Origin of the sequence: Caballeronia sp. GACF4 (assembly GCF_023631025.1) — a bacterium.
Taxonomy (GTDB): Bacteria; Pseudomonadota; Gammaproteobacteria; order Burkholderiales; family Burkholderiaceae; genus Caballeronia.
Genome location: NZ_JALQDW010000015.1, coordinates 1 through 56,772, shown reverse-complemented (window position 1 = coordinate 56,772; position 56,772 = coordinate 1). Strand labels below are relative to the sequence as shown.

52 protein-coding genes and 3 pseudogenes (1 of these 55 only partly in view) are annotated in these 56,772 nt (G+C 61.2%); 25 read left to right on the top strand and 30 right to left on the bottom strand.

The features are described from left to right. The 4 genes from NCR40_RS14230 to NCR40_RS14215 form a co-directional block, all read right to left on the bottom strand. Window positions 1-606: the 5' portion of a quaternary amine ABC transporter ATP-binding protein gene (locus tag NCR40_RS14230; RefSeq protein ID WP_250466396.1), read on the bottom strand. It extends 573 nt beyond the left edge of the window; 606 of the gene's 1,179 nt are visible here — the first part of the coding sequence; the start codon lies at window positions 604-606; its stop codon lies off the left edge, out of view. A gap of 424 nt (window positions 607-1,030) precedes the next feature. Then, complete coding sequence (locus NCR40_RS14225; protein WP_250466395.1) at window positions 1,031-1,183, bottom strand: hypothetical protein; 153 nt, start codon at window positions 1,181-1,183, stop codon at window positions 1,031-1,033. A 262-nt stretch (window positions 1,184-1,445) separates the two neighbouring features. After that, window positions 1,446-2,372 carry a hypothetical protein gene (locus tag NCR40_RS14220; RefSeq protein WP_250509762.1) on the bottom strand — a complete coding sequence of 309 codons (927 nt, stop codon included), beginning with the start codon at window positions 2,370-2,372 and terminating at the stop codon, window positions 1,446-1,448. A 146-nt stretch (window positions 2,373-2,518) separates the two neighbouring features. Beyond that, complete coding sequence (locus NCR40_RS14215) at window positions 2,519-3,202, bottom strand: MgtC/SapB family protein (protein WP_244829012.1); 684 nt, start codon at window positions 3,200-3,202, stop codon at window positions 2,519-2,521. Between the two features lie 122 nt (window positions 3,203-3,324). On the opposite strand from NCR40_RS14215, the gene NCR40_RS14210 reads away from it, so the two are divergent. Next, window positions 3,325-4,404, top strand: a complete 1,080-nt coding sequence (locus NCR40_RS14210) for an AGE family epimerase/isomerase (protein WP_250509761.1) — start codon at window positions 3,325-3,327, stop codon at window positions 4,402-4,404. A gap of 131 nt (window positions 4,405-4,535) precedes the next feature. Here NCR40_RS14210 and NCR40_RS14205 read toward each other — a convergent pair whose 3' ends face one another. Then, the gene (locus NCR40_RS14205; RefSeq protein WP_250509760.1) at window positions 4,536-6,077 is read right to left on the bottom strand and encodes a methyl-accepting chemotaxis protein; all 1,542 of its coding nucleotides are present in this window, start codon (window positions 6,075-6,077) and stop codon (window positions 4,536-4,538) included. 252 nt (window positions 6,078-6,329) lie between these two features. Here NCR40_RS14205 and NCR40_RS14200 point away from each other — a divergent pair, with 252 nt between their 5' ends. Beyond that, window positions 6,330-6,767 carry a PaaI family thioesterase gene (locus NCR40_RS14200; RefSeq protein ID WP_250466388.1) on the top strand — a complete coding sequence of 146 codons (438 nt, stop codon included), beginning with the start codon at window positions 6,330-6,332 and terminating at the stop codon, window positions 6,765-6,767. A 72-nt stretch (window positions 6,768-6,839) separates the two neighbouring features. On the opposite strand, the gene NCR40_RS14195 is transcribed toward NCR40_RS14200, so the two are convergent. The 9 genes from NCR40_RS14195 to NCR40_RS14155 form a co-directional block, all read right to left on the bottom strand. Continuing rightward, window positions 6,840-7,685 (bottom strand): ureidoglycolate lyase, encoded by an 846-nt coding sequence (locus tag NCR40_RS14195; RefSeq protein ID WP_244829008.1) that lies wholly within the window; start codon window positions 7,683-7,685, stop codon window positions 6,840-6,842. Between the two features lie 53 nt (window positions 7,686-7,738). After that, complete coding sequence (locus tag NCR40_RS14190; protein WP_244829007.1) at window positions 7,739-8,482, bottom strand: SDR family oxidoreductase; 744 nt, start codon at window positions 8,480-8,482, stop codon at window positions 7,739-7,741. 52 nt (window positions 8,483-8,534) lie between these two features. Next, window positions 8,535-9,368 (bottom strand): amidohydrolase family protein, encoded by an 834-nt coding sequence (locus NCR40_RS14185; RefSeq protein ID WP_250466387.1) that lies wholly within the window; start codon window positions 9,366-9,368, stop codon window positions 8,535-8,537. After that, the gene (locus NCR40_RS14180; RefSeq protein ID WP_250509759.1) at window positions 9,365-10,414 is read right to left on the bottom strand and encodes an aldo/keto reductase; all 1,050 of its coding nucleotides are present in this window, start codon (window positions 10,412-10,414) and stop codon (window positions 9,365-9,367) included. Before NCR40_RS14180 ends, NCR40_RS14185 begins: the two co-directional genes overlap by 4 nt. 22 nt (window positions 10,415-10,436) lie before the next feature. Next, a complete protein-coding gene (locus NCR40_RS14175; RefSeq protein WP_250466384.1) occupies window positions 10,437-11,729 on the bottom strand; it encodes a UxaA family hydrolase in 1,293 nt (430 codons plus the stop codon). Between the two features lie 5 nt (window positions 11,730-11,734). Continuing rightward, complete coding sequence (locus NCR40_RS14170; protein ID WP_250509758.1) at window positions 11,735-12,064, bottom strand: UxaA family hydrolase; 330 nt, start codon at window positions 12,062-12,064, stop codon at window positions 11,735-11,737. 142 nt (window positions 12,065-12,206) lie between these two features. After that, a complete protein-coding gene (locus NCR40_RS14165) occupies window positions 12,207-13,229 on the bottom strand; it encodes an ABC transporter permease (RefSeq protein WP_250509757.1) in 1,023 nt (340 codons plus the stop codon). After that, complete coding sequence (locus NCR40_RS14160; protein ID WP_250509756.1) at window positions 13,219-14,724, bottom strand: sugar ABC transporter ATP-binding protein; 1,506 nt, start codon at window positions 14,722-14,724, stop codon at window positions 13,219-13,221. The genes NCR40_RS14165 and NCR40_RS14160 overlap by 11 nt, the downstream gene beginning before the upstream one ends. Continuing rightward, complete coding sequence (locus NCR40_RS14155; RefSeq protein WP_250509755.1) at window positions 14,721-15,752, bottom strand: sugar ABC transporter substrate-binding protein; 1,032 nt, start codon at window positions 15,750-15,752, stop codon at window positions 14,721-14,723. The genes NCR40_RS14160 and NCR40_RS14155 overlap by 4 nt, the downstream gene beginning before the upstream one ends. Before the next feature lie 203 nt (window positions 15,753-15,955). On the opposite strand from NCR40_RS14155, the gene NCR40_RS14150 reads away from it, so the two are divergent. Further along, entirely contained in the window at window positions 15,956-16,744 is a 789-nt protein-coding gene (locus NCR40_RS14150; RefSeq protein WP_250509754.1) for an IclR family transcriptional regulator, read from the top strand. 88 nt (window positions 16,745-16,832) lie between these two features. After that, window positions 16,833-17,378: a hypothetical protein gene (locus NCR40_RS14145; protein WP_250466373.1), complete on the top strand. Its 546-nt coding sequence runs from the start codon at window positions 16,833-16,835 to the stop codon at window positions 17,376-17,378. Between the two features lie 14 nt (window positions 17,379-17,392). On the opposite strand, the gene NCR40_RS14140 is transcribed toward NCR40_RS14145, so the two are convergent. After that, window positions 17,393-19,789 (bottom strand): bifunctional acetate--CoA ligase family protein/GNAT family N-acetyltransferase, encoded by a 2,397-nt coding sequence (locus NCR40_RS14140; protein ID WP_250509753.1) that lies wholly within the window; start codon window positions 19,787-19,789, stop codon window positions 17,393-17,395. A 457-nt stretch (window positions 19,790-20,246) separates the two neighbouring features. Here NCR40_RS14140 and parA point away from each other — a divergent pair, with 457 nt between their 5' ends. The 3 genes and pseudogenes from parA to NCR40_RS14130 all read left to right on the top strand — a co-directional run. Further along, window positions 20,247-20,909, top strand: coding sequence for a ParA family partition ATPase (gene parA / locus NCR40_RS14135; protein ID WP_250466370.1), 663 nt, complete (start codon window positions 20,247-20,249; stop codon window positions 20,907-20,909). Window positions 20,910-20,933: 24 nt separating this feature from the next. Continuing rightward, window positions 20,934-21,039, top strand: a pseudogene (locus NCR40_RS31620) (ParB/RepB/Spo0J family partition protein); the annotation flags it as partial. 83 nt (window positions 21,040-21,122) lie between these two features. Then, window positions 21,123-21,995 (top strand): annotated as a pseudogene (locus NCR40_RS14130) (ParB/RepB/Spo0J family partition protein); the annotation flags it as partial. Between the two features lie 26 nt (window positions 21,996-22,021). Here NCR40_RS14130 and NCR40_RS14125 read toward each other — a convergent pair. Further along, window positions 22,022-23,386, bottom strand: a complete 1,365-nt coding sequence (locus NCR40_RS14125) for a replication initiation protein (RefSeq protein ID WP_244828994.1) — start codon at window positions 23,384-23,386, stop codon at window positions 22,022-22,024. Between the two features lie 1,713 nt (window positions 23,387-25,099). Between NCR40_RS14125 and NCR40_RS14120 the strand changes: the two genes are divergently transcribed. Beyond that, entirely contained in the window at window positions 25,100-26,299 is a 1,200-nt protein-coding gene (locus tag NCR40_RS14120) for a DNA-binding protein (protein ID WP_250509751.1), read from the top strand. 21 nt (window positions 26,300-26,320) lie between these two features. On the opposite strand, the gene NCR40_RS14115 is transcribed toward NCR40_RS14120, so the two are convergent. Further along, window positions 26,321-27,349, bottom strand: coding sequence for a tyrosine-type recombinase/integrase (locus NCR40_RS14115; protein ID WP_250466365.1), 1,029 nt, complete (start codon window positions 27,347-27,349; stop codon window positions 26,321-26,323). A 178-nt stretch (window positions 27,350-27,527) separates the two neighbouring features. Here NCR40_RS14115 and NCR40_RS14110 point away from each other — a divergent pair, with 178 nt between their 5' ends. Further along, window positions 27,528-28,970, top strand: coding sequence for a DUF2252 domain-containing protein (locus tag NCR40_RS14110; RefSeq protein WP_250509750.1), 1,443 nt, complete (start codon window positions 27,528-27,530; stop codon window positions 28,968-28,970). Between the two features lie 34 nt (window positions 28,971-29,004). Here NCR40_RS14110 and NCR40_RS14105 read toward each other — a convergent pair whose 3' ends face one another. Beyond that, the gene (locus NCR40_RS14105) at window positions 29,005-29,361 is read right to left on the bottom strand and encodes a DUF2471 family protein (protein ID WP_250493021.1); all 357 of its coding nucleotides are present in this window, start codon (window positions 29,359-29,361) and stop codon (window positions 29,005-29,007) included. Between the two features lie 300 nt (window positions 29,362-29,661). Continuing rightward, on the bottom strand, window positions 29,662-30,264 hold the full coding sequence (locus NCR40_RS14100) for a helix-turn-helix domain-containing protein (protein WP_250466360.1): 603 nt from the start codon (window positions 30,262-30,264) through the stop codon (window positions 29,662-29,664). 158 nt (window positions 30,265-30,422) lie between these two features. Here NCR40_RS14100 and NCR40_RS14095 point away from each other — a divergent pair, with 158 nt between their 5' ends. Both NCR40_RS14095 and tdh read left to right on the top strand, forming a co-directional pair. After that, window positions 30,423-31,625, top strand: coding sequence for a glycine C-acetyltransferase (locus NCR40_RS14095; protein WP_250466358.1), 1,203 nt, complete (start codon window positions 30,423-30,425; stop codon window positions 31,623-31,625). A 115-nt stretch (window positions 31,626-31,740) separates the two neighbouring features. Next, window positions 31,741-32,772 (top strand): L-threonine 3-dehydrogenase, encoded by a 1,032-nt coding sequence (gene tdh, locus NCR40_RS14090; protein WP_250509749.1) that lies wholly within the window; start codon window positions 31,741-31,743, stop codon window positions 32,770-32,772. A gap of 11 nt (window positions 32,773-32,783) precedes the next feature. On the opposite strand, the gene NCR40_RS14085 is transcribed toward tdh, so the two are convergent. Continuing rightward, complete coding sequence (locus tag NCR40_RS14085; protein WP_250509748.1) at window positions 32,784-33,416, bottom strand: YceI family protein; 633 nt, start codon at window positions 33,414-33,416, stop codon at window positions 32,784-32,786. Window positions 33,417-33,565: 149 nt separating this feature from the next. On the opposite strand from NCR40_RS14085, the gene NCR40_RS14080 reads away from it, so the two are divergent. Next, window positions 33,566-34,084, top strand: coding sequence for a hypothetical protein (locus NCR40_RS14080; protein WP_250509747.1), 519 nt, complete (start codon window positions 33,566-33,568; stop codon window positions 34,082-34,084). 35 nt (window positions 34,085-34,119) lie between these two features. Here NCR40_RS14080 and NCR40_RS14075 read toward each other — a convergent pair whose 3' ends face one another. Then, the gene (locus tag NCR40_RS14075) at window positions 34,120-34,356 is read right to left on the bottom strand and encodes a DUF1272 domain-containing protein (protein ID WP_244829738.1); all 237 of its coding nucleotides are present in this window, start codon (window positions 34,354-34,356) and stop codon (window positions 34,120-34,122) included. Between the two features lie 158 nt (window positions 34,357-34,514). Between NCR40_RS14075 and NCR40_RS14070 the strand changes: the two genes are divergently transcribed. Both NCR40_RS14070 and NCR40_RS14065 read left to right on the top strand, forming a co-directional pair. Continuing rightward, the gene (locus tag NCR40_RS14070; protein ID WP_250509746.1) at window positions 34,515-35,744 is read left to right on the top strand and encodes a multidrug effflux MFS transporter; all 1,230 of its coding nucleotides are present in this window, start codon (window positions 34,515-34,517) and stop codon (window positions 35,742-35,744) included. A 101-nt stretch (window positions 35,745-35,845) separates the two neighbouring features. After that, complete coding sequence (locus tag NCR40_RS14065; protein WP_250509745.1) at window positions 35,846-36,439, top strand: nitroreductase family protein; 594 nt, start codon at window positions 35,846-35,848, stop codon at window positions 36,437-36,439. Window positions 36,440-36,532: 93 nt separating this feature from the next. Here NCR40_RS14065 and NCR40_RS14060 read toward each other — a convergent pair whose 3' ends face one another. Continuing rightward, a complete protein-coding gene (locus NCR40_RS14060; protein ID WP_250493016.1) occupies window positions 36,533-37,171 on the bottom strand; it encodes an NADPH-dependent FMN reductase in 639 nt (212 codons plus the stop codon). 260 nt (window positions 37,172-37,431) lie between these two features. Between NCR40_RS14060 and NCR40_RS14055 the strand changes: the two genes are divergently transcribed. The 6 genes from NCR40_RS14055 to NCR40_RS14030 all read left to right on the top strand — a co-directional run bounded on the left by NCR40_RS14055 (window position 37,432) and on the right by NCR40_RS14030 (window position 43,653). Continuing rightward, the gene (locus NCR40_RS14055) at window positions 37,432-38,448 is read left to right on the top strand and encodes an ABC transporter substrate-binding protein (RefSeq protein WP_250509744.1); all 1,017 of its coding nucleotides are present in this window, start codon (window positions 37,432-37,434) and stop codon (window positions 38,446-38,448) included. A gap of 45 nt (window positions 38,449-38,493) precedes the next feature. Further along, window positions 38,494-39,441: a TauD/TfdA dioxygenase family protein gene (locus tag NCR40_RS14050; protein ID WP_250466345.1), complete on the top strand. Its 948-nt coding sequence runs from the start codon at window positions 38,494-38,496 to the stop codon at window positions 39,439-39,441. A gap of 11 nt (window positions 39,442-39,452) precedes the next feature. Further along, the gene (locus NCR40_RS14045; protein ID WP_250509743.1) at window positions 39,453-40,823 is read left to right on the top strand and encodes an LLM class flavin-dependent oxidoreductase; all 1,371 of its coding nucleotides are present in this window, start codon (window positions 39,453-39,455) and stop codon (window positions 40,821-40,823) included. Between the two features lie 126 nt (window positions 40,824-40,949). Beyond that, window positions 40,950-41,858, top strand: coding sequence for an ABC transporter permease (locus NCR40_RS14040; protein ID WP_250466342.1), 909 nt, complete (start codon window positions 40,950-40,952; stop codon window positions 41,856-41,858). Then, window positions 41,845-42,624, top strand: a complete 780-nt coding sequence (locus NCR40_RS14035) for an ABC transporter ATP-binding protein (RefSeq protein WP_250509742.1) — start codon at window positions 41,845-41,847, stop codon at window positions 42,622-42,624. The genes NCR40_RS14040 and NCR40_RS14035 overlap by 14 nt, the downstream gene beginning before the upstream one ends. Before the next feature lie 30 nt (window positions 42,625-42,654). Beyond that, a complete protein-coding gene (locus NCR40_RS14030; RefSeq protein WP_250509741.1) occupies window positions 42,655-43,653 on the top strand; it encodes an ABC transporter substrate-binding protein in 999 nt (332 codons plus the stop codon). Window positions 43,654-43,690: 37 nt separating this feature from the next. Here the strand turns inward: NCR40_RS14030 and NCR40_RS14025 are convergent, their stop codons facing one another. From NCR40_RS14025 to NCR40_RS14000, 6 genes are all read right to left on the bottom strand, one after another. Continuing rightward, window positions 43,691-44,929, bottom strand: a complete 1,239-nt coding sequence (locus tag NCR40_RS14025) for an SfnB family sulfur acquisition oxidoreductase (RefSeq protein WP_250509740.1) — start codon at window positions 44,927-44,929, stop codon at window positions 43,691-43,693. Between the two features lie 32 nt (window positions 44,930-44,961). Next, window positions 44,962-46,293, bottom strand: coding sequence for an LLM class flavin-dependent oxidoreductase (locus NCR40_RS14020; RefSeq protein WP_250509739.1), 1,332 nt, complete (start codon window positions 46,291-46,293; stop codon window positions 44,962-44,964). Beyond that, window positions 46,290-47,501 (bottom strand): LLM class flavin-dependent oxidoreductase, encoded by a 1,212-nt coding sequence (locus NCR40_RS14015; protein ID WP_250466332.1) that lies wholly within the window; start codon window positions 47,499-47,501, stop codon window positions 46,290-46,292. Before NCR40_RS14015 ends, NCR40_RS14020 begins: the two co-directional genes overlap by 4 nt. Next, the gene (locus NCR40_RS14010) at window positions 47,498-49,159 is read right to left on the bottom strand and encodes a rhodanese-like domain-containing protein (protein ID WP_250509738.1); all 1,662 of its coding nucleotides are present in this window, start codon (window positions 49,157-49,159) and stop codon (window positions 47,498-47,500) included. The genes NCR40_RS14015 and NCR40_RS14010 overlap by 4 nt, the downstream gene beginning before the upstream one ends. Before the next feature lie 67 nt (window positions 49,160-49,226). Continuing rightward, the gene (locus NCR40_RS14005) at window positions 49,227-49,964 is read right to left on the bottom strand and encodes an SDR family NAD(P)-dependent oxidoreductase (protein ID WP_250509737.1); all 738 of its coding nucleotides are present in this window, start codon (window positions 49,962-49,964) and stop codon (window positions 49,227-49,229) included. Window positions 49,965-50,255: 291 nt separating this feature from the next. Then, a complete protein-coding gene (locus NCR40_RS14000) occupies window positions 50,256-50,843 on the bottom strand; it encodes a glutathione binding-like protein (protein WP_244828970.1) in 588 nt (195 codons plus the stop codon). Between the two features lie 155 nt (window positions 50,844-50,998). Between NCR40_RS14000 and NCR40_RS13995 the strand changes: the two genes are divergently transcribed. Then, window positions 50,999-52,135: a GGDEF domain-containing protein gene (locus tag NCR40_RS13995; protein ID WP_250509736.1), complete on the top strand. Its 1,137-nt coding sequence runs from the start codon at window positions 50,999-51,001 to the stop codon at window positions 52,133-52,135. 5 nt (window positions 52,136-52,140) lie between these two features. Here NCR40_RS13995 and NCR40_RS13990 read toward each other — a convergent pair whose 3' ends face one another. Continuing rightward, window positions 52,141-52,851, bottom strand: coding sequence for a GntR family transcriptional regulator (locus NCR40_RS13990; protein ID WP_250466325.1), 711 nt, complete (start codon window positions 52,849-52,851; stop codon window positions 52,141-52,143). 157 nt (window positions 52,852-53,008) lie between these two features. On the opposite strand from NCR40_RS13990, the gene NCR40_RS13985 reads away from it, so the two are divergent. The 4 genes and pseudogenes from NCR40_RS13985 to NCR40_RS31300 form a co-directional block, all read left to right on the top strand. Then, the gene (locus tag NCR40_RS13985; RefSeq protein WP_244828967.1) at window positions 53,009-54,283 is read left to right on the top strand and encodes a glucarate dehydratase family protein; all 1,275 of its coding nucleotides are present in this window, start codon (window positions 53,009-53,011) and stop codon (window positions 54,281-54,283) included. 32 nt (window positions 54,284-54,315) lie between these two features. Beyond that, window positions 54,316-55,659 (top strand): MFS transporter, encoded by a 1,344-nt coding sequence (locus NCR40_RS13980; protein ID WP_250509735.1) that lies wholly within the window; start codon window positions 54,316-54,318, stop codon window positions 55,657-55,659. Continuing rightward, a complete protein-coding gene (locus NCR40_RS13975) occupies window positions 55,660-56,019 on the top strand; it encodes a hypothetical protein (protein WP_250509734.1) in 360 nt (119 codons plus the stop codon). It abuts the gene before it with no gap. 80 nt (window positions 56,020-56,099) lie between these two features. After that, window positions 56,100-56,225, top strand: a pseudogene (locus NCR40_RS31300) (citrate/2-methylcitrate synthase); the annotation flags it as partial. Window positions 56,226-56,346: 121 nt separating this feature from the next. Here the strand turns inward: NCR40_RS31300 and NCR40_RS31295 are convergent. Continuing rightward, the coding region (locus NCR40_RS31295; RefSeq protein ID WP_284507777.1) for a hypothetical protein at window positions 56,347-56,772 on the bottom strand (426 nt) is incomplete at its 5' end.

The window sequence follows — 56,772 nt, the reverse complement described above, 5'->3', positions numbered from 1 at the left end:
CTTGCGTTTGAGCGGATCGAGCGCGGAGAACGCTTCGTCCATGATCATCAGCGAGGGATTCACCGCCAGCGCCCGCGCAAGCCCCACGCGCTGCTGCATCCCGCCCGATAGTTGCGCTGGCAACTTCTGCGCGAACGATGCAAGGCCGACTTGTTCGAGCACGGTCATCGCGCGCTTCTCGCGTTCCTTCTTGCCGACGCCCGCGACTTCCAGACCGAACGCGGCGTTCGAAAGCACGGTGCGCTGCGGCATCAGCGCGAAGGACTGAAACACCATGCTCATGTCCTTGCGGCGCAGCGCCGTGAGTTCCGAGCGCGGCACGGCCGCCACGTCGCGGCCATCGATCAGCACCTTGCCGGCGGTGGGATCGACGAGACGGTTGATCAAACGGATCAGCGTCGATTTGCCGGAACCGGAAAGGCCCATGAGCACGAAGATCTCGCCTTCCTTGACGTCGAAGGAAACGTTATGTACGCCGACGATCTGCCCGGTGCGCGCAAAGACTTCTTCTTTCGTCGCGCCGCCGGCGAGCATGTCGATCGCCTGCTTGGGGCTGTTGCCGAACACCTTGCATAGCCCTTCGACTACTACCTTTGGGGAATTCATCGAAATCTCCATAGCGTGGCGGACGTGCGTCCGCGCTGTGCATACATAGTTGCCAGAAAAAAGTATCGCTAGCCGACTATTTGCGACAACTGCATGTCGAAATACGACAATGGAATAAGGAGGATTCTGGACGGGCGCGGGTAAGCCCTTGTGACGCAAGGATTTTTTGGCGTCGAATGGACAAGATTCGGCGAATTGCGCATGTCGCGCAAGAACAAGTGTTCGCGCGTTTGCGATGCAGATGCGGGGAAGAAGGATGATCGTGCGGCCGAATTGCTCGGTCGGGGCGATCTTAAAGGCGGAAAGTCAGCGAGAATCCGCTAGAAAAACTACAAACTTAAGACTAATCGGTGGGCGGGGTCTACGGCGTCAGGCCGTCTCGCATTGCTATTTGTGGTTGTCCCGCACCGCCATTAGTTACGCATTACAGACGAACGCCGAAAGCGGTACCGCGTGACTTGCGTTGACGCTCAGATTCACGGAAACGCGCTTGATACGAGTAGTCGCTGTCCATCGGCAGGTGCGGCGATTCGAACAGCGAGGCGAATTTTTGCAGCAAGGCGAAGAGGTAGCTCATGTCAAACTCCGGTTGGTGATAAGAGGGTTTTCCCTTAGGACCGATTATAGGGTTTGCACTTAGCCATTCCTAGTGCAATGCAACATTTACAGCGGAACAATTTGGTAGTTTTTCTACATTCTTCCGTGTAACTGTTTCTCGCGAAAACGGGGACAGCTCGGAGACGGCCTTCCAGCAAGCACGCAGAGAGTGGCGGAAAAAATTACGCGACAGTCCGTCTTGAGACAGAATGTCGCGTCAAAGTAACAGTTTTTGGCGGGAATCAGCGCGTGTGACGTTGCGAGTGGACCGTAGGCGCCATCGTTCTATTCGTAGGGCCGCTAATGGCGGCGGTTTCGGAATCCGCGTCGAAGAGAGAAGCAAGTGTCGCCTGCTGATGGAGCATGAGTTGCTCCATGCGCTCCTGCTGCAACGTGGTGTCGCGACCCATACGCATCAGCACGACCGTTTGCACGACGCCGGTCGCCACCGTCAGCAGCGTGACGCACACGATGATCGTCAGCAGCGTCTTCATGCGGCGGGCGTGCGCGGCAGTCGATCCGCGCTGCTCGGAGATCACGGCGCGTAACGCGTCGATGGTGTCGGTGAACGCCGTCACGCGTGCGCGATCCAGCACCGGGTCGAAGGACGCGTCCTCGTGCCCAATGCGTGCATCAACGAGCGCGGCGCTCAATGAACCTGCGACGATATCTGCGGAATGGGAGTCGATCGATGCAGCGAGTTCGCCTGGCGCATGAGTTGGCGGCGCAGCGTCGGTTTCATCGCCTTCGGCCACGACGAGAAGCTCGTCCTGAACCGATGCCGGATGTGGCGCGGCTTCCGAACGCGGCGCCGTTCGCTTGTTCACGGCCAATGCGCCATTCGATTGCACCGCCGCCAAAAACACGTCCGGCAGTTCGAAGCCTTCGAACGTGCCCTGGCGAATGTCGGTGTTCAGCGCCTGAAGGTTGGCGCGCTCGGCGTCTTCGGCGAAGAGATCGAGCGTCTCGCCCGCGCAGCGCTGCGTTGCGCTCAACTGGGCAAGACGCTGCGCCGAACGCACGGCGCGCGCGAGTTTCTTTTCGGTGTCGGCGCTGTCGGCCGATGACGCCTCGGCGGCGCGGCCACGGCGCGGTCGCGTGAGAGGAGCGACGGCGTCGGCGGGTGTATCGAAGGTATTGCGGTGACGCTTAACAGCAGGATCTGGCATAGGTCGAAAGGCGGTGACCGGGACAACCGGCGCGAAACGCGCACATGCGGTTCGGCAATGATTTTCGAGAGGCGGCATTGTCGCACGGCGCGGCGGCTTATCCCACATCGTGTTCGTGCATCTCTTGCGTCGCGCGGGCGATGCCGTCAGCTTCCATCCTCTTCGTGGAATTCCCGCACCACGCTCAGATGCTTGAGCCGCTCGCAAATCGACCGATATTCCTGCGTCGAAAGCCGCGAAAGCACGACCTGCACTTCATCGAGTTCCGGCGATTCGTCGCTTTGCTGCACGACGAACTGCTTCACGCGCACGCTGCCTGGCCCGAGCGCTTCGTGCAGGCCGTGAAAGGACAGCGAGCCGCGATCGACCAGCATCGTCAATTGCCGCTGCTGCTTGACGCTGATGAAGCGCCGCTCCAGCGGTTTGAGTCCCGCCAGAATGACGAGGATGATGGCCGTCGCCGCGATCGATGCCGTGTACAGCCCGCCGCCTACCGCCAGCCCGATGGCGGCGACCGACCACAAGCTCGCGGCGGTGGTCAGCCCGCGCACGATCTCGCCGCGCAGCAGAATGGATCCCGCGCCGAGAAAGCCGATGCCGGACACGACCTGCGCCGCGATCCGCGATGGATCGAGCACGACGTGGTCCGCCTTGAGCGCCTCTTCGAAACCGTAGGCAGACACGATCATGATGAGCGCGGAGCCAACGCACACCAGCATGTGCGTGCGCAAGCCCGCCGCCCATGAAAGCCGTTCGCGCTCGAAACCGATCACGCTGCCGAGCGCCGCGGCCATGATGAGTCGTGAAACGAGTTCTACGTTGCCCAACATCTTTGACCTCCTGTCGTCGTGGCCGGTCTCCTGCCGGAGCGCTTTTGCTATGCTTATCCGGCTGTGCCGAGCCGTTTTCAAAGGGCTCATCTCTTCCGAACCATCAGGCTGGAACTTGTCTTATGCAGCAACAGCACTCAAACGGCACTTCATTGCGCGAACACTACACGAGCATCGTGCTGCCCATTTGGCGCGGTCCCGGCTTCAACACAGCGCTTCACCTGCCATTCGAAGCCGTTACGCCCGACGATCACGCGCCGTTGCCACCCAAGCGTTATCGCGCGATGGCATGCGCCCGTCAGTTGTTCGCTTTCACGGATGCAGGCGATCTCGCGCACGCGTCGGTGCTGTTCGAATCGTTGCGACACTATTTTCAGGACAAGCAAAACGGCGGATGGTTCTATAGCGTCGATGCAAACGGCGCGCCCCACGAGCGCCAGAAGGACCTTTATACGCACGCGTTCGTGGTTTATGCGTGCGCGCATTTCGCGCAAAAGAGCGGATCGGCGAACGCATTCGCCTTGCTCGATGAAACCGCGCGGCTTATCGAAACGAAGTTCGCGGGTAGCGATGGCGGCTTGCTGAACGCCGCGTACAGCGAAGACTTCGGCGCGATGCTCGAAGGTCCGCTGCAAAATCCGCTCATGCATTTGAGCGAAGCGTGGCTCGCCGCGCGCGATGCCACGGGCAACATCGCTTTCGACGAGCGGCTCGCCGTGCTGGCGCAATCGGTCGCGCGCACGTTCGTGCACGAGGCGACCGGCAGTATCGCCGAATTGCCGATTGGCGCGCCGGGCAATCGCCTAGAGCCGGGACATCAATTCGAGTGGTATTTCCTGGCAATCGGCAGCGGCCATCCCGCATTCGAGGCGGCGGGACTGAACGCGCGGCTCGAACAGGCGTTCGACTTCGCGCGGAAACATGGCGTCGACAAGTCGACTGGCGGCGTGAGCGCCGCGCTGGACGAAGCGGGACGCGTGATCGATGGCACGCAGCGCATCTGGGCGCAAACCGAATATCTACGCGCGCTGGCAACGCGCGGCGAAGCCGTCGGCGAACAGATCGAACGCTTCGGCGCACGGTTCCTACATGCGCGCGGGTGGATCGAGTGCCGCTCGGCTGACGGCGCGATCACAAGGTCGGAGATGCCTTCGACCACGCCGTATCATTTGGCGACGGCATACGCGGCGTTGCCGGATTGAGCGGTTGGATCGCCATCGCATCACGCCATTGCTTACGGCTGCAATCGATAGCCGCCCTGCGCATTCGACGAGCGAAAGCGTCAGGGCCGTGAAAATTCAGGCGCCCGACAGACGCCGAAGTCATCCACTCGTCAAGCCACCTGAAACACCGAAACCGCATCCTTCAACTGCCGCGTCTGTTCATGGAGCGACTGCGCGGCAGCCGCGGCCTGCTCCACGAGCGCGGCGTTCTGCTGAGTCATCTCGTCCATTTGCGTCACGGCCTGGTTCACCTGCTCGATTCCCACGCTCTGCTCCAGCGACGACGCGCTGATCTCCGCCATCATCTGCGTGACGCGTGAAATCGAGGTCGATACCTCGCGCATCGCCGTGCCCGCGCGTTCGACCAGCGTCGAGCCGTCGCTGACCTGCGCGACCGATTCGCCGATCAGTTCCTTGATTTCCTTCGCCGATTGCGCCGAGCGTTGCGCGAGGCCGCGCACTTCGCCCGCGACGACTGCAAACCCGCGCCCTTGCTCACCGGCACGCGCCGCTTCGACGGCCGCGTTCAGCGCGAGGATGTTGGTCTGAAACGCGATGCCGTCGATGACCGAGATGATTTCCGCGATCTTGTCCGAGCTTTTCGCGATGCCGCGCATCTTCTCCACAACGTCATCCACCACGCCCGAACCGCGCGAAGTCGCTTCGAGCGCCACGCCTGCCAACGTGTTGGCCTCGCGCGCGTGCTCGGCGTTCTGGCGCACCGTCGCCGTCAATTCTTCCATGCTCGACGCCGTTTCCTCGAGCGATGCCGCCTGATTCTCCGTGCGCGCGGACAGATCGGCGTTGCCGCTCGCGATTTCATCGGCGCCCAAGTTGATCGAATCGGACGTCTCGCGCACCGTCTTTACCGTCGTGGCGACGCTTGCTTGCATCGTCGCGAGTCCCGCGAAGAGCCTGCCGATTTCATTGCTGCCGCGATCCGCGATACGTTCGTCGAGGCGGCCTTGCGCAATGCGCTCGAAATGGCGTCCCGCTTCTTCCAGCGGCGCGATCACGCCACGGCGCAGCGCAAAATGCACCGCCGCGACACCCGCGACCAGCGCCACGAAAATAGCGATGCCGACCGCGCGGAACCAGGCGTAGCGCGTATCGATCGATTCGAGATACGCACTGCTCGCCGCATTGCCGAAGTTGACGAAGTTCTGCTGTTCGGCGAGATAGCGATCCTGAAAGCCCTGTGTCGGCTGATCGAGGAACGCCTGAATGTTGCCTGCATCCAGATACTGGACGAGCTCGCCGAGCGCCTTCGAATACTCCGTGTATTTGGCCTGAAGCGCAGCCATGCGCGCCTTGTTCTCATCGCCGGTCTTCGGCGCGTCGAGGAAGGCCGCGAACGACTTGTCCGCCTGCGCGATCTGCTCGCGCGCGTGCTGCACGATCTCGACCGGCTCCGTGCCGCCGCGCACCATGCGCGTGCCGGCGCGAGACAGGTTGATGCGCGCATCCATCAGATGCTGCGTGGTCTTGTTGACCGCGTTGACTTGCTTGAGCGCGATATCGGACAGGTTGCCCACATCGTCATGCGTGCGCGAAAGCGACCAGAAGCCAAGCCCTTCGGTGACCAGTTGGAATAGGCAAAACACCACCAGCACGGCGAGCAAACCGGATGAAACCTTGATCTTTGCAAACATTTCTCAAGAACCCGAACGAATGAGCCGTATGACTACGGCGGAAGTCCGGGTTTACGGCAATGAAGCGCGCCAGCTTGAATTGTTTGGCGTCGATGCCGCTTTGCGCGAGCGGGATGATCGGCGCGCTTGCCGAAACGGCGGGCGCGCGCATGCTGCGTTCGCACGATTTTTGTCGAACGTCCTTGCAGTGCGAAGAAACCCTACCTATTGTCTTTGCAGGACGGCGCCGAACCCACCCCAAGGAGTGTCCGAATGGCCGAATTAGTCGATATCGCGCGCGGTGCGCTGAATGCGCAACCGTTTAGCGCCTTGCTCGGAACGAAACTGATGCAGGTCGATGCAGCGAGTCTCACGCTGTGTCTGCAGATCCGCGATGAGCTGAGGCAACAACACGGTTTCGTGCACGGCGGGGTGGTGAGTTATCTCGTGGACAACGCGCTGACGTTCGCAGGCGCGCTGAGGCTCGGTCCGAAGGTCGTCACCGGCGAATACAAGATCAACTATCTGCGCCCGGCGGTTTCCGGCACGCTGATGGCGCGGGCGCGCGTGGTGCATGCCGGCATGACGCAGGCAACCTGCCAGTGCGATGTCTTCGTCACCGACGGCAATGCCGAAACGCTCGTCGCGGTGGCGCAAGGCACGATCACGCGCATCAGCGAAAGCGCGGCCGAAGCGCTCTATAACGCCTGAACCTCAACCTTCCGTCCTGAAGACGAAAAACCTCGCCGCAGCGAGGTTTTTTGTTTTCACGGTGCGAAGCTATTACGCGTCGACCGTCTTCTGCTGCTGCTCGCCGAGACCTTCGATACCAAGGCGAATGGTCTGCCCGGACTTCAGGTACACCGCGCTGGGCTTCACGCCCATGCCGACGCCCGGCGGCGTGCCGGTCGAGATGACATCGCCGGGCTGCAGGCTCATCGTCTTCGACAGATACGCGACCAGTTGCGCGACGGTGAAGACCATGGTCTTCGTGTTGCCGTTCTGGTAACGGTGGCCGTCCACTTCGAGCCAGAGATCGAGCTTCTGCGGATCGGCGACTTCGTCCTTCGTCACGAGCCACGGGCCGAGCGGGCCGAACGTGTCGAAGCCCTTGCCCTTGTCCCATTGGGTGCCGTGTTCGAGCTGCCATTCGCGCTCGGAGACGTCGTTGATCACGCAGTAACCGGCCACGTAGTCGAGCGCGTTGGCTTCATCGACATACTTGGCTTCCTTGCCGATCACCACGCCGAGTTCGACTTCCCAGTCGGTTTTCTTCGAATTGCGCGGAATTTCCACGTCGTCGTTCGGGCCGCAAATGGCACTCGTCCACTTGCCGAAAATGACCGGCTCGGTCGGCACGGGCAGATTCGATTCGGCGGCGTGATCCGCGTAGTTGAGGCCAATACACACGAACTTGCCCACACGTCCGACACACGGCCCGATACGCGGATTGCCATCCACCACCGGCAGCGACGCCGGGTCGGTCGCGCGCAGCTTGGCCAGGCCCGCATCGGTCAGCGTAGCGCCGGAGATGTCGTCCACGACCTTCGACAGATCGCGAATCTTGCCTTCGGCATCCAGCAAACCCGGTTTTTCCTGACCCTTGGGGCCGTAACGAAGCAGCTTCATCTGAATAGATCCTCGTGTTTCAAAATGCAAAGGTTGAAAACGCAGCGGCCGTCCTAGTTGGACCAGCCGCCATCGATGACGTGAGCCTGACCCGTCGTGAACGACGACTCGTCCGAGGCGAGATACAGCGCGAGCGCCGCGATTTCTTCCGTACGGCCGACGCGGCCCATTGGTTGACGCGAAACGAAAGCCGCCTGAATCTGGTCGATCGTCGCGCCCTGCGCCTTGGCTTGCTCGGCGATGCGGTCCTTCAGCGACGGCGACTCCACCGTGCCCGGACAAATTGCGTTGCAGCGGATGCCGCGCGTGACGAAATCCGCCGCGACGGATTTCGTGAGCCCGATGACCGCCGCCTTCGACGCACCATACACGAAGCGATTCGGCACGCCCTTCACGCTCGACGCCGCCGACGACATATTGACGATCGAGCCGCCGCCCTTTTCCAGCATCTTCGGCAGGAACGCGCGGATCGTCCGATACATGGCCTTCGCGTTCAGATTGAAAGCGAGGTCCCAGTCCGCTTCGCTCGCTTCGAGAATCGAACCGGGATGCACATAGCCCGCGCAGTTGAAGAGCACGTCGATGGCGCCAACTTCCTTCGCGAGCGCCTCGATGGCTTGGGGGTCGAGCACGTCGAGCTTGTGGGCTTCGACCGGCTTGCCTTCGAGCCCTTCGATACGAATGTCGGTTGCGATCACGCGCGCGCCTTCCGCCGCGAAAAGCTCGGCCGTCGCGAGCCCGATTCCTTGTCCCGCCGCGGTGATCAGCGCCGTCTTGCCTGCCAGTCTTTGTACCATCTACTGCTCCAGTGGAAGTTGATTTTAAGACATGCCGGGTATATCAGCGGCTTCAGAGGCGATAGAACGCACGGGCGTTTCCGCCGAAAATCGCGTCTTCCTCGGCTTTTTCGAGATGCGAGACCAAGCGCCTCGCGGCGGCGTGCCAATCAGTGTAGCAACCGTTTAAGTTCAGTACCGGCCAATCGCTGCCCCACATGAGGCGCTCGTGTCCGAATTGGTCGATGAGATGCGCGACGTAAGGCGCGAGCGTGTCGGCGGTCCAGCTAGGCGACGCTTCTGTCGCGAGCCCCGATAGCTTGCAATAGAGGCGCTGCGGCAAGGCAGCGAGTTGCGCGATGCCATCGGCCCACGGTTGCCAGCCCGCTTCGCCATCGCGGATGGGCGGCTTCGCACCGTGATCCACGACGATACGCAACGCCGGATAACGCCCGGCGAACTCGACGAGCGATGGCACGTGGCGCGCGAAGATGAGCGCGTCGAAAGCAAGATCGAGCTCGATCAGACGCTGGATGGCTTCCGGGCGCGGCGCGTGGTCTATCCACGTATCGTCGGGCAGGTCTTGCAGCATCGGCCGCACGGCTTTGAATTTTTTGTCGCGCGCAAATTCATCGATGATTTCTACCGCGTCGACGGAATCGAGCGGAACCCAGCCGACGACGCCCGCAATGGATTCGTCATCGCGCGCTAGATCGAGCAGATAACGCGTTTCATCGACGGTCGCCGCCGCTTGCACGACGACCGTTTGCTTGACATTCGTGATCTTGCGGAGCGGCGCCAGATCATCGGAACCGAAGACGCGATAGAGCGGCTTGAGATCGGGCGTGAGCCAACCGTAATCGCCACGCGCCGGGTCCCAATAATGTTGATGAGCGTCGATGTTCATTGCGGTGTTGGCGCCTTCTCATGCAGCAAGCCAGCCGCACGCAAAGCGTCCCACAACGCCAAAGGAACCGGTGTGGCGAATGACGCCGCATTCTCACGCACTTCCTCGGGCTTGCGCGCGCCCATTAACACCGTGGCGACGACTTTATGCGCATAAGGAAACTGCAGTGCGGCCGTCGACAGCGCGACGCCATACTCGCGACAGATGCGTTCCAGCCTCGCCACACGATCGACGATCTCTTTGGGCGCATCGCCGTAGTTGAATTTGAGATCGCCTTGCGCGTCGGCATCGAGACCGCGCGCGAGAATGCCCGAATTGAACGCGCCGCCAAGCAGGATGCTCACACCGCGCTGTTCGCACTCGGGCAGGAGATCGTCGAGCGTGTTCTGTTCGAGCAGCGTGTAGCGGCCAGCGAGCAACGCGCAGTCGATGTCGTATTCGGCCATTGCCTCGCGCACCGCCGCGCCTTCGTTCACGCCGAGGCCGACTGCTTTCACGCCGCGCGACTGCTTGAGTTCATCGAGCGCACGAAAGCCGCCTTCATCGGTGAGCTGACGCCAGTAATGCGTGTTTTTTTCGCCGTGCGTGACACGGCCGATGTCGTGTATCAGTACGATATCGATGTCGATCATGCCGAGCCGCTGCTGGCTGTCTTCGAACGAGCGCAAAATGCCGTCGTAGGTGTAGTCGTAGATGGCCTGGAACGGTAGCGGCGCGGCCCAGCCTTCGCTGCCGTCGTCGGGCGTGGTGCGCGGCACGAAGCGGCGGCCCACTTTGGTCGAGAGCACGTAGTCACTTCGCGCGTGGCGTCGCAGGGCATCGCCGAGACGGTGTTCTGCCTTCGTGTGTCCGTAATGCGGTGCGGTATCGAAGAAACGGATGCCCGCTTGCCACGCCGCATCGACTGTAGCGCGCGCCTCGTCTTCCGTCAGTTCGTGATAAAGCCCGCCTAGCGGCGCCGTGCCGAGCGAAAGTGCCGTCACCTCCAGATCCGTCCGCCCGATCTTGCGTCGGCGCGTGACGGCCTCCTGCGTGTCTCCGTTCATTGTGCAACCCTCAGTCGATTGTTCAGTTCGAAACGACTTCTGCGGTGCCGCGAGACGCAACACTAACGCGTTGCGCGCCGCCAGGCAAACACGCGGGGCCGACGGGCTCGAAGGTTTTGTAAGTCAGGATGAATTCCTGATGCCCCAGCGACTCCGATTTCGACGCAGCGCCCGCCGCCACCGCCACGGTGACATCGAACACTTCGCGCCCTACTTCGTCGAGCGTCGCCCGGCCTTCCAGGATGCGGCCGGCATCCACGTCCATGTCGCCGGACAGGTTGCGATACGTCGCCGGATTTGCGCAGACCTTGATGACGGGCGATATCGCCGAGCCGACCACCGAGCCGCGCCCCGTCGTAAAGAGGATTACGTGTGAGCCGCACGCGATGAGTTCGCCGATTTCCGCGTTGTCGCTGATGTTCGGAAAGCCGAAGCGCGGCTCGCCGTCGGGCACGACATCGAGCAGATAAAGGCCGCCGGTCGGCGGGACATCGCCCGGCTTGATGATGCCGACGATAGGCGACGCGCCGCTCTTCGCATACGCGCCGAGCGACTTCTCTTCCTGCGTCGTGAGCCCGCCGTCCGCGTTGCCGACCGCGAAGGAACCGTGGCCCATCGTCGTGTAATAGCGCGCGGCTTTTTCCACGCACGCGACGATTTCATCGCCGAGTTCGGGACGCGCCGCGCGGGTCTTCATATGAAATTCGCAGCCGACGAGTTCGCCGGTTTCCTCGAAGATGCACGCCGCGCCTTCGTCGATGAAGGTGTCGAAGGCGCGGCCCACGGCCGGGTTCGCCGTGATGCCGCTCGTGCCGTCCGAGCCGCCGCAGATCGTGCCGATGACGAGTTCATCGAGCGCCATCGGCACTTTCTCTTGCGCGGCGAGCGTCGCGCGCGCTTCGCGTACCCAGTCGAGACCGTGCTGAATTGTGCTGCGCGTGCCGCCGTTTTCCTGGATCGTCACGACGGCGGCGGGGCGGCCGCTCGCGCGCACGACATCGGCGAGATAGTGCTTGTTCATGCTTTCGCAGCCAAGCGACACGAACAGCACCGCGCCCACGTTCGGATGCGTGCAGATGCGCTCCAGCATCTTTTCGGCGTAGCTATTCGGATAGCAGCCGGGGAAGCCGATCAGGTGCACGGGCGGCGCTTCGTTTTGCGCGGCGTCGAATGCGTCGAACGATGGGCGGAAGTGCGTGACGATCTCGCGGGCGACGTGATGCGCGCACTCGACCATGTACGCCACCGCGACGATGTTGCGGATGCCCTTGCGGCCATCGGCTCTTGGGAAGCCCAGCAATGTTGATGTGTTCATGGCTCTCAATGCTGCACGTAGGCGTGGCCGGCGTCGTGCGTGTAGGTGGGGATGTAGTCGCTCTCCAGATTGTGAGTGTGGAGATGCGCGCCGCGGGGAACGTCTATGCTCACGTGGCCGATGATCGCGCCGTAGCGGAGGACTTTGTCGTCCTTCTTCAACGCGCGGCGGGCTATTTTGTGAGCCAGTTCTATCGTCGTTTCCAGCTTGACTGGCTCGCCTTCTATCTGAAGCGTTTCGCCTGCGATTAGGCGGGCTGCTGCTATCAGACAGTTGTCTTCTTTGCTCAAGAGGATCAGGCGGGGGTCGGTGGTTTTTGTCTCTGTGTCGGGCATCTCGTTCCTTCTGAAATCCGTGTCGTCGTGGACATTGAGCCGTATGCTCGCGGCATCTTCAGCAGCCGCCTGCTGACGTTCGTCGTCCGGGCGCTGGACGCGTCAGCCGATTTCGCGAGACGCGTGCGGCTGCGCTCCCGCTTCAGTTCTGCGCATCTCCACCCGCCAGTCTCGCCACCATCAGCGAACCCAGGATGATTGCGCCGTAAATCGCCTGAATCCAGAACGATGGCACCTGCGCCAAGGTCAGCAAGTTCTGCACGACGCCCAGCAGCAACACGCCCGATAACGCGCCGAGCATCGTGCCCTTGCCGCCATCCAACGAAATGCCGCCGATCACTGCCGCCGCGAACACCGTGAAGATCATTCCATTGCCCTGGTTCGCGTTGATCGCGCCGACGTAGCCTGTGACGATCAAACCGCCAATCGACGCCAGTACGCTGCCGAGCACGAACACGCCCCACGTGATGCGCTCCACCCGAATGCCTGCCGCGCGTGCCGCTTCGGGATTGCCGCCGATCGCGTAAAGCGCGCGGCCGAGGCGGTGGTAACGCAGCAAGAACGCGGCGACGGCGAACGCGGCCGCCGCGAGCCATACCGAGATCGGCAGGCCGAGCACGAGTGTCGTGGCCAGCGTGAAGAACGAAGGCGGCATGTCGAACAACGTGCCGCCCTTGGTCGCGCCGACGAGCATGCCGCGCAGCACGATCAGCATTGCGAGCGTGACGATGAACGCGTTCAGCCGCAGCCGCACGACCAAAAAGCCGTTGAAGAAGCCGATCAGCGCGCCGACCGCAACGATCGCCGCAAGTCCCGCTGCCGCCGGCCACTCGAAGCCGAAGCCCGCCGACGCCGCCGGCATCACGAGCATCGCGCCGACAGCCGGCGCAATGCCGACCGTCGATTCGAGCGATAAATCGAACTTGCCTGTCAGAACGATTAGCGATTCGGCCAGCACGACAAGCGCAAGCGCCGCCGATGCCCCAAGGATGCTGATGAGATTCGCCTGCGTGAGAAAGCTCGGGCTGACGAACGCGCCGATGGCAAGCAAGAGCGCCAGCGCGGGCAGCAATGCGAGGTCGCGAAAACGCGCCAGTTCGATGCGCGGGCGCGCCACGGCCATGCTCGCGCCGTTCATCGCCGGGTTGGGTACGTTATGCTTCATGGAGATTCACCCCTTCGACGGATGCGATGAGTTCATGGTCCTGCCATCCGGCAGGGAATTCGGCGACGATGGCGCCGCGAAACATCACCAGGACGCGGTCGCACGTGCGCAAGTCGTCCAGCTCGCCCGATACGACGAGCACCGCCTTTCCTTCCTCGCGCACGCGTTCGACGACGCCGAGCAGCGCTTCCTTCGACTTCACATCGACGCCAGCGGTGGGATCGATCAGAACGAGCACGTCCGGATCAGTGGCGAGTGCGCGCGCCATCACCACTTTTTGCTGATTGCCGCCCGACAAGCCCGACACGATATGTTCCGGGCCCTGCGTCTTGATGCCGAGCGCGGCAATCATGCGGCGTCCGAAGGCGTTCTTTTTCGCGGGCGTCGCAATACCGAAGCGGCCGAGCAATCGCGCGATCGTCATGGACGCGTTTTCCGCGACGGATTGCGACAGCACCAAGCCTTCGCGATGCCGGTCTTTCGGCACGCAGCCGACACCATGCGCCAGCGCGGCCGGCACGTCGCCCGGCGGCAGCACGCGGCCATCGACGCTGATCGTGCCCGCGCGTTGCGCCTTCAATCCGGCGATGGCTTCGGCGACGCTCGTCCGGCCGCTCGTCGTCGCGCCGGTCAGGCCGATCACTTCGCCCTTGCGAACGCTCAACGTGACGTTCTCGTAGTCGTCGCCGCGTAACGCTTCGACACGCAGCGCTTGCGGCGCATCAGCGGGCAGGGGCGCGCGCGCGGCGGCATCCGCGACGGCAAGGCCCCCCTGCTCGCCTGTCATCGCTTCGATGAGCCGGTCGCGCGGCAATGCCGAAACCGGCGCGCTGACGATATGCCGTGCGTCGCGCAGAACTGTCACTGCCTGACAGATTTCGTACACCTCTTGCAAGTGATGCGAAATGAACAGGAAAGTGACACCTTCGCGCTGTAATTCCTCAATACGCCTGAAGAGACGCTTGATCTCCTCGCCGTCCAACTGTGCAGTCGGTTCATCGAGAATGATGAAGCGCGCACCGTACGACAGCGCCCGCGCAATCTCCACCAACTGCCGCGCTTCCACTGTCAGATCGCCCGCGCGTGCGTCTTCGCGCACGTCGATCTTCCAGTGGTCGAGCAGCGCGCGGGCATCACGGCGCATGGCGCGCCAGTCGATCACGCCGCCCTTCTGATGCTGCCGATTGATGTACAGATTTTCGGCCACCGACAACTCGCGGATGATCGTCGAATGCTGATAGACGCAGGCGACACGCTCGCGCCATGCATCGCGGTCGGCGAGCGGCGGCGCGGGCGCGTCGTTGAAGCGGATCTCGCCAGCGTCCGGCTTCTTCAGGCCGGTGATCATCGACACGAGCGTCGATTTGCCCGCGCCGTTGCGTCCGACTAGCGCATGCGACTCGCCGGGCAGCACGCGCATGCTCACATCTGCGAGTGCGGGCGTCGAGCCATAGCGCTTCGTCAGGCCAACTGTCTCAACGACGGGCGCGCTCATTTGACGGTGTTGCCCCAAAGTGTTTTGTCATCGACATTGGCTTTCGTCACGAGCGGCGCGGGCAATTGATCTTCGAGAATGCCTGGACCGCGCTGAACGATCGTGCTGCCGTGATCCGTCGGGCCCGGTTTGAAGGTTTGTCCCGCCAGAGCCGCCTTGATATAGAAGAGGCCATACTTTGCGTAGAGATCGGCGGGCTGCGAGATGGTCGCGTCGATATCGCCACGGCGGATCGCATCATATTCCTGCGGAATGCCGTCATTGCTCACGATCACGATGTGCTTCGGATCGCCCGCCTTCACCAGCAACTGCTTGCGGCGCAAGGTCTGCAACGTCGGCGACAGATAGACGCCGCCCGCCTGCATATAGATCGCCTTCACGTCGGGGTTCGCGGTGAGCAGGCTGTCGAGCGCGGTCGCGGCGGCCTCGCCCTTCCATGCGGCGGGAATCTCGAGCAGGCTCAGCGACGGGAATTTCTTCAGGCACTCGCGAAACGCTTCCGAACGATCGCGGCCATTGACCGATGCCAGATCGCCCATGATCTGCACGACCTTGCCCGACTTCACGTGCTCGCCAATGTACTCGCACGACTTCGAACCATACGCGCGGTTGTCGGCGCGCACGACCATCGCGACCTTGCCTTGCGTCGGCGCGACATCGACGGCGACGACCGGCACGTTCTTCGCCGCCGAGGCGTCGAGCGCGCGGCTGATTGCGGCCGAATCCAGCGGGCCGACCACGATGCCCTTCGCGCCCAGGTTCAGCAGGTTGTTCATGTCGGTGATCTGCTGCGCGGGATCGCCGTTCGAGTTGACGGGCGCAAGGATGTCTATGCCCATGTCCTTCGCGTACTTCGGCAGATAGTTGTTGTACGACTGCCAGAACGGCGAAGTCAGAAGCGGGAGACCGAGGCCGACCTTGCCGGCATCGGCGGCTCGCGCGAGGCCAGCTGCACCGGTGGTCGAAAGTACGGCGAGCGCCACGCCGGCTTTTACGGCCAGGCGGCGAAAGGAAGTTGAGGACGTCATGCTTGTCTCCTGATCTTGTGTTTTTTGCGACTACGGCCGTGTGGGTGACTACGGGAAACTGTCGATACGCATATTTATCAGTGAACGTATTATTCATATACGGACAATCAGAAGTCAGTTGGTGCTTTCCCTAGCGCGGGCAACGCTATTGCTGACGAAAGGCTTAAACTCGGCGCCAATTCATGAATCGACGCATACCCAACATGGACGTTGAAGTAACCGACACCGATGGCGACGCAGATCGCTATCGCGCGCCCGCGCTCGACAAGGGACTGGACATTCTCGAATTACTCTCGGAACAGAAATCGGGACTGACGCGCGCCGAGATCACGAAGATGCTCGGGCGCAATGCAAGCGAGATGTATCGGATGCTGGAACGGCTGGTCGCGCGACAATACGTCGTGCGCTCGCCCGAGGGCGACCGCTATTCGCTGAGCCTGAAGTTGTACGCGCTTGCGCACCGGCATCCGCCGATGAACCGGCTAATTGCCGAGGCTCTGCCCGTGATGCAACGTTTCGCCGATGCCGCCGAGCAGTCGGTTCACCTGGTCGTCTACGATCGCGGCAACCTGCTGGTGATCGCGCAAGTGGACGGTCCCGGCACGTGGGGAATTTCGGTCCGGCTGGGGTCACGCGTCGGCCTTATCGACACCGGCTCCGGTCGCGTGGTGCTCGCGTTTCAAACCGAGGAGCAGCGCGAGCACATGCTGGCGGAACATACAAAGGTGAAAGGCGAACTGGCGCTCGATCGCGCAGTACTCGATGCCGACTACGAAAAGATCGGCGAGCTCGGCTATTCACAAAAGGACAGCCAGCAGACCTTCGGCGTGACAGATGTGACTTTTCCGTTGCTCGGGCCGTCGGGCCAAGCCATCGCGGCGCTGACCTGCCCTTTCATGCGGCGTATCGACGAATACGTCGCACCTTCCATCGAAGAAGTGACGGCGCTTTTGCGAGGCGCCGCGAGCGAGCTTTCGATGACGCGAGACTAAATCACGGCTGATACACGCGTTAGAATGGCGGCCCTCCTAAAAAGCGGCAGCCGGTTCACGCGCACGCCGCGCTCTATCTTCACGGTTCATGGCAAAACTCCTTTCTGATTCAGAATTCCAGCGTTTTTCCGAACTTCAACAGAAACAGGCGAGCTTTACGATCACGCCTGACGAGGCCGACGAATTGCGCGATATCGTCGCGCGCGCACAGAAGAAGCGCGACGATCGCGCCGCTGCAATGCAAGCGCTCGAAGCGCATATCGCGCAGTTCGACATCACGCCGGACGAGCTTTTTTCCGCCGAGCAGATCGCGGAAGCGGCGCGCAATTTCGGCCTTATTCCGGCCGCGAAGAAGGAACGCACACTGCCGCCGCAACTGACGCATAACGGCAAGCCTTATCAATGGACTTCGCGTGCGCTGCCGGAAGAGATTCGTGTACCGCTCTTCGAAGCATTCTCGGCGGGACATTCCGTGAAGTCGTTCATCGCGACGCCGAAAGACTCGGCGCGCTCGGCGCTGACGATCGCGAGACTCGAAAAGGAAACGGGAAGTTCGTATCCCGATGCTTTGCTCGAAGAGTTGGCGATAACGAGAGCGCAGATCGACGAGGCGTCCGGGCGATTGGCCGGCTAATTGCGAACGGCCGGCTAGGTCGATTTTTCACCAAGCCGCATCCGAAAACCAACGACGCTCGGATCTTCGGTTCTGATCAATTCGAAACCGGCTTTGCGCGCGAGCGCGATCATCCCCGTGTTCTCGCGCAAAGCCTCGCCCACCAGCCAGCGTGTCCCGCGCTCTCGCGCATAGTCGATGATTCGCGTGAGCAGCAGCGAGCCCAAGCCCTTCCCTTTCATGTCCGAGCGCGCGGCGACGGCAAACTCCGCAGTCTCGTTGTCCGGATCGGAAATGGCGCGTGCGACGCCCAGCGTTTCCGTGGCGCCCTCCGCAATGCTCCGTGTCACGATCAACGCCATTTCGCGGTCGTAGTCGATTTGGGTCATCCGCGCGAGTTGCGAATGATCGAAACTGCGCACGGCACCGAAAAAGCGCAAGCGCAAATCTTCGGCCGTGTTCGCCGATACGAACGCGCGATGCGCATCTTCATCCTCGGGACGAATGGGCCGCACGGTAATACGCATGCCGCGCCAGTCGAGCGTCTCATCCATGCATCGCGGATACGGCACGATTGCTAGTTGCTTGCGATGCGCGCCTAAGGTCAATTGCGGCTCGTGCACCGCAACCGAATCGCGCGTGACACGCAACGTCAGGCGCAGTGCGAGGATCTCCTCTATATAACAAACCATTTGCGACAGCGCGGTCAGCGCGTTCAACAGCATGTCGGTGGGCAACTCGCGCGAGCGCGGCGAACGCATGACGAGATCGCGCGCAAGGACAGGGTTGAGCGGAGGCAGCGCAAATTCATGAAGCGCATCGGCAAGTCCGAGCGCGCCTTCGGCCTTGAATTCGAACACCGGTCCAAAGACGCGATGGTTGAGCAGGCGCGTCTGTATCTCGACTGCATCGGCGGAAAAGGAATCGGGCGGTCCCGGCTTCACCGTGATGCCGAAGCGGGCGAGGATGCGCGCCGCACGTTCACCATTCAATTCCGCAATGCCGTTCTCCAACGCGATTCGAATTTCCTTTTGCGCAATATCGATTTCTTCTGGAATTTCCGTTGGAAGTCCGTCGGGTGTTTGCATCAACAATTCGCGTCCCTGACGAAAATCGACGAGGCGTGCAAAGCCACGTGCGAGCCGCTGCGGGGTAGTGTGAACCGGGATGCCATTTGCGTGGAGTGCGTCGCGGGTGGCGGCATCCACGCAACCGAAGAAACACGCGAGCAATCCGCGATGAGCCTGGCGGCGCGCGGCGATCAATGTGCGAGCGACGTCCGCGACGGGCGCGCTATGCGTCGGCGCGTGTACGACGAAGATGGTGCCGGTGTCGCGATGCGGAGCCAGCGTTTCCACCGCGATGCCGAAATCGGCGGGCGATGCATCGTCGCCGAGCAAAAGGGGATTACCGGATTCGGCTCGGGGTAACGCGAGCGAGACGGCGTCGCGTGCGGCGAGTGGCCATTGCGCCAGATCATCGCCGGCCTTGCTGAACGCATCTCTTGCCAAAGTGGCGACGCCGCGATCGCTGGTGATGACGGTTGCCACGTCGCCGGCTGCGACGCTTCCCACGCCCAGGGTTTCGATTTCGTCGAGCAGATCGTCAAGCGAATCCACGCGTACAAGTCCGGCACGGCGGAAGGCGGCACCGTATAGGCGATCGAATGGGTCGTCGTGTCCGGTTCGTAGAACGAGTACCGGCTTATTTCTCGCGGCGGCGCGCGCGGCGGAGATAAATTTGCGTGCGGCCCGGACGGTTTCGATCGCAAGAAGAATCGCTTTGGTCGATGCGTCGGTGGCGAGGAAGTCGAGGATATCGCCGGAATCGACGTCGGCTTCATCGCCTAACGCGACGATGCGTGAGAAGCCGAGGCCCCCCGCGCGGGCCCAGCCGAGCACGCCATTGGTTAGCGCATTCGAGCCTGATACCCAAGCGACGCCGCCCGATTTGACACTGCACGCTGGCGCCCCGAGGCATGCGCCGACGGCGGGAGACACTACGCCGAGACTTGCCGGTCCTACCACGCGCAGCAGGAAGGGACGCGCGGCGGCAAGGGTACAGGCAGTCCATTCGTGGGACTCTGCATTGGAGATGAATTCGGCTCTCGCGGGGTGTCTCGCTGCCTCTCCAATAACGACGACAGCTTTGGTCCCACGGTCTCCGAGTTGTTCAACTAGTTGAGGCCAGGTTTTAGGGGGCGTGCATAGCACCGCAACGCTCGGCGCTTCGGGGAGGTGAGCTATGTCGGCGAAGCTCGGCTGTCCGCCTATGGTTTGGTGCTTTGGATTTACTGGCCAGATTGGGCCTTTGAATCCAGCGCTGTTGGCGCGGGCCCATACCATTTCGCCGATGCTGCCCGGCCGCGTTGATGCGCCGATCACAGCAATTGACTTCGGCGCGAACAGGATGTCCAGGTTGCGAACGGTCATTACGGGGCTCCGGCCTCGGTCGGCGATTGGCGGTTGAGGCAGGGTTAGGATAGGCGATTTTGGGGGTGGGGCGTGCGGTGTCGTTTCGGGCTGTGGGCTGCGAGGCTTCGGGCTTCGGGCTTCGGGCTTCGGGCTTCGGGCTTCGGGCTTCGGGCTTCGGGGCTGCCGTGACTTTATGCGCATAAAGCTGGTCCGGCCGCGCGGCACCGCTTAATAATTTCCAAGACGCCTAAAGCCGTGACGAGGAGATATTGGTCTTACGCCTCAGCTTCTTGCTGTCGAGCATGATGTGCGATTTGAAATTGCATCCATTAGGCCCCACGTCCGCGCTTTCACAAAATCAACTAAAGCTCACCCCTATGCCAAATGGCTAACGACACATTTAATGTCGAATTAAAGTTGAAATTACTAAACCTCAATGTAAAATTCAACCGCCTGCAAAAACTGGAGCATTAAAGTGGCGGCGGAAATCATAGCGATCACGCAGCAGAAGGGCGGCGTTGGCAAGAGCACGATTGCAATGCACCTCGGCGCAGCTTTTCACGAAAAGAAGAAGCGCGTGCTCGTCGTCGATGCAGACGGTCAAAACACGTTGATCCACTGGTCGAGCGCTGCGTCAGACGAAGCGAGCGGCATCCCATTTCCTGTCGTGAATCTTTCGGAAGCGGGCGGACAAATCCATCGTGAAATCAGGAAGTTCGTAAATGACTACGACATCATCGTGGTGGATTGCCCGCCTTCAATTACGGAGAAGGTGTCAGGCGTCGTTCTGCTAGCCGCGAGCGTGGCAGTGATTCCGACTTCATCATCGCCAGCCGATTATTGGTCGAGCGTCGGCCTCGTCAAATTGGTTCAGCAAGCGCAGGTGATGAACGAAGATCTGCGCGCGGTGTTTCTGCTGAACAAGACGGAAGAGAAGCGGATGCTCACGCGCGAGCTGAAGGTCGCTCTTGAAGAACTGGGCTTTCCGCTACTAAAAACGCAGATCCCAACCCGAGAGTGCTACAAGCAGGCCATGGCACTGGGACAAACCGTTTTGCAAATGTCCGACCGCGGCTCGCGCCTCGCTGCTGCCGAGATTCGCGCGTGCGCCGATGAAATCCTCGGCATGCTCTCCTGACTTTATGCGCATAAAGGACCCTGAATGAAACCGTCCCAACTGGCAAAAGGCTTCAAGGCCCGCCCCGATACGACAAGCAGCGAGAAGCGAACCGCTCTGGATCGCCTGAACGCCATCGATGGAATCGTCGATATACAAAGCGTCGGACAGGCCGCGAATGGACGCGCAAGCGCCTTCGTATCCGACGAGCAGGCCGACGCAGAGGTCAGCACCGAATCCGAGCAGTTTCGCGCGTGGCGACGGGCGAACCGCTACACGGCTGGGCAGGTCATCGAGTTGCCGCTAAAGGCGATCAAAGCAAGCCCGTTTAATCCGCGCCATTTCTATCTGAAAGCATCAATCGCGGAGCTAGCCGTCAACCTTGCAAGGCAGGGACAGCAGCAGGCCATCCACGTCATCCCCGACTACGATAACGCTGGGACCTTCTTCGTAAGCGACGGTGGCCGTCGCGTCCGTGCGCTCAAGGAAGCCAACAAGGAAACCGTCAAAGCGATCGTCGTCGACCTGCCTATTGGAATTCAAAGCTACAAGCTTGGCTACGATCTAAACGTTCAGCGGGATTCGCAAACCGTCTTCGATAATGCCGTCGTCTGGCGACGCTTTCTGGACGAGCAACATTTCCAGAGCCAACGAGAATTGGCCGACCATCTTGGGCTAGACGAATCTACTATCGCAGTCGCGCTATCGGTTGCGAAGCTTCCTGAAAACGTCATGCAGGAAATGGTCGCTCGGCCTGATCGATTCGGGTCGAACATGGCCTATCAAATCACGCGCTACCACTCGGCGCGTGGCAGCGATGCCACGCTGCGCCTCATCAACAAGATCACGTCGGATGATCTGAGCACGCGACAAGTCGCGGATATCGTGAAGGGACGCGCAAGCGGACAAGAAGTGCCCAAGCCGCCCGGCCGTCAACGCTATGCCCAACGAATGGAGATTAAACTGGACGGCGTCGCGGTCGGCGATCTCAAGTCATATGGCGAGGATCGCCTTGAGTTGCGGTTGCGCGGCTTGTCACGGGATCGACGAGATGAACTGCTGCGTCAGATCGAAACCATGCTTCAGTTCAACGAAGAGAAGAAATAACAGCGTCCGCCCTCTGCCAGACGCGTTCAGTTAGCGCGTGTCTGGCTAAGTGTGAAGGCGAGCAAATCCCCATCGGTCGGCTCGCCCCACGTCTTCCTAGCCAGCCAGTCGAAAAATGACGTTTCCGCCAGCTTCGAATCGAGGCCGCGCTTACGCCAATCGTCGCGCATATGCGTACCGAGTTCCGGCAACACGTCGTCTTCAAAACTCTGCCGCGCCAGCTCCCGTTCCCGCTCACCTTGCTCGTCGTAGAGCGCACGCGCTTCCTTCCTTCTATATGCCGAAAACTCGCCAAGCAGGCGTGCCTTGAGATCATCGGCGCCGGATGCCGATCCCGCTGTCGACCGCGGCGCGCCGTTGGCCGTTGCCGGCGGTAGCGCTTCGAGCGGCGGCGCGTAGCCCTTCTTGAGCGCGTCCTTGAACAGCGCTGCCGCGCTTCTGATAGGCGGAAGCGTCGTGCTGCGCAACCGTTGCTCGGTCATCTGCAACGCCGCCCGGATGCGATTTTCCTCGCTGTCGGCGTACAGCGTCTGCGCCTCTTTCAACGGAATGCCGATCTTTACCATCCTGTCGACCAGCGTGCTATCGAAGACGTTCGGATGTTCGTCGAGCGCCAGCATCGGCTGCTTGCGCTCCGTGACGCGGAACTGAATCTCGGCGACGCGCCGACCCTCTCGATGTTCCACCAGTTCAACGAAAATGTTGGTGACGGCGTTGACTTCCGCGATTGCGGGACGAAGATAGTCGCGCTTGAAATACTTGTACTCTCGCTTGGCCTCGTCTCCAGCCTCGGTATCTGGCGTGCCGGATAGAATCGGCCGCCACCACTCCCACGTTTCGCGCATCGTCAGATGGCTGGGATTGGTCAGATAACGCACGCATATTTCATAAAGCGCAAGACCCGCGCTGCTGCGCAACTGGCTTTGGAACTGCAGGCTCAGACGCGCATACTGCACCGGATCGAGCAGCTTCTTTTTGATTTTTGGAGCGAAGGAAAATTCGACCCAAACGCGGCGCGTCGTTGGGTCCTCGAGAATTTCCGCGTCGGCGATGAGCGTCGAGATGCCCCATTTGCGGCCGGGCTTCTGGCTCGACGTGCCCGTGCTCCACTCGACCTGCACCGACACCATGCGACGCAGATGCTCCTTGACCAGCGCTGTATCGTTTGAATCGAATGCGGAATTCGCGACAATGTCGGAGAGCAACGCGCGGTAGGTGTCGCCAGATTCGTCCGCCTGCTGCGCCACGGCGAGCAGAACGTTGAAGAGCTTGCGAGTAAGCAGCGTGATCTTGCCGCTCTTCGGTTGAATCGCGATGGCTTCGACCGCCTTGCGCAACTCAGCCGAGCTCGGGCTGACAACATCGGTTTTCTTTGCGCGTTTGGTTGCCATGCGTCGGACAGTATCGGGATTGCCAGCAGCATACCGAGTGCGGTGATCAACGTCTACAGGGTGGCCTTCACCGTTTGGGGTGAAGTGCGAGAACGAACAGAAGCTCACTGCGGTGCGGCCCCGTAAACTCTCACCACTCACCTTTGAGCGTCAGGCGCCATCCCTAGAAGCCACGCGGGTAAACGGGAGCGGCGAGCGCCAGGGGGCATCACGGCATCGCGGCACAGGTCCCGAAAAATCTCACCGAAAAAAATTTTCCCCAAAAATGGCGTGTCGCACACGCACGACGCGTTCATTTGGGATGACGATCGTCGCCAAAAGCAACAGAAAAAGGGCATATGTGGATCTCCTTAAGTCGACGAACTTCAAAACGCTCCTGTAATACCTCACCTTAAGCGGAATAGAGGACAGACCTGAGCAAAGCCGTCTCCAGACGCCGTCTTGGTTCATGCGTGTTGGCATCCCGAAAGGGCTCACCTTGAAGGAAAATTCGAGACCCGTTTGGGTCCTGCAAAGGCTCACTTGAAGCTCCTGAGAAAGCTCACCTTCGCTGTCTACGTCTGCTGAAGACTCGCCCTATAAGGCTCCGAAGACGGCTGGAAAGGCTTACGTGACGAATGCCCGATCCTGAATATTCTCACCCTAGAAGATATTCCTTGAGCGCTGCCTTATCGCGACGAGGTCCCGAAAACTCTCACCCTAACGCCGGCATAACCCATGCGCTTGTGCTAACTCATTGTTTAAAGAAGGTATTCTGAAGATGAGGTGTTTCAACCGAGTTCAGCGATGTCACGCTATTTCGGAGTAGGACAAAGGAAGTGTTTTCCGTCGAGCAAGCCAATGCGGGAATGAGGCTAGATTTGCCACGAGTAGGCCCCCGTAAAAGCTCACCTCTCATATTTTTGGCCCGCTTCAAGGAAAGCATTGCACAAAACGTGGCGGTCTCTCTGGCCTCACATCTCCCCGTAAAACCTCACCTCCAAGACTTCGGGGTCCGATTTCGCTCGTTTTAAGGCTGTTGGTCCTGCAAAGTCTCACCGCACGAACACTTTGGCGCCTGAAATACCTCACCTATCGGTAAAATCGACCCGTTTTATCCGGTGACGGACACAAATCGGCCAATCCCGATAAGCCTCACCTCGGTTGATCGAGGATTTCGACCACAATCCAACCATGGCGGGAGAACTGAGGCACTAAGCCCCCGGAAAATCTCACCTACATCAGAAACGGGCTCCCTGAATCCGCTCACCAAGCCTCCCGCGAGTCCTCACGTACGGCCCTGAAGGACATCACCAGAGTGTCCCGAATAGCTTCACCTTCTATCCTGAAACATCTCACCCGACGGCCTGGAAAGCCTTATGCAGTAAGGCTTTGCCAAGGCGTTAACAGGGTTAACAAGGTTTCAAAGGTGTTTACTTTTATTACTCTCAAACGAGCCCCGCGAGCATCTGGCTCTAAACAAAACGATCCGTCCCGGCTCTGTACGACGTGAAACCTCGCAAAAACCAGTCGCAGCAGAAATTATTCAAGAATATCAACATGATAGATGGAAAAGCTAAGGATGTTTCACGCTCTGATGTTCAAAGCACTAAGATTTGCAGTACTCAGTCGGTGCCACCGCACATCGACAACTCTTGACTCGAGTGGATCTGCTGCCGTATAACGCTCAAAACGTAAAACGTACCGTTCGATACAAATGCGCTGGAAATTGATATGAAAATGGCGACTCGCGAGTCCTTGCGCGAAGAAATTGAACAGATGAGGGCGTCAGGCGCACGCAGGCAGGACTTGTCCATGCACGCGTGTAAGCGCCTGTTTTTCGATCTTGGCGTTCGTCCGTCAGTTACGACGGTCCGAGAGTTCACGCAGACGGGTAGCGCTGGCGACATTCCCAAAGACATTGAAGCGTTCTGGTCCACCGTGCGCTCGTCGATGCGCGTACGAATCGATGCCGGCGGGCTGCCTGCAGCCTTACAGGAGCGCGCTGGCGAGCTGCTCACGGAACTATTCGTACATGCGCAAGAAGAAGCCCGCTCGAAGCTGAATGCCGAGCGCACGCAAGTCGATGCCACTGTCAGCGCGGCTCAAATGCAAGCGCGCGAGGCCGAAATCCGGAGGGAAGCGATCGAGCTAGCGCATCAGCAAGCAAAAGCGCATCTCGACACAGCGATGGCGCAAATCGCAAATCTTGAAGCCGACTTGAGAGTGGCCCGTGAGCAGCAGATCGATGCGCAGTCAGGCCTGCGTGAAGTCATCGCGCGATTGGAAAAGGAAAACTCGTCCCTTTCCGATCGTCTTTCGCAAGAGCAAGCGCATGGCGCGCGGCTGCGCGAACGCATCGATGCGCTTCAGGACGAATCGCGTCGAAATAGCGAGCATTACGCGCAGCAGATAAAGGATGCAGTCAAGGAAGCGGAGCGCCGGGTCAAGCCCATGCTCGTCGAACTGGATGCGTTACGCGGCATGGCGGCGACGTATCAGGCCGGCACGCGAGAGGCAGGTCAGAAAGAATTCGAATTCATTCAACAACTTAGCGCCGCGAGGGGCCGCGCGGATCGGCTGGAATCGCAGGTCCGCACACAGTCGGACGAGATCGATGCTCTGGTTCGCGAGCGAGACGCGCATCGCGTCAGAGCGGGCATGAGTGCCGAGATTGGCAAACTGCTGGCGTCGATGGCCCAGGACGGCCGACTGAACCCCGAAGAGTTGGCGGCGCTCGGCACCCAGGTCGATGCGTATTTCGTGACCCCCACCGCGTGCCCGGCCTGCGAAATCGGCGAGCCAGAACTGCAGCGTCACGAAGACGAGTTCGAGCTCTCTTGTCCGAATTGCGAGCGCACTTCGGGCGCCGCCGCGTCGAAGCTGGCCGCAATCGAAAGATTCATCGAAGCCCCGCGATTGAAGGCTGATTAGCCCGCACGCGGGTATCGAAGGTCAAAGGTGAGAGTTTTCGGGATCGATGAACCGATCTTCCATCCCGTCTTGCCCGCAAGCCTCGGCCATATCGCGCTCCCGTATTTGCTCACCCATCCAGTCCTGCCACGCCCGATGCAGGCGATGAACCGAGATCATCTGCTGGAATCCGAGCCATTGTCCAACGCGTTCAGGGTCTGTGCCGTTCTCGAAAAGTTCAGCCGCATAGGTATTGCGCAGCGTTTGCGGGCTCGCGCGCGCGGCGCGTGACTCGGCGATTCCCGCCGCTGCGACCACCGCATCGATGGCGCGCAGCATGGTCGCTTTGTGCATCGGCCGACCGGCGGGCGCGGCCGGGAAGAGCAGCGCGCCCGAGAGTCCGGCGACCTTGCGTTCGTCGATCCACCGATCCAGCACATCGACGGCAAAAGGCGCGAGCCGGGCCTGCCGGATCAGCATGGGATTCGAGGCGTCGACGGTGACATACGGCGCGCCGCGCGCATAGCAATCGATAGTGAGTTGCGCCGCCTCACCGGTCTTCACCCCTGCGCCTAGAAACACCGCGACGAGCGCTCGATCGCGAAGCTCGCGCCACCGCTGCACACTCGACAAGGCGCCAAGCGGCGCATCGAGTCGCGCGATCAGCAAGCCGCGTTCGTCATGCGTGAGAAAGCCGGTCGGCTCGTTGTCGCGTGCCTTGCGCCACGCCGCCTCGCCGTCCTGCGCGATAAATCGAGCCGGATTCGTCGACGCCGATTCGATCTCGCGCACGTGATCCAGCACGCGTTCGATCAAGCGTAGATAGCGCATGCGCTGTGGCCGCCGAATCTCGAGTTGAGAGACGAACTGCTCGATGACCGGTCGCTGCACCGTATGAAGCGTTGTGCGCCTGGCCGCGAGCCATTCAAGAAAGTTGCCCCATTGCGCCCGATAGACATCAGCCGACGATGCCCGGAACTGCTGTTGCGCGAGCCACGCATCGAAAGCAGCATGCGGGTCCGCTTGCCAGTCGGCGCGCTGTTGGTCGAAGAGATCGGTAGTGTTCGGCATGGTGTTCAAAGTGCGCTTCTAAGCGTCATGTTGCGTTGCGAACAGCGTCGGACTTCGGACTGATTCCGTCAAGGGCACTCTTCAGGATAAGTGTGGTGAAGTGTCTTGTAGCGGTGTTTGCAATCGTCGACTACTGTTTTCGATGTGACGTACTTCGAATAATAACGAGAGGTGATCCATGGGCGAAGGCTTCGCATCAGACTCGGGGCAATCGACGTCGACGTGGCAGGAACGCCGGGCTAGCGGACGTGCCGCGCGTCAGCGAACACCACGAGGCACGCAAGAGGCTGTCGGCGACATCGATCGCGATCCCATCGAGTTGCTGCGAATAAGCAGCATGGGTCGCGTCCCTGCGCTGATTCCGCTGCGATACGGCCGCATGTTGGCATCGCCATTTGCTTTTTTTCGTGGCAGCGCGATTGTTCAGGCGCACGATCTGGCTAGTACACCTTCGAGTGGATTGACCGTTCAAATCTGCGGTGACTGCCACCTGTCAAACTTCGGCGGATTCGCGACTCCCGAGCGTGCGCTCGTATTCGATCTGAACGATTTCGACGAAACCGCACAAGGTCCATGGGAATGGGACGTCAAGCGACTCGTCGCGAGCGTGGCGGTCGCGGGCAGGCATCTGGGCCACGGGCGTGCGGGCTCTGAAGCACTCTGCTTCGAAGCGGCCCAGAGCTATCAGCAGCACATGCGCGAGTATGCCGAGATGGGCGTGCTGGATCTTTGGTACGAACGAATTACGTTCGACAGGATGTACGACGATGTGCAAAACGAAGACGTGAAACGTCGGATCAAGCGCGGTAGCGAACGCGCGAGCCGGCGCACGCATGAAAAGCTGCTGCCGAAGCTCGCCGATCGATCGGGCGATGCCTGGCGAATTCGCGACGCGCCGCCCGCGATCTTTCATATTCGCGGCGCAAGCACGCTCGTCGACGAGGACGACGAGTGGATGAAGCTCGAAGGCGATTCGCACACGATCCTGACTCCGCTCATACGCGATTACGTTTCGACGCTGACATCCGAGCGCGCCGCGCTTTTGTCGCAATTCGCGCTTCAGGACATCGCTTTCAAAGTGGTTGGAGTGGGAAGTGTCGGAACGCGATGCTTCGTGTTGTTGCTTACCGATCATCTTGGTAAGGCGCTCTTCCTGCAGTTGAAAGAGGCATCGACGTCCGTGGTGGCGCGCTACGTCGGCGCGACGAAACATACGCACGACGGGCATCGCATCGTTCACGGGCAACGCCTGATGCAGGCGGCGAGCGATCCTTTTCTAGGCTGGGCGTCGGGCCCGGTTGGACGCCCGCTTTATGTTCGCCAACTGCGCGACATGAAAATATCCGCCGACCTCGAAACATTCAGCGGCGAGGCCTTTCGCGGATACGCGTCGCTATGCGGCTGGGCGCTCGCGCGCGCGCATGCCAAGGCAAGCGGCTGCGCGCTTGAGATTTCCGGCTATCTGGGTTCTGGTGATCGCATGGCGGAAGTGCTCGTCCGATACGCGAGCTCCTATGCGGATCAAGTCGAAAAAGATTACGACGCGTTCCGCTTGGCCTGCCGCAGCGGCAGACTTATGGCGCGCACGGATGCGGACATGGCGGCGGACTTTGCCGCCTAATGACTAGCGATGTGCGGCGTGCATCGTTCCCATGTCAGTGTGCGGCGATGGCCAGTTGCGGTCGGCCTTGTCGTGCAGCGCATTCGTAGGCGTCGACGGCGAATGCGAATACTGCCGGCAAAGCGTCGGAAGAGGCGACATCGACCACGTCGTCGGTTTCGGGGAAATGGAAGTCGTCGGGGCGGGCAAAAAGTTCGCGCAACGCAGCCTCGTGCCGGCCAGCGAAGCCCAGGTCCGCCACGGCTTCCGCTTCGATGGCGTGCAGCAAACGCCAGGTCAACGGCACGCCCAGATCGATGTATCGGCCCGCAATCTGTCGCGTAATGCGGTCCAGATCTTGTACCGCACGTGCAAACTGCTTCCTGCTGAGATGCTCGCCGTTCGACTCCATGATTCGCCCCTTCCGACTGGTCTTTGTACTGTATAAATATACAGTACTTGCCGCCATGAAAGTAGGGTCTCGCCAGTCGCCTTGCGTGTATGTGCGGTTTCGCTTATGGGCGGTTCAGTCCTGCGTGGGAGTGCGCGGCGAGTCACGTAAGGCGGCCGCGCGACGCAGACGGATGCTACGTCTTCGCAGGACGCGCCAGAAATTTATGCGCATAAAGAAGTGCCATGCCACCGTTGCTGTGCGCTGGAGGAGAGGCGGAGCACCTGCTCGCGGAAAACCGCAGACTCGCGAGTCGGGCCATTACCCATGTATAACCACGAGCAAAGCCTTTGCTTCGCCTCGCCCGACATTCCTAATGACATGACCGTCGTCGGCAGCGTATCGTGCGGTTTCCCCCGCCTTCAGTCGCTTCGCAGCACCTGATGCTTCGATTTCGATCGCGCCATTTAACACGGTCAAATGCTCCCGCGTGCCTGGCTCATGCGCGTCCGAGATGAGCGCCGCACCCGCGTGCAACGTGAGCTCGTACCATTCGAATTTTCCAGCCAACTCAATCGGTCCCCACACGCGAAGCTGATAGCCGCCGTTATCACCATTCAACGTAGGAATCTCATGCGGACCTGCAACGCGTATGACGTCACCGGCCTTCTGCTGCGCAAATAGCTGATCGAGGCTGATACCCAATGCATTCGTTAGCCGCCACGCCACGGCAATCGTCGGATTGGCCTTGTCCCGCTCGATCTCCGATAGCATCGATTTCGAAACGCCAGCGGCCCTGGATAAGTCATCGAGTGTCAATTTCCTTTCATTGCGTAGACGCTGAATCTGCTCGCCAACGCGTGGTGGCGCAGTTCCGCTGGCTGAGGAATCACCGGCCTTGCCGCTTGTGACAGAACTTGTCATGAACGCTGCATTCCTTTAGAGTGTTCGATATATTGGAAATTTGTTCGAAATACCGAACCTGTCCAATGCAATGAATGAACTATAACAGGGCTAAAGGTGTGGCCGAGCTTGGCTGGTCTGCATCTACTCTCGAACAGCCGGATACTAGAAAGATGCCGATGAAAGACCGATACCTCTCCCATTTGCAAACTACGCTTAACGAGATTCGCGCCGCCGGGTTTTACAAAAGCGAGCGGGTCATCGCTAGCCCGCAGTCCTCGGAGATCCGCCTTGCCAACGGGAGCACCGTCCTCAATTTTTGCGCGAACAATTATCTCGGTCTTGCGAACGACGCTCGCTTGGTCGATGCCGCAAAAGCCGGACTTGAAGCAGATGGCTTTGGCATGGCATCCGTTCGCTTTATTTGCGGAACACAAACGGTACACAAAGCGCTGGAACAACAAGTCGCGAAGTTCCTCCACTCCGACGACGCCATTCTTTACTCAAGCTGTTTTGACGCGAACGGCGGGCTCTTCGAGACGTTGCTGACCGAGGATGATGCAATCATCAGCGATGAGTTGAACCACGCGAGCATCATCGATGGCGTGCGTCTTTCCAAGGCAAAGCGCTTGCGCTACAAGAACAACGATCTTGCAGACCTCGAAGCGCGCTTGAAGGAAGCCGATGCAGCCGGCGCCCGCTTCAAATTGATCGCAACTGACGGCGTGTTCTCGATGGACGGCATCTTCGCCAATCTTGCTGGCATCTGCGATCTGGCTGAGCGCTATGGCGCGCTGGTGATGGTCGACGACTCGCATGCCGTTGGATTCATCGGGGAGAACGGACGCGGGACGCCCGAGTATTGCGGCGTGCTCGATCGAATCGACATCATCACGGGTACGCTCGGCAAGGCGCTCGGTGGTGCGTCAGGCGGATATGTGGCTGCGCATCAGGAGATTATTGACTTGTTGCGGCAGCGCAGCCGGCCGTATCTGTTCTCGAACACGCTTGCGCCGAGCATTGCGGCTGCGTCGCTGAAAGTGCTTGAGTTGCTGGATAGTGATGAAGGCGCCGCGCTCCGGCGACGCGTTCGCGAAAACGGCGCGCGGTTTCGGCAAGCGATGACCGCTTTAGGTTTCGATCTAGTGCCCGGCGAGCATCCGATCATTCCCGTCATGCTTGGCGATGCCCAACTTGCTTCGAAGATGGCCGACGCGCTTCTCGACGAAGGCGTTTATGTGATCGGATTTTCATACCCTGTCGTGCCAAAGGGCCGCGCGCGCATCCGCACGCAGATGAGCGCCGCCCACACCGCCGAACACATCGACCGCGCAGTCGATGCATTCGCGCGCGTGGGCCGCTCGCTTGGTGTGATCCGTTAGGACTCACGCTTCGCAGGGTCCTTTATGCGCATAAAGTCAGGACACGTCCCCCGACCTTTAGATGCACGGCGCGGTCACAAGCAGCGCCGCGACACAACCGCCCGGAACACCAACAATGAAAGCACTCGCCAAACTCGAACGCGCCCCCGGTCTTACCTTGACTCACGTCAAGCGGCCGGAGGTCGGACATAACGATGTCCTCATCCGCATCCGCAAGACTGCAATTTGCGGTACTGATATCCACATCTGGAAGTGGGATGACTGGGCGCAGAAGACGATACCGGTGCCGATGCACGTCGGACATGAATATGTCGGTGAGATCGTCGAGATGGGACAGGAAGTCCGCGGCTTTGCCATCGGCGATCGCGTTTCCGGCGAAGGTCACATCACATGCGGATTCTGCCGCAATTGCCGCGCAGGTCGACGTCACTTGTGTCGCAACACCGTTGGCGTCGGCGTGAATCGCGAAGGCGCGTTTGCCGAATACCTCGTGATCCCTGCCTTCAACGCGTTTAAAATTCCGCCCGATATCTCCGACGACCTCGCCGCGATCTTCGACCCCTTCGGCAATGCGACGCACACTGCCCTTTCGTTCAACCTTGTCGGCGAAGACGTGCTGATTACCGGCGCCGGACCCATCGGTGTAATGGCCGCCGCCATTGCGCAGCACGTCGGAGCGCGTAATGTCGTCATTACGGACGTCAACGAATATCGTCTCGAACTTGCCCGCAAGATGGGTGCAACGCGAGCGGTCAACGTTTCCAACGAAAATTTGCGCGATGTCATGCAAGAACTCGGCATGACCGAGGGGTTTGACGTCGGCCTGGAAATGTCCGGCGTACCGAGCGCTTTCACCGCCATGCTGGAAGCGATGAACCACGGCGGCAAAGTCGCTCTGCTCGGCATTCCACCCGCGCAAACTGCGATCGACTGGAATCAGGTTATCTTCAAAGGTCTTGAGATCAAAGGCATTTACGGGCGCGAAATGTTCGAGACTTGGTACAAGATGGTCGCAATGCTGCAAAGTGGTCTAGATCTTTCGCCGATCCTCACGCACACATTCCCCGTCGACGACTACCAGCGCGCGTTCGACACCATGCTTTCGGGCAACAGCGGCAAGGTCGTGCTCGACTGGACCGCGGCGTAAGTGTCAGCGCTTCACTGCTTCTCTTTTGCGAACTCGGCCTGAATGGCGACGTGAACATCGTCGCCGACTGCCGGATACCACGTCGTCAGTCCGAACTGCGCGCGGCTGAAATGACCGTCGGCCGAGAAGCCTAACGTTTCCAGCTTGGTCAGTGGATCGACCGAATGCCCGTTGAACGTGACATCCAGAGTGACGGGTCGTGTCGTTCCGCGAATCGTGAGATTGCCTGCCAATGTGCCCTTGTCGTTGCCCGTACGCGTGAAGCCGGTGCTGACGAATTCGATGTTCGGATAATGCGCGACATCGAACATGTCGGGGCCCTTTACCATCCGGTCGAGCAACGGCACATTCGTATTGACGCTCGCGGCGTCGATAGTCACATGCACCGTGCTCTCCGTCATGCCATCCGCGCTCCAGTCGAGTTGTCCGGCCGTCTTGTCGAAACGCATGACAAAGCGCGAATAATGAAGATGATCGACGTCGAAGCTCACATTCCAGTGATGCGCATCCAACTGATACATCCCGGGCGGCACGCTCGATTCATTCGCGGACACACTGTGCGTGACGACGGCAAGCGGCGTGCATCCACTCGTTGCGATCAACGCGAATAGCGCGACGCATTGCAAGCTTTTCCAAACTTTCATCGATCTGTATCTCCTCGACGCGAAAAACGAGTTTCCTCCGAAAAAGGAAAGTGCGCATTCGTCACGTGCGTGTCAGTTCATCACACGAAAATGGCACGATCAGGTAGAGTTCGCGACGACCTTCATCTCGAAAATAAGACGCCTGAATCATGCGCTCATGGCCACTCTGTTTCCGATTCGCTCGCGCCGCGTGTGCGGCGGTGCTCGTTGCCATCACGGTTTCTTGGACGCCGTCGGCGCACGCCGCGCTGTGCTCTGACGGCGTTTGGATCGATGCGATGATCGGCTCGCATCACGTTCATCCCGATAAGCACTTCGAGCAGTTCAATCCCGGCATTGGCGTGGAATGCTGGGTCTCGCCGCAATGGGCAGTGACCGGCGGCTATTTCCGCAACTCGCTCTCGAAGCCTTCGTTTTACGGCGGCGGCGTCTGGGCGCCCGAGTTCCTTCACTGGGGCTTCGTGCGGCTCGCAGCCATGGGTGGCTTGATCTCCGGTTATGACTACGGCCGCTGGGGCATTGGGCACAATCACACGCTTGGCCCCGTGGCCGCGCCGCTCATCATGGTGGACTATAAGCGCGTGGGCGCGAACATTATCCTCATTCCGCCCATTCCTTCGAGCGACTTGCCGTTCACGCTCGGCTTTCAGATCAAGGTCAAGTTTTGACCGTCAAACTCGATTTTATACGGCATCCGAACTAATCAACGGCACGCTGGATTAAAGACTCGTTTCGTCGATGCCGGGTTCTTCTCCAGTTTCTCCGCCGGCCGTCGCGGACGCTTCACCAGTTCACCGCCGCAGTTCGGACACGTGCCCTTTAGCACTTGCTCGGTACAGTCGCTGCAAAATGTGCATTCGAACGAGCAGATGAATGCCTCCGATGAAGCGGGCGACAAGTCCTTGTCGCAACATTCGCAACCGGGCCGTAATTCAAGCATTTTTTGCTCCTTTCTCCTCAGTGCTGCATTCATGGTCTCGAACGCGAGATCGTACCCAATCCTCGCACGAGCAGTGGACATTTACGCCAAATCCCGCTCATGCAGGCACAATACGTTGCGATGCCATCGCACATCGCCACCCGCTTCCCGACGCCTCCATGCCATCCGACATCCCCAGCCGCACCAGTACCGTCGCGCGCGTATCGAATTCGCCGCGCTATCTGTTGTTTCTCGTATGCCTGTTCGCTTCGGCAGGGCAGCTCGCAATCGACATCTATGTTCCCGCGCTGCCCGCGATGGCGCGCTTCTTTGATACCTCGCCGCAAGCGATCCAGTCGAGCGTATCCAGTTACATGGCCGCTTATGCGCTAGGCCAACTCGTATTTGGTCCGATAGCGGATGCATACGGCCGCAAGCCAGTGCTGGCCTTCGGACTCGTCGTCTATACGGTCGGCTGTCTGCTGTCACTCGTCGCGCCGAGCCTCGAAACATTCCTGTTGGCGCGCTGTCTGCAGGGCTTCGGCATTGCGGCCACCAATCTGCTCGCCAAGGCGATCATCACCGATTCATTCAAAGGCCAGGCGCTGCTGCACGCATTCACCTACATGTCGATTGCTTGGGGACTCGCGCCGATCATTGCGCCCGTGATCGGTGCGCACTTGCAGGAGTGGTTCGGCTGGAAGGCCTGTCTCGTGTTTCTGCTCGTGTATTCGATCGTCATGTGGGTGCTCGTGTGGCGTTATCGCGAGACATTACCCAAGCCTGTTCGACTCGAATTACGTACGCTCGTCGCGAACACGGGCAAGGTCTTGTCGAGCCCGGTTTTTCAGAGCTGCTTTCTTGCGCAAGGACTGTGCTACAGCATTCTGCTCGTGTTCAACATCGTCGGGCCTTTCATGGTGCAGAACACGTTGCATAAGCCGCCGACTTACTTCGGTTACCTCGCGCTTGGCATCGGCTTGATGTACTTTCTCGGCGGCCTGTCCAATCGTATACATAGCCTGCGTCTGCCGACAGCAGAACAACGGCTCAAGTATGGCTCGCGGATCATGGCGGGCGCATCCATCGTGATGCTATTGCTTTCGTTGACGATAGGTCTGCAAGTGTGGACGCTTGCGCTACCCGTCCTCGTAATGGGCTTCTGCGCAGGCGCCATGTATCCGACATTGATGGCCAAGGGCAACTCGCTGTTTCCCCACATTGCTGGATTGACGAGCGCGATTCTCGGTTGCGCATTGCTGCTCGTATCGGCGGTGATGATGGGACTCGCGGGCTTCGTATCGGTCCATATCCTCGCGCCCCTTGCAGCGTTCTTCGTGTTGCTTGGACTTACCGTCGTGTGGATGGTGACGAAGCTGCTCGCGTATCTCGAACAGATGAACGCCTGAAGCGACTTGTCCATGCCGCGCGCATCGGCGACACTTGATGCATTCCCTTGACTGCCAAGCTTCGCATATGAAGCATGGTCATATCCATCGAAGATAAACGCATGACACATCGTCCCGCTCCAACCGATATCGACATTCATCCGCTGCTTGCAGGGCGCTGGAGTCCGCGCGCGTATGCAGAGCAGCCCGTAGCGCATGAACAGGTAGTCGCTGTTCTGGAAGCCGCACGCTGGGCGCCGTCCGCTTATAACGTTCAACCGTGGCGTTTCGTGGTGTTCGAGAAGGGCCAAGATGCAGCGGCTTTCGAGCGCGCATTCGCCACGCTCGTGCCGTTCAATCAGTCGTGGAACGCGCATGCGCAGGTGCTCATCGCCGTTCTTGCGGACACGCTCACGGCCAAAGGCACCATCAATCCAAGCGCGAGTTACGACGCGGGCGCCGCGGGTCTTGCCGTATTGTTGCAGGCGCATGCGCTCGGCCTCGCCGCCCATGCGATGGGCGGCTTCGATGCAGCGAAATTGCGCGATACCTTCGCCATTCCCGAGCGCTATCAGGCTTTGAGCATGATCTCCATCGCGCATCATGGCGAGGCAGAGGCGTTGCCCGAAGCGCTTGCCGAACGTGAGCAGGCGCCACGTGCACGCCTTGCGCTGGACGAGATCGCGAAGTTCGGTGGATGGCCCGAATCGGCTTAGTGATAGTGATAGTGATCGCGAACAAGCCGTAGCGCCCATGAAAAAAAGCCTTCGCCACTCACGGCGAAGGCTTTTTCGTTAAAGCGAAGTAGTTTAACTCTGCGCGACGGCCACGCGTCGTTCGACATCGTGATAAGCGTCGCTATCGTGCGCGGCGAATGCGAGCGCAAAGCTCGATGCTTGACGGCCCACGGTGCGCAGCTGCTCGACGACCTTCGGGTCGGAGCATGTATCGGCGGTTTCAAAACGCGTTTCAAGCGTGTTGACGGTCGCACCGAAAGGCGTCGGCCAGCCGCGCAACGCGTGCACGATCGAACGCAGCGACGTCAGCACGGTGCCTGCTGCCTGCCATCCGTAAGCGGTCACGATGCTGCCGACTGCGCGCCCATCCAGATAAGGGCGTTCGTCCTCACGCAGCTCTTCCAGCGTATCCAGCGCGTTCTTGACCAGCCCCGAGATGCCGCCGTGATAGCCCGGCGTCGCGATGATCACTGCGTCGGCGATACGCACCGCCTCGATGAGTTCGTGCTGCTCGTCGGTCAGATTACGATGCTCAGGCGCGTAGTGCGGCAGGCTATGCAGGAACGCGCCGCCGAACAACTGCACGCGCGCGCCGGATTCCTGTGCGCCGCGCAGCGAAAAAGCCAGCGCCCGCTCGGTCGACGATGCCGGCCGCGTCGTTCCGCCGATACCGACAACCAGCGGCTGACGCGATGAGGTGTTTCGAGTCAAGGTGAACGCTCCATGAAAGGTAAAGCAGCGCGCGCGTTCGTTTTACGGCGAGCCGACAGACTAAACATGATAGCCAGCGAACGTGCGTATCGGAACGCATGATTTGCGCTAAGGATATTCAGTAAGCATGTGCAAGTGCCGTGCCGCGCACCTTATCTCGCACGGAGATAACCGTATGGCGTTTTCTTGGTTCGCGCGTGACGAGACGGCTTGTACATTTCATCGTCTTGGCGCGACGAATCCACGGCAAAAATCCCCGCATGACGATCAAAGGCTCAAGCAATCGCAGCATGGCCGCGCTCGCGCTGATCGCATCGATCGCGCTTCCCTTCGAATGCGCGCATGCTGAAGGCGAAGTGAAAGTCGCCGATCAATACGGCATCGGCTCGCTGCTGCTGAAGGTCGTGAAGGACCAGAAGCTCATCGAGAAGGAAGGCGAGCGCGCCGGAATCAAGATCGACGTGGAATGGCACACGCTCTCCGGCGGCGCGGCCGTGAACGAAGCGCTGCTTTCGCGTGCGGCGGATATCGCCACGCTCGGCATCGGACCGCTCATGACGATCTGGGACCGCACGCAAGGTCACCAGAATTTCCGTGCAATCGCGGCGCAAAGCTCGGTTCCGGTCGTGCTCGTTTCGAACGACCCCCGCATTCGCAGCATCAAGGATATCGGTGAGAAGGACCGCATCGCGGTAGTTTCCGTCGCGGTCTCGCAGCAGGGCAGGCTGTTGCAGATGGCATCGGCCAAGGCATACGGCGATGCGAACTACGCGCAACTCGACCGCTTCGAAGTGAACATGCCGCATGCCGATGCAACCACCGCGATGCTCTCGGGCAACTCGGTCATCAACCTGCATTTCTCGAACGCGCCGTATCAGTATCAGGAGCTCGACAATCCGAAGATCCACAAGGTCATCAGCTCGACCGACATTCTCGGCGGTCCATCGACGGGCAGCGTGGTCGTGACATCGGAGAAATGGCGCAAGGACAATCCGAAGACCTATGCAGCCGTACGCGCCGCACTTGTCGATGCCGCAAAGCTCATTACGAGCGACAAACAACAGGCCGCAGCCATCTATCTTCGTCAGGACGAGTCGAAACTCACGCCCACTTTCGTCGCACGCATTCTCGACGACAAAGACGTGAGCTTCACGACGACACCGCAAAACACGCTGCAATTAGGCGCTTTTCTTTATCGCGTAGGCGTGATTCATCATGAACCGAAGTCCTGGCGCGACTACTTTTTCGTGGACGATGCAAACGCGCAAGGCAGTTGACGCGAGCATCCGCGCCGGCATCAACATCAATCAGGAGACAGGCATATGAACGCAGCCGTCATCGAACACGCAGCGCGTGTCGAAGTGAAGCCGTTGTCCGCGCATATCGGTGCGGAGATCAGCGGTGTCGATCTTACGCGGCCCTTGTCGAAGGACGAGGTCAAGGCCATTCGCGACGCGCTTCTGAAGTGGCGCGTGGTGTTCTTTCGCGAGCAATTCCTGAGTCATGAACAGCATGTCGCGTTTTCCGCGCAGTTCGGCGAATTGACGGTGGGCCACCCTGTCTTCGGTCACGTGGACGGGCATCCCGAGATTTATTCGATCTCCAAGTTCCGCAAGGCCACGCGCTTCGAAGGGCAGTCGGTATTGCGTCCGTGGACCGGTTGGCATACGGACGTCACCGCTGCCGTGAATCCGCCGTATGCATCCATCTTGCGCGGAGTGACCATTCCGCCGTATGGCGGCGATACGCAATGGACCAACCTCGTGGCCGCGTACCAAAAGCTCTCGGCGCCGCTGCGCGCATTCGTCGATGGCCTGCGTGGCGTGCATCGCTTCGCGCCGCCGCAAGGCGCCGCCGGCACCGATGCTTTCGCGAAAGCGGTCGACCAGCACACGCTCGTGAGCGAGCATCCGCTCGTGCGTGTGCACCCTGAAACCGGCGAACGCGCGCTGTATGTAAGCCCGAGCTTTCTCAAGCACATCGCGGGTCTTGCGCCGCGCGAGAGTCAGGCGTTGCTCGAACTGCTGTGGGAACACGTGACGCGGCCGGAATTCACCGTGCGCTTCAAGTGGGAGCCGGGCAGCATCGCGTTCTGGGATAACCGCACGACCGCGCATCTCGCGCCGACCGATATCTTCGATCTAGATTTCGATCGACAGCTATATCGCACGACGCTTGTCGGCGATATTCCAGTGGGACCGGACGGTCAATCATCGGTGGCAATCGAAGGCTCGCCGGTGGGTGCCGCGGCCGCTGTCGCACTCAACTGATCGACGACGCCATGGCAAAACGAAGCGGACAACTGCGCCTGGGCGCGTTTCTTTATCCGACGGGACATCACATTGCCGCGTGGCGTCATCCGCATGCCGTCGCGGATGCCGGCGTCAACTTCAAGCATTACACAGCGCTCGCGCAGGCAGCGGAAGCGGCGAGCTTCGATCTCGTCTTTCTCGCCGATGGCTCCGGCACGCGCGGCGACGATGCCGCGTTCCTGAGCCGCACCGCGCACAGCTATGTCGCGCAGTTCGAGCCGCTTACGCTGTTGTCCGCGCTCGCGGCCGTGACCGAGCGCATCGGGTTGGTCGGTACGGCATCGACATCGTTCAACGAGCCTTATCACATCGCGCGCAAGTTCGCGTCGCTGGATCACATCAGCGGCGGCCGCGCGGGCTGGAACCTCGTCACTTCGTCGAGCGAGCATGAAGCGCGCAACTTCAATCTCGATCAGCATCTCGCGCATGCACACCGTTACGAACGCGCGGAGGAATTCGCCGAAGTGGTGACGGGCCTGTGGGATAGCTGGGACGACGACGCCTTCGTGCGCGACAAAACATCGGGCAGGTATTTCGATCCCGACAAGCGGCACGTGCTCGACCATCGCGGCGAGTTTTTCAAGGTGCATGGTCCGCTGAACGTTTCGCGTGCGCCGCAGGGTCATCCAGTCGTGGTGCAGGCGGGATCGTCTGAAGCGGGCAGGGCGCTTGCCGCGCGCACCGCCGAAGTGATCTTCACCGCGCAGCAGACGCTCGAAGATGCCGTTGCGTTCTATGCCGATGTAAAGGGACGCATGGCGCAATATGGACGTGATCCCGAATCGCTCAAGATCATGCCGGGCGTCATGCCCATAGTCGGACGCACGGAAGAAGAAGCACGCGAAAAGTTCGATGCACTGCAGGCATTGATCGATCCCGTGGTCGGCCTAGCGATGGTCTCGACGCTCACGGGCGGCTTCGATCTCTCGGGCTATCCGCTGGACGGACCCATTCCCGATTTGCCGGAAACGAATGCCAGCAAGAGCCGCCAGGGCTTGATGATCGATCTGGCGCGCCGCGAGAATCTGACCATACGTCAGCTCTATTTGCGCATTGCGGGCGCGCGCGGTCATTGGCAAATCGTCGGCACGCCGGTGCAGGTTGCGGATGCGCTGGAAGAGCGCTTTGTCAATTACGGGGCGGATGGTTTCAACGTCATGGCCGCGTTGCTGCCCGATTCGCTGAATGATTTCATTGAACTGGTGCTGCCTGAATTGCGCCGGCGCGGGCTCTTCCGACACGGCTATGAAGGGCGCACGTTGCGCGATCATCTTGGTCTCGAAAGACCGCGCTCTCGCTATGCGGTGACGCAAGAGGAAGCCAGCACGGATCTCGCCTGAACGTGAGCCAGCGGCGCGCAAAACGATATTGCGCGATCCTTGGATAGCATCTGGCAAACCGTTGGTTTGCGTGGGGCAAACACGAACGTAGTATCGGGTGTTCTCTTTCTCACTCGAAGAATGCCCATGAATGCCCCTCGCTTTTCCTCGGCGACACTCGAGCTCGATCCAGGTACGCCGCTCGAACAGCCCGCGCCACGCGCATCCGGCGCACAGACGCTGGTCGAACTGCCCACACGCGAACGCGCCCGTACCACGACACTGAACTGGAAGCTCATCCGCTCACGCAGTTTGCGCGTGGGCGTGCCCATTGCGATTGTCGTGCTGTGGCAACTCGTGTCGTCGCTGCAACTCATCGCGCCCGAAACGCTGCCGCCGCCGACCGTCATTCTTGCTGCATTGAAGGAACTCGTCGCGGATGGCGAATTGCAGAGCGCTATCGGCGTATCGCTTGCGCGTGCGGCGACCGGCCTTGCCATTGGCGGCGGTATCGGCCTGATTGCGGGCTTGTTCGCGGGACTGTGGCGCGTAGGCGAAGAAGTCGTCGATGCGCCCTTGCAGATGCTGCGCACGATTCCATTCATCGCGCTCATTCCGCTCTTCATCACGTGGTTCGGTATCGGCGAGGGCGCGAAGATCGCGGTCATTCTCGCGGCGACCATCTTCCCGATGTACCTCAACACCTACGCGGGCGTGCGCGGTGTCGATCCCAAGCTGCTCGAAGCGGCCACCGTGTTCGGGCTATCGAGCCGGCAAGTAGCGTTGCGCATCATTCTGCCGACCGCGCTGCCTTCCATACTCGTCGGCTTGCGCTATGCGTCCGCCGTGGCGCTGCTTGCGCTCGTCGTCGCGGAGCAGATCAACGCACAAAACGGCATTGGCTACATCCTCGTCAATGCGAACCAGAACCAGCGCGCGGACATCATCATCGCGGGCATTCTGGTTTATGCGGCGCTCGGCATTCTCACCGATCTCATCATGCGCGGTCTCGAACATGTCGCGCTTCCGTGGAGGCCGCGCTTTGAGCTCGCCTGATATCGATGCCTTGAAGAACGTACGCGATCATCGTGAAATCGCACTCGAATTGCAAGGCGTGAGCCGTCGCTTCGGCGGACGTGCAGTACTCAAGGACGTGTCGCTGAACATAAGGCGCGGCCAATTCGTATCGATGCTCGGCGCATCGGGCGCCGGCAAGACCACTTTACTGCGTATTCTCGCGGGCCTCGACAAGGCCGATGAAGGACGCGTGCGCGTGGCGAATGCGCGCTCCGTCGTGTTTCAGGAACCGCGTCTCGTGCCGGCGCGGCGCGTGTGGGAGAACGTCGTCATCGGCCATGACAGGTTGGGCGCCGCAAAAAACGACGCACTCGCCGCGCTCGACGAAGTGGGTCTTGCAAGTCACGCGGAAGGCTGGCCAAAGACGCTTTCGGGCGGCGAAGCGCAACGCGTTGCATTGGCCCGAGCGCTCGTGCGCGAACCGCGTCTCTTGCTTCTCGATGAACCCTTCGCCGCACTCGATGCATTGACCCGCATCCGCATGTACGACCTCGTCGCACGCTTGTGGCGCGCGCATACGCCGGCGGTCGTGCTGGTGACGCATGACATCGACGAAGCCATTCTCTTGTCGGACCGCATTGTCGTGTTGTCGCAAGGCGAGATAAGCGCGGACTTCACCGTGGACTTTCCGCGGCCGCGTTCGCGTGCGGACGGCAACGCCATAGCACTCAGAACACAACTGCTCGAAGCGCTCGGCGTGACGACAGAAGAACCACAACGAGCCGCGACAGCAAGCGCGGCCTGACATTCCTTTCCTTAACCGACCACTCACTTCATGCGCATCAAGAAAAGCTTAACCGCACTCTTCGTTACGGGCTTCCTTGCTTTATCGACTTCGGCGTTCGCGGAAGAGCCGCTCACCATTCAGATCGGCACGCAGGATGCCGCGTGGCCATTGATCGTCGAGGCATCGCACGTGCTGGATGGCGCGCCGTACAAGGTCAAGTGGGCCGTGCTCACGGGACCCGCCGCGCAACTGTCCGCGCTCTATTCGAAAGTGCTCGACGTGGGTCTGATGGGCGATACCTCGCTCATCATCGAACAGGGGAATGCGCGTCAGACATGGACGCCGGAGACCGCGCCCTTGCAGATCATCGCGGGATGGCGCAACCCGGATAACGCGTATCCGCCTATCGTCACCGTGGTTCGAAAGGAAGCCAACGTGAAGACGCTCGCGGACCTGCGCGGCAAGACCTGGGGCTACAACTTCGGCGGCTTCAATTATCTGCAATACGTGCTGTCGTATGTGAAGGCCGATCTCAAGCCGAAGGACTTCCAAGCGGTCAAGTTCGGCGATGGCAACGTGTCGGCTTCCGCTTTCAACGCGGGACAGGTGTCGGTTTATTCGGGCGGCTTTGGTCCGGTGAAGGAAGCGGTCGACAAGGGCGATGCACGCGTGATCGTCAAGAGCGACGAACTGGATATCCCCGCGCTCTCGGTGTTCGCGGCCCGCACCGATGTCTTGCGCGATCCCGCGAAGAGCAAGGCCATCGGTGACTTCCTGGGACGTCTCAAGAGCTCGTGGACGTGGTGGGCGCAGAACGTGCCGGCCGTCGAGAAGATCTATGCGGAGAAAATGAAGCAGTCGCCGGCACGAGCGAAGTTCTCGGCGGAAAATGGACGCTCCGTGTTTTATCCGCTCGACAAGACGCTCGTCGCGCGCGAGCAGAAGATTGCGGACACGCTCTACAAGTCCGGCGATATCAAGAACAACATCAAGGTGGATATCGAGTTCAATCCGGTATTCGATTCGCAAGCAGTCGCCGCGCGTTGATGCCTGAAGCGGGCGTGCGCAGAACACGCCCGCTTGTTCATTCCTTCACCGCCGTATAAGGATGCGCGTAGCTGAAGGGATCGCACAGCAAGTCGTTCAGCGCATACTGCCCCACCGCGTGATACTTCCATCGCACGCTGTCATGCAACGTATGCGTGCGCGCATTGCGCCAGTGGCGGTCGAGGTTATGCTCTTCGCGTGTCGATTGCGTGCCTGCAAGCTCGAAGAGTTTGTTCGATGCATCGAGCGCGAGGTGTGTCGTGAGAATCTTGGCTTCCGCCGTCGCGACGATGGCCGCGCTCACTTTGTCACGCGCTGAACCGGGCACACGCGCCGCTTCGATCAACACCGCTGCGCGCTCGGTCAACGCGCGCGCAGCGTGCAGGTCCACGGTCAGCTTGCCGATATCGCGCAACGTGAACGGATCGTCCGGGGCATGTGCGGCGCCACTTCCTCGTGCCGGATGCGCAAGCGTGCGCAAGAAGCGCTTCGTCTCATCGAGCGCGGCACGGCCGATACCCAAGTCGATCGCCGCATGAATCAGCTGCGAAACCGCGTTGCCCGTATCGATCTCGCCGCCTGGCTCGCGACGCACCACTTGCACCGCGTCCACTTCGACATTGTCGATATGCACCTGACCGCTTGCAGTCGTGCGTTGCCCGAAGCCCGACCAGTCGTCGATCACTTCGACGCCGCGCGCATGACGCGGCACGTAGACGAACACGGGCGAGCCATCGTCATCGCGCGCGGCGACGGGTATCCAGTGCGCGAAGAGCGCGCCTGTGGAATACACCTTTTTGCCCGATACGACGAGCCCGCGCGTCGTGCGCCGCACGCGTGTTTCATGCGAGCCCGGCAAGCGATCGCCGGGTTCGGCCGTCGCATTGCCGAGTCGCTCGCCTGCAAGCGCGCGTTCGAAGAAAAACGCCTGCTGCGAAGGCGTGCCGTCGTGCCGCAGGCGTTCCAGATTGGCGAAGTGATTCTGCGGAATCTGGCCGAGCGATGAATCGCCTGCCGAGATATGTTCGAAGACCTGCGCGATGGTCCATACGGAAACATCCGCGCCGCCGAATGCCTTGGGAACCGAGATGCCCCACAGTCCCGATGCGCTGAACGCTTCGAGTTCTTCACGCGGCAAGCGCCGCTCGCGATCTCGCTCCGACGCTTCCTGCGCGAACGCATGTTCGAGACGTTGTGCCGTTTCCAGCGCTTCTGCATCGGTACGAATGCGATGCGCTTCTTGCGCGCGAGTCGGTTGATCCAGAGTAGAAGACATGAAACTCCCTTAGAGGCTCGGACGATAAAAGATCAGGCGGCCTCGCGCCTCTTTGCATACTGGCTGTCGGGACGCGGCAAACCATAATGTTCGCGCAAGGTCGTGCCTTCGTAATCGGTGCGGAAAATGCCTTTGCGCTGCAAGAGCGGCACGACGTGATCGACGAACGCCGCAAGGCCGCTCGGAAACACATCCGCGTTGAGATTGAAGCCATCCGCGCCACGCGCGTCGAACCATTGTGCGATGTCGTTGGCAATCTGCTCGGGCGTACCGACAATGATTCGATGCGCGCCCGGATTGCGATCGAGCAGATCGCGTACTATCAGGTTTTCGGCCTTCGCAAGCGCAACGGTCGAGTCGATGAAGCCGCGCGGCAAGTCCGAGCGCACGACCTTTTCGATGCGCTCGTAAGGCAGCGGCTTGTCGATATGCAGATTGTCCGGCGAGAGCCCGAGCGCGCCTGCCAGGCGCGCGACTTCCCGGTCGGTGTCGAGCAGCGCATCGAGTTCGGCTTTATGCGCGCGCGCTTCCTGTTCGGTTCCGCCGACCACCGGATACAGGCCCGGCAACAGCAGAAAGTGATCGGGGTTGCGCCCATGCCGCGCCACGCGTTCCTTCATCTCCTTGTAGAACGCCTGCGCGCTCGGCAAGGTGGTTTGCGCGGTGAAGACCGCATCGGCGAAACGGGCGGCAAGCGCGCGTCCGCCTTCGGACGATCCCGCCTGCACGAGCACGGGCCTCCCTTGCGGACTGCGCGGCACATTGAGCGGGCCGCGCACCGAAAAGTACTGACCGCGATGCTCGATGGCATGCACGCGCGACGGGTCCGCATAACGTCCCGTGGCCTGATCGGCGACGAGCGCGTCGTCTTCCCAGCTATCCCAGAGCTTCGTCACCACATCCACGAATTCTTGCGCGCGTGCATAGCGCTCTTCCGTGGAAAGCGGCGTGTTGAAGCTGAAATTCGCGGCGGCGGCTGCGTCGTAGGTCGTCACGGCATTGAACGCGACGCGCCCGCCGCTCAGGTGATCGACCGATGCGAAGCGCCGCGCCAGATTGAACGGATCGTTGAACGTGGTCGATGCCGTGCCGATGAGACCGACATGCTCGGTCGCGCCCGCGAGCGCGGTGAGGAGCACCGTCGGTTCGAACGATTGCTGCGGACCTTCGGCGTGATTGCGCAGGGCGAGCGCATCCGAGAGAAACACGGCGTCGAGCTTGCCGCGCTCCGCTGTCGTTGCAATCTCCCTAAAGAACTTGAAGTCGATGATCGCACGCGGGTTGTCCAAGGTGCGCCATCCTGCGGGATGCCGCCCGACGCCCGTGATGTTGGTGTTCAGATGCAATTGGCGATGTTTGGTCATGACGTCGTCCGAGGTAAGGAGTTCGCTGCGGGCACGGGCAGTCGCAAGCCCGCATCGACGAGAAGCGGCAACACGGCCTCGCCGAAATACGCGAGGTCCGGTTCGAAGTCGAAGAAGGTGAGTTGCACGCCATCGCAACCGGCGCGCTTCAATGCAAGCAACTGATCGACGATCTGCTCGGGCGAGCCGATCAGATGCAGATTGCCGCCGAGAATGCGCTGCTCGCGCTTGTGATTCGCCCACGCCTTCGCGTCGCTGCGGCCGTGCTGGCCGACGAAGCCATCGAGCGCGCCTTCATCGGCGTGAGCGACGATGGCATCGCGATACTCGCGCGCCTCGCGTTCGGTCGGCCGGCACACGATGGTCGGATTGATGAGCGTGCGCACGTTGCGTTTCACCCGCGCGGCCTCTTCGCGAATGGTCGCGGTATGCGCAGGCAGGGCGCCGATGGCGTCGTTGAAATCCGCGCCTGCGGGGCTCGTGATGAAGATCAGGTCCGAGTGACGCACCGCGTACGCAATCCCCGCAGGCGACCCGGTCGCATTCACGAGCACCGGCCGATGAAAGCGCGGTCGCGGACTCACGAACGCGTCCTGCAACTGCCAGTGCGGCGAATCGATGTTCTGATTCGCATCGCTGCGCCACAACGAATCGAGCACGGCGACGAATTCGGCCGCGCGTTCATAGCGCGTGTCGTGCTCGATCATCGGCTGGCCGAACATCGCCCATTCGCTTTTGACGTGACCCGTCACCAGGTTGATGCCCCAGCGTCCGCCCGAGATATGGTCGAGCGTCGCGCCGAACTTGGCGAGATGCAGCGGATGCCACGGACCATAGAGCGCATGCACCGTCGAGATCAGCAAAATGCGCTCGGTGACGGCGGCAAGCGCGCTCGTCGCGATGAACGCATCGAGCGATTGCTCACGATACTTGAGCGCGCCGCCATGCCCGTCCTTGCCAAGCCATTGCGCGAGGCCGAAGACCAGATCGAAGCCGAGCGCTTCCGCTGTCTTCGTGAGCCGCGCGTTGTAGTCGAAGCGCCAGTCGGTCGAGCGCGGCAAGGTCGAGATGGACCAGCCGCCGTTCTGAATCGGCAAGAAGAGGCCGAGCATCAACGGTTGCTGAAACGCGCCGTGAAGCGCGCTGCCGGGAATGTCGGCGGGACTCGTCGAACCGTCGAAGACAGGGCGTATCGTCGGTGAAGTCATGATGCCAGGCGTTCGCGGCTGCGCTTGTCCGTGGCCGTCTTGAAGTCCAGCACATCGATCGATGCAATCGCGTCGCGCTCCACCTGTTCGACCAGTTGCAGCTCCCACGCGAGGTACGCATTCATTTGCTCCGCCACGCGTTCCTTCTCGACGTGATACGGGCTATACCACGCGTCGTCGTCGCCAGTCAGGTTGTGCGCGTCGCCGGTTTCAAGCGGCAAGCCAATCGCGCTCCAGCGCGCCGTGCCGCCCACGAGCGCGGCGATCTCCGGCCAGCGCGGCGCGAGTTCGGCGGCGACGAGTCCGGCGAGCAAGCCATCTTCCGAAGTCAGCACGACGGGCGCATCGCGCTTGAAAACGCCCGAGCGCAGGTGGTCTTCCACTGCGCTTGCCGCCACGAAACGCGCGCCCGGCACATGGCCTTTGCGATACGCAATGCTCGCGTCGATATCGATCACTTGCGCGCGGCCGGCATCGAGCGCGCGTTGCAGATGATCCGGCTCGATCCAGCGCGTGCGCGCGCCATGCGGACGCACGCGCAACGGCTCGGGACCGGCTTCGAGCGCGTCGTGGGTGAGGGCGGCGCTGGCGGCATCGTCGAGCACGCGGACATCGAGATAGCCGAGTTGCTTGAGCCACGACGCGGTCATGCGGGCGCGCACGCCATCGTCGTCGCGCAGTACCACGCGTGCATGCAGCGTGGCGATGTACTCGTCGGTCGCCTGCACCAGTTGACCGCCCGGCGCCGAACGCCAGCCTGCCGGATGCCCCGCCGCGTATTCGAGCGGATCGCGCACATCGAAGCGATACAGCGTGCGCTCGCCGCTTTCGCGTTCGAGCGCCGCGAGCGTTTCGCCGTTGATCACGGGCACGTTCGCCTTGCGCGCGGCGGCCGCCGCAAGTTCGCGCGCGGTCGCGAGGCTCGCGCCTTCGGGACGCGGTGCGGTGCGAATCTCGCCGTGTTCGAGTTCGAGGCCCGAGAGCAGCCAAGCCATCGAGCCGCCCGTGAGTGCGGCGACCGGATTCGGCACGCCCGCATTGATGAGCGATTGCGCGCCGAGAATACTGCGCGTGCGCCCGGCGCAATTGACGACGATCAGCGTATCCGGCGAAGGCGCCGCCGCAAGCGCGCGATACACCAACTCCGCGCCCGCGCAGTCGATGCCGCCGGGAATATTGAAGTTGTTGAATTCGCCGAAGGGGCGCGAGTCGAGCACGACCAGATCGTCGCCCGCATCCTGACGCGCCTTAAGCGTTTCGGCGTCGATGTTGGGCGTATGCAGCCGATGCTCGATCAGTTCGCCGAACGCCTTGCCCGGCACGTTGGTGCCGCTGAAAATTTCGAAGCCGGCGCGCGCCCAGCCTTCCACGCCGCCATCCAGAATCGACACGTCCGTGTAGCCCCAGCGCGCCAGCAATGCGGTGGCGCGTTGCGCATAGCCGTCCTCGGCGCCTTCGGCATCGACGAGAACGACGGGCGTGCCGCGCCGTGGAGTGAGCCGATCGATCACGAGACCCAGGCGTCCGACCGGCGCGACCGACGAATAGAACAGGCGTTTTTTCGACGACACGCCTTCTTCGCGCACGTCGAGCACCGCGAGTTCATTGTGTTGAGCGATCAGGGTGCGCAATTGCGCGGGCGAAACGAAACGTGACATGAAGAAGGTCCTTGGATGGGTTTCGGTTGACGTGGCGAATCGGGCGCTATGCGTTACGCGTTACGAGTTACGCGTAGGGCGGCCCGCCGCCATCGACATAGAGACGCGAACCGGTGACGAAACGGGCATCGTCCGAAAGCAGATATGCGACCGCGGCCGCGACGTCTTCCGGCGTGCCGGGACCTTCGAGCGCGGTCAGGCGCGTGGGCTCGTTCTGACTTTGCGCGCCGGCGAGCGCATCGAAGCGCGGCGAGCGGATCGGACCGGGCGCGACGGCATTCGCGCGCACGCCTTGCGGACCGTAGCGGCGGCCGAGACCTTGCACGAGCAGATCGATAGCCGCGTTTACGCTCGAACCGGGGAAATGATTCGGCGGCGGCGCAATGCCGCCGCGTCCCGAGATCGCCACGATCGCGCCGCGCCCTTGCTTGATGAAGAGCGGCAAGGCGGCGCGAATCGGGCGCACCGAGCCGAGCAGCTTGGCATCGATCACGCTTTGCCAGTCGTCGTCGGTGAGTTCGAGGAAGTCGCCGAAAGTGGAGACGTTGGTGCTGGTGACGAGGCCATCGAGGCGCCCAAAGCGCTCTTCGATCTGCGCAAACGCCGCCTTCACGCTTTTGTCATCGGTCACGTCGACCTTGAGCGGGACCACGTTCGGCGACGCTGCGAACAATCGCTCATCGACGCTGCGTGACGATGCGACGATCGTCGCGCCCGCATCGGCGAGCGTGCGCGCGGTGGCCGCGCCCAGCGCGCCGGAAGCGCCCGTCACCCAGACAACCTGGTCCTTGAATGTGCTGCTCATGGCTTACTCCGATGAATGGTTGGAAAGTACGCGGCGCGCGCGCCCACACAGCCGGTTGTCGAGGCGACCGGCCGAAGATTCGCGGAAAACGTCAGGGAACGAGGCGGGCAGGCGCCGGGGCAACGCGTTCATGCGCGCCGCCCCGGTGTGTTGGTGGCGATGGCGGAAAGGAGCATGGACGAAGTGTTTCGGAAGCGGAGTCGCCCATCTTCGCCTTGCTTGCGGTCATCGCAAACCGATCATTTCAACGATGCTTCTTACCTGATTTCGTATTTGGTTAGATGGTCAGGTTCAAAGCGAAATGCCTTCGTGTTCGAGCGCGAGCTTGACAGCGGGCCGCTCGCGCATGCGCTCGTAGAACGCTTTGAGCTTTGCCGGCACTTCGATGCTCATCTTGTTGGCCCATGTCAGCATCGTGAAAAGGTAAGCATCCGCGACGCTTGCGGATTCCCCGAAGAGATAGTCGCCCTTCATCATCTTGTCGATGAGCGTAAAACGCTGGCCGATCTTCTCGCGCGCCGCCGACGCTTCCGCATCCGATGTCGGGCGGAACACGCGGCCGAACTGCTTGTGGATTTCGGTCGAGATGAAGGCGAGCGTTTCGAGCAGACGCGTGCCGCCTTCATCGTCGGATGGTGCGAGCGCGGGCTTCTGACGCGCGACCCACGAGAGAATCGCGATGTTTTCGGTCAGACGGCGGCCATCGTCCAATTCGACTACCGGCACGTAGCTTTTCGGGTTGATCTCGTCGAATGGACGGCCGTCTTCAGTCAGCTTGGTCTTCAGATCGACCTTCACGCGTTCGAAATCGAGCCCTGCCTCGTGCATGGCAATGTGATCCGCGAGACTGCATGCGCCGGGTGCGTAATAAAGTTTCATCGTGTGCCCCTCCTTGGTTTCGTTGATTTGGCGTCTTGAAGGCGAGCAAGGGTTATGCCGCGCGCAAACGTCGCGCCGTGGCTCAAGTTTCACGATTTGGCTGCCGATATACCGGTGTCCTTCTCCCTCGCGCGCGCAGACCGCGTCGCCCGGTCATGTTCCCCACACCCGACACCGAAACCCTACGTCTTTGCAGCGTGCTTTCGAGCAGCGCGTTCGGACTCGTCTTTGCGCTCGTGCGCTTCGAACCGCGCGCGGAACGCTACTTCGCGCACTGGTCGGCGAGCGCGTTTCTCTATGCGGCGGTTCTGGTCGGCTTCGAGTTTTGGGAAGACCGTTTATTCCTAGATGGCCTGCTGCTGGGCGGCCTGGCGGCGAGCAATATGCTGCTGATCACGGGCATGCGCGCGTTCGACGGCAAGCCGCCTTTTCGCTGGTGGATGCTCGCGCCCATCGCGGGCTCCGTGCTGGTCCACGTGCTTCCCACGTTGACGTTCGGCGCGCGGCCGGCCGTGTTCGCCTGGACGCGCGCGGGCGATACCATCGGCATCGCGATATCGGCGCTGATCGCGGGCGCCATGCTCGTGTTGGACGCGCGCCGCCTGAAGAGCCGGGGCGGGCGCATCGCCGGTCTTGCGATGCTCGGTTATCTGCCGGGTTACGCGATCACGCTCGCGGCATTGGCGTGGGGCGACTCGCGCGTGAATTTTCTCGCGGTCATTCCAATGCTTTCGGATCAACTGCTTCTGGCCGTGCTCAATCTTGGCCTGCTCGCGATTCCGGCGGAACGCGCGCAGCAGCGTCTGCGCGACGCCGCGTTGCGCGATCCGCTGACGAGCGTATGGAATCGCGCGGGCTTTGAGCAACACGCGCGGCCATTGATCGCACCGGGCGCGACCATCCTCGCCATCGACCTCGATCACTTCAAGCAGATCAACGACCGTCACGGCCATCTCGCGGGCGATAACGTGCTGATGGAACTGGCGCGGCTGGCGGGCGCGGAAGTCGGCTCGCTCGGCGGCGAGTTCGGGCGGCTGGGCGGCGACGAGTTCATCGCTATCCTGCCGGAATGGCGCGCGCCTTATGCACAGGCGTGCGCCAACCAGATTCATCGCGCGTGCCGCTCGTTCACGGAAGGCATGCCGGAATGGACGATGAGCATCGGCGTCGCGCAGGTGAGCGAAGGCGAGCAAGGCTTTCAGGATGCGCTGCAACGCGCGGACAAGGCGCTGTATCGCGCGAAGGTCGCCGGACGCGACAAGCTGACCGCTATCGGCGACGCGTGCTGGTAGCGCGCTCAGTCGTCCGCCAGAAAGGTCGGATGACGCGTGCGAATCTGATCGATCTGATGCAGCGTGCCGGACAGATGCTTGCGCAACGCGGCGTCGGCGGCTTCGGCATCGCCATTCGCGATGGCATCGACGATTTCGGTGTGATCGCGCACCACGGCAAGCGTCTTGCCCTCGACGGGCAAATGCAGCCGCCGCAACCGGTCAATATGGCCGCTCAACCGGCGCACCAGATCCCACAACTGCGGCACGCCGGCGGCTTCGTACATCTGCCGGTGAAACGCCTGGTCTTGTAGCGAGAACTGCTCGTAGTTCTTGAGGTCGCGCAGCTCCATCTGCTTCTCGATGGTCGTGCGCAGCCGCTCCACCAACTCGGCATTGCGCGCGTTCGCCAGCGTGCGCACCACTTCCAGCTCGATCGAGCGGCGCAGGAAATGCGCTTGCAGCGCCGAAGTCACGCTGATGCGGCTAACCACGGTGGCGTGCTGCGGGAAGATATCGACGAGACCTTCCTCGCCCAGCTTCATCAACGCGTCACGCACGGGCGTTTGGGAAAGGCCATAACGCGCGGCGAGATCGGCGCGCGACAGCACCGTGCCCGGCGCGAGTTCGAGCGAAAGAATACGCGCGCGCAACTGCTCGAACACTTGCGGCGCGGCGTGGCGCGACCGGTCGAGGCCTTGTCGGGTTGCCGCAGCCGGGGCGTCGATGAGTTTCATGGCGGACTGTTTGATTGCGATATTCGCGATTTTAAGGCCTGCAAGAGCGATTTCCGGCCGCATGGCGCGGCAGCGACGATGGGTACTTTCCCCACTGACGCACTAATATATTAGTGTTTATGATGCGGACATCGATTTCATTCCCCGGATGATTCCCATGAGCCGCAGCGTCACCATCACGCAAGTCCGCATCACGCCGATCGCCTTTCGGGACGGCCCGCTCCTGAACGCGGCCGGTATTCACGAGCCCTGGGCGTTGCGCGCCATCGTCGAACTGGAAACGAGCGACGGGCGCGTCGGTATCTCCGAAACTTATGGCGATGAGCCGATGCTGCGCGTGCTGGAACAAGCGAAGGAACTGGCCATCGGCCTCTCGCCGTTTGAGTTGAACCGCATGGAGGAGCGCGTGCGTGCGAGCATCAAGCCAAGCCCGGGCGCGGTGGAATTCGAACTCGCACCCGGCTCGCACACGGCCAAGAACGCGTCGAAAGTGATCAGCACGCTGGAAGTCGCGATGCTCGATCTGCAAGGGCAAATGGTCGGCGCGCCTGTCGTCGATCTGCTCGGCGGCAAGGTGCGCGACGCGGTGCCGTACAGCGCCTATCTCTTCTTCAAGTATGCGGAACACATCGACAAGCCGTATGCGCCGGATGCCTGGGGCGAAGGCATCAGCCCGCAACAGATCGTGGCGCAGGCGCGCCGCATGATCGATCTGTACGGCTTTCAGAGTATCAAGCTCAAGGGCGGCGTATTCGAGCCGAAGCATGAAATTGCCTGCATGCGCGCGCTGTCCGAGGCTTTTCCCGGCACGCCGCTGCGGCTCGATCCGAACGCCAACTGGACGCTCGAAACGAGCATCGAGGCCGCGCCCGAACTCGACGAATTGCTCGAATACTACGAAGACCCGTGTCCGGGTCTCGCAGGCATGGCGGAACTCGCCAAGCACACGCGGTTGCCGCTTGCGACCAACATGGTCATCACGACTTTCGACGACTTCCGGCGCGGCTGCGAAATGGGCTCGGTGAAGGTGCTGCTGTCGGATCATCACTACTGGGGCGGCCTGCGCGCGACGCAGACGCTTGCACGCATGTGCGCCCTGTGGGAGCTTGGCATGTCGATGCACTCGAACTCGCACCTGGGCATCAGCCTGATGGCGATGACGCATGTCGCCGCGAGTATCCCCAATCTCACTTACGCATGCGACACGCATTATCCGTGGCAGGAAGAGGAAGTCATCAAGGGCGGCCGGGTGAAGTTCGATAACGGCGCGGTGCGCGTGCCGACGACGCCGGGCCTCGGTGTCGAACTGGATCGCGACAGGCTCGCGGAACTGCATGAGCAATATCTCTCGTGCGGCGTGCGCAATCGTGACGACCTCAAGCAGATGCGCAAATATCAGCCGGAATTCACCGGCAAGAATCCGCGCTTCTGAGCGGCACGCACGATCAACGAGGAGACAAGCCCATGAGCAGTTCGACGCCAGATCGCGCGGATGAACCGACGAATCCACTGACCAGCGCCGTCAGCAAGATCAAGTGGCATATCCTGCCGCTCTTCGTCGTGATGTTCATCGTCAATTACATCGACCGCGTGAACATCGGTTTCGTGCGTCAGCATCTGAGCGCTGATCTTGGGATCGGCGCTGCGGCTTATGGACTAGGCGCGGGCTTGTTCTTCGTGAGCTATGCCGTGTTCGAAGTGCCGTCGAACATGCTGTTGCAGCGCTTCGGCGCGAAGGCGTGGCTCACGCGCATAATGATTACTTGGGGACTGGCGGCGGTCGGCATGGCTTTCGTGCGCGGCGAGACTTCGTTCTACATCATGCGCCTGGTCCTCGGCGCGGCTGAAGCGGGCTTCTTTCCCGGCGTGGTGTTCTACTTCACGCGCTGGCTGCCGAGCAATCAGCGTGGCCGTGCCATGGCGATTTTCTTGAGCGGCTCCGCGTTGGCTTCGGTGCTATCCGGGCCGATCTCCGGCGCGCTCATGCTGATAGACGGCATGGGTCTGCATGGCTGGCAGTGGATGTTCCTGATCGAAGGTTCCGCTTCCGTGGTGCTCGCGGCCTTCGTGTGGTTCTGGCTCGATTCGAAGCCGCGCGATGCGAAGTGGCTCACGCGTGCGGAGCAGGACGCGATCATCGACGAGATCGAGAGCGAACAAGTGGAACGTGACGCGTCGCATACCGTCAAGCCATCCACGTGGAGCCTGTTGCGCGATCCGCAGATTCTCATCTTCTGCCTGATCTACTTCTCCGTGTCGCTGACGATCTACGGCGCGACGTTCTGGCTGCCGAGCATCATCCGCAAGATGGGGCACTTCAACGACTTCCAGGTCGGGCTCTTCAATTCGATTCCGTGGATCATCTCCATTGCAGCGATGTACGTCTTCGCCATGCTCGCGGCGCGCTTCAAGTTTCAGCAGGCGTGGGTGGCGGTGGTGTTGATCATCGCCGCGCTCGGCATGTATGCGGCGGGGCAGGGCAGCGCGGTGTTTTCGTTCGTGGCGATCTGTTTTGCGGCGATGGGTTTCAAGGCCGCGTCGTCGCTGTTTTGGCCGATTCCGCAAGGCTATCTCGACGCGCGCATCGCGGCGCCGGTCATCGCGCTCATCAATTCGCTCGGCAATCTCGGCGGCTTCGTGGCGCCCGCGACCTTCGGCTTTCTCGAACAGAAGACGGGATCGATCGAAGGCGGCCTCACGGGGCTCGCCGCGATGTCGGTCGTGGCCGCGGCGCTCGTCTTCTTCGCGGCCATGAAGCCGCGCGATGGACGCGGCGTGATGATTGCAAAGGCGGGGCGTTCGCACTGATTGTGGCGTCCGGCGTCAGGCGATACGCGCCGCACGGCGTTTCGATTCATCGCGCGTCCCGGCAATGTCGAAATGCTTGGCCAGCGCATCGACTACGTTCGGCCATCGCCTGGCGCATTTCTTCCGTACCCGAACCGATATGCCGATTTCGCAGGCATGTTCGTGTGCGCCGCCGAACTCGTCGGCCGGCTCGCGAGCAGCTTTGTCGAGCTTGCTTTCGCTGCTCGTCCGATGCGTATGCGTCTTGCGCGCGCTTGGCATGCCTCGCGTCACGCCGAGCCTTATCCGCAGGGCGATTCCCGCGCGGATCTTTTATGCGCTTTCGAGGCATCCGATGTGGCGCGTGCCTTGATCGATTGAGCCGAGCGTCTGACAGGTAGGAAGCCCGCATCGACGTCGCGCTGGCTGCGCTCGTTGAGCATTGAGAGTTACCGGAGGGTGCGGCGTTCGCGTTGTTCTCCATCGCGCGAAGCGTGGGATGGATGGCGCATTCGATGGAGCAGATCGAGGAGGGAAGTTTGTTGCGGCCGCGGGCGCATTGCATCGGGCCCGCGGTTGTCGATTGACGTTTGAATCTGTTTGATGCTGCAAAGGCAGCATCGGGTGCTTCTAGCGCTTTGTGTTGGCTTTGCTTTTGACTCGCGTCGACCGGATTGCGGTCCGATCGACGCGTTTGGGAAGGGTGAGTTAGCGGCCGCCTGCTCCACCACCGCCACCACCGCCACCGCCACCGCCACCGCCGCCGCCGCCACCACCACCGTGACCACCGCCGCCGTTGCCGTGGCCACCGCTGCTGCCCGCGCCGCCGCCATTGCCGTGACCGCCGCTGCTGCCATTGCCGTGGCCGCCGGTGCTACCTGCGCCGCCGCCATTGCCATGACCGCCGTCGCCGTGGCCGCCAGCGCTGCTGCCGTTGCCACCGCCATTGCCATGACCGCCGTCGCCGTGGCCACCACCATCGCCGCCGCCATTGCCATGACCGCCGGTGCTGCCGTTGCCGCCGCCGTTGCCATGACCGCCGTCGCCATGGCCACCGCCATCGCCGCCGCCATTGCCATGACCGCCGGTGCTGCCGTTGCCGCCGCCGTTGCCATGACCGCCGTCGCCGTGGCC

Excerpts from the sequence above, each read along its gene's own strand:
- NCR40_RS13990 (WP_250466325.1), bottom strand. The coding sequence starts at position 52,851 with ATGAAACTCATCGACGCCCCGGCTGCGGCAACCCGACAAGGCCTCGAC.
- NCR40_RS14050 (WP_250466345.1), top strand. The coding sequence starts at position 38,494 with ATGAACGCAGCCGTCATCGAACACGCAGCGCGTGTCGAAGTGAAGCCG.
- NCR40_RS14095 (WP_250466358.1), top strand. The coding sequence starts at position 30,423 with ATGAAAGACCGATACCTCTCCCATTTGCAAACTACGCTTAACGAGATT.
- NCR40_RS14020 (WP_250509739.1), bottom strand. The coding sequence starts at position 46,293 with ATGACCAAACATCGCCAATTGCATCTGAACACCAACATCACGGGCGTC.
- NCR40_RS14005 (WP_250509737.1), bottom strand. The coding sequence starts at position 49,964 with ATGAGCAGCACATTCAAGGACCAGGTTGTCTGGGTGACGGGCGCTTCC.
- NCR40_RS14225 (WP_250466395.1), bottom strand. The coding sequence starts at position 1,183 with ATGAGCTACCTCTTCGCCTTGCTGCAAAAATTCGCCTCGCTGTTCGAA.
- NCR40_RS14200 (WP_250466388.1), top strand. The coding sequence starts at position 6,330 with ATGGCCGAATTAGTCGATATCGCGCGCGGTGCGCTGAATGCGCAACCG.
- NCR40_RS14205 (WP_250509760.1), bottom strand. The coding sequence starts at position 6,077 with ATGTTTGCAAAGATCAAGGTTTCATCCGGTTTGCTCGCCGTGCTGGTG.
- NCR40_RS14160 (WP_250509756.1), bottom strand. The coding sequence starts at position 14,724 with ATGAGCGCGCCCGTCGTTGAGACAGTTGGCCTGACGAAGCGCTATGGC.
- NCR40_RS14185 (WP_250466387.1), bottom strand. The coding sequence starts at position 9,368 with ATGAACATCGACGCTCATCAACATTATTGGGACCCGGCGCGTGGCGAT.
- NCR40_RS14115 (WP_250466365.1), bottom strand. The coding sequence starts at position 27,349 with ATGCCGAACACTACCGATCTCTTCGACCAACAGCGCGCCGACTGGCAA.
- NCR40_RS14070 (WP_250509746.1), top strand. The coding sequence starts at position 34,515 with ATGCCATCCGACATCCCCAGCCGCACCAGTACCGTCGCGCGCGTATCG.
- NCR40_RS14150 (WP_250509754.1), top strand. The coding sequence starts at position 15,956 with ATGGACGTTGAAGTAACCGACACCGATGGCGACGCAGATCGCTATCGC.
- NCR40_RS14170 (WP_250509758.1), bottom strand. The coding sequence starts at position 12,064 with ATGCCCGACACAGAGACAAAAACCACCGACCCCCGCCTGATCCTCTTG.
- NCR40_RS14075 (WP_244829738.1), bottom strand. The coding sequence starts at position 34,356 with ATGCTTGAATTACGGCCCGGTTGCGAATGTTGCGACAAGGACTTGTCG.
- NCR40_RS14180 (WP_250509759.1), bottom strand. The coding sequence starts at position 10,414 with ATGAACGGAGACACGCAGGAGGCCGTCACGCGCCGACGCAAGATCGGG.
- NCR40_RS14215 (WP_244829012.1), bottom strand. The coding sequence starts at position 3,202 with ATGTTGGGCAACGTAGAACTCGTTTCACGACTCATCATGGCCGCGGCG.
- NCR40_RS14010 (WP_250509738.1), bottom strand. The coding sequence starts at position 49,159 with ATGTCACGTTTCGTTTCGCCCGCGCAATTGCGCACCCTGATCGCTCAA.
- NCR40_RS14105 (WP_250493021.1), bottom strand. The coding sequence starts at position 29,361 with ATGGAGTCGAACGGCGAGCATCTCAGCAGGAAGCAGTTTGCACGTGCG.
- NCR40_RS14040 (WP_250466342.1), top strand. The coding sequence starts at position 40,950 with ATGAATGCCCCTCGCTTTTCCTCGGCGACACTCGAGCTCGATCCAGGT.
- NCR40_RS14145 (WP_250466373.1), top strand. The coding sequence starts at position 16,833 with ATGGCAAAACTCCTTTCTGATTCAGAATTCCAGCGTTTTTCCGAACTT.
- NCR40_RS14045 (WP_250509743.1), top strand. The coding sequence starts at position 39,453 with ATGGCAAAACGAAGCGGACAACTGCGCCTGGGCGCGTTTCTTTATCCG.
- NCR40_RS14155 (WP_250509755.1), bottom strand. The coding sequence starts at position 15,752 with ATGACGTCCTCAACTTCCTTTCGCCGCCTGGCCGTAAAAGCCGGCGTG.
- NCR40_RS14025 (WP_250509740.1), bottom strand. The coding sequence starts at position 44,929 with ATGTCTTCTACTCTGGATCAACCGACTCGCGCGCAAGAAGCGCATCGC.
- NCR40_RS14065 (WP_250509745.1), top strand. The coding sequence starts at position 35,846 with ATGACACATCGTCCCGCTCCAACCGATATCGACATTCATCCGCTGCTT.
- NCR40_RS14080 (WP_250509747.1), top strand. The coding sequence starts at position 33,566 with ATGCGCTCATGGCCACTCTGTTTCCGATTCGCTCGCGCCGCGTGTGCG.
- NCR40_RS14125 (WP_244828994.1), bottom strand. The coding sequence starts at position 23,386 with ATGGCAACCAAACGCGCAAAGAAAACCGATGTTGTCAGCCCGAGCTCG.
- NCR40_RS14110 (WP_250509750.1), top strand. The coding sequence starts at position 27,528 with ATGGGCGAAGGCTTCGCATCAGACTCGGGGCAATCGACGTCGACGTGG.
- NCR40_RS14140 (WP_250509753.1), bottom strand. The coding sequence starts at position 19,789 with ATGACCGTTCGCAACCTGGACATCCTGTTCGCGCCGAAGTCAATTGCT.
- NCR40_RS14195 (WP_244829008.1), bottom strand. The coding sequence starts at position 7,685 with ATGAAGCTGCTTCGTTACGGCCCCAAGGGTCAGGAAAAACCGGGTTTG.
- NCR40_RS13980 (WP_250509735.1), top strand. The coding sequence starts at position 54,316 with ATGAGCAGTTCGACGCCAGATCGCGCGGATGAACCGACGAATCCACTG.
- NCR40_RS14220 (WP_250509762.1), bottom strand. The coding sequence starts at position 2,372 with ATGCCAGATCCTGCTGTTAAGCGTCACCGCAATACCTTCGATACACCC.
- NCR40_RS14055 (WP_250509744.1), top strand. The coding sequence starts at position 37,432 with ATGACGATCAAAGGCTCAAGCAATCGCAGCATGGCCGCGCTCGCGCTG.
- NCR40_RS13985 (WP_244828967.1), top strand. The coding sequence starts at position 53,009 with ATGAGCCGCAGCGTCACCATCACGCAAGTCCGCATCACGCCGATCGCC.
- NCR40_RS14015 (WP_250466332.1), bottom strand. The coding sequence starts at position 47,501 with ATGACTTCACCGACGATACGCCCTGTCTTCGACGGTTCGACGAGTCCC.
- NCR40_RS14165 (WP_250509757.1), bottom strand. The coding sequence starts at position 13,229 with ATGAAGCATAACGTACCCAACCCGGCGATGAACGGCGCGAGCATGGCC.
- NCR40_RS14175 (WP_250466384.1), bottom strand. The coding sequence starts at position 11,729 with ATGAACACATCAACATTGCTGGGCTTCCCAAGAGCCGATGGCCGCAAG.
- NCR40_RS14190 (WP_244829007.1), bottom strand. The coding sequence starts at position 8,482 with ATGGTACAAAGACTGGCAGGCAAGACGGCGCTGATCACCGCGGCGGGA.
- NCR40_RS14120 (WP_250509751.1), top strand. The coding sequence starts at position 25,100 with ATGAAAATGGCGACTCGCGAGTCCTTGCGCGAAGAAATTGAACAGATG.
- NCR40_RS14030 (WP_250509741.1), top strand. The coding sequence starts at position 42,655 with ATGCGCATCAAGAAAAGCTTAACCGCACTCTTCGTTACGGGCTTCCTT.
- NCR40_RS14000 (WP_244828970.1), bottom strand. The coding sequence starts at position 50,843 with ATGAAACTTTATTACGCACCCGGCGCATGCAGTCTCGCGGATCACATT.
- tdh (WP_250509749.1), top strand. The coding sequence starts at position 31,741 with ATGAAAGCACTCGCCAAACTCGAACGCGCCCCCGGTCTTACCTTGACT.
- NCR40_RS14085 (WP_250509748.1), bottom strand. The coding sequence starts at position 33,416 with ATGAAAGTTTGGAAAAGCTTGCAATGCGTCGCGCTATTCGCGTTGATC.
- NCR40_RS14210 (WP_250509761.1), top strand. The coding sequence starts at position 3,325 with ATGCAGCAACAGCACTCAAACGGCACTTCATTGCGCGAACACTACACG.
- NCR40_RS13995 (WP_250509736.1), top strand. The coding sequence starts at position 50,999 with ATGTTCCCCACACCCGACACCGAAACCCTACGTCTTTGCAGCGTGCTT.
- NCR40_RS14100 (WP_250466360.1), bottom strand. The coding sequence starts at position 30,264 with ATGACAAGTTCTGTCACAAGCGGCAAGGCCGGTGATTCCTCAGCCAGC.